This is a genomic window from Streptomyces yaizuensis (genome assembly GCF_034961445.1).
Classification (GTDB): Bacteria; Actinomycetota; Actinomycetes; order Streptomycetales; family Streptomycetaceae; genus Streptomyces; species Streptomyces yaizuensis.
Genome location: NZ_BSBI01000019.1, coordinates 1 through 56280 on the forward strand (window position 1 = coordinate 1; position 56280 = coordinate 56280).

General features: G+C 71.8%; 54 protein-coding genes (1 of these 54 only partly in view). 31 read left to right on the plus strand and 23 right to left on the minus strand.

Annotation, left to right across the window (positions count from 1 at the left end; translation table 11 throughout):
• Window positions 1-399 precede the first annotated feature (399 nt).
• Both SYYSPA8_RS33380 and SYYSPA8_RS33385 read right to left on the minus strand, forming a co-directional pair.
• Window positions 400-1761, minus strand: coding sequence for a phosphomannomutase/phosphoglucomutase (locus tag SYYSPA8_RS33380; RefSeq protein WP_323451177.1), 1362 nt, complete (start codon window positions 1759-1761; stop codon window positions 400-402).
• Window positions 1762-1814: 53 nt separating this feature from the next.
• Window positions 1815-2243: a metallopeptidase family protein gene (locus SYYSPA8_RS33385; RefSeq protein WP_323451318.1), complete on the minus strand. Its 429-nt coding sequence runs from the start codon at window positions 2241-2243 to the stop codon at window positions 1815-1817.
• Between the two features lie 231 nt (window positions 2244-2474).
• Here SYYSPA8_RS33385 and SYYSPA8_RS33390 point away from each other — a divergent pair, with 231 nt between their 5' ends.
• The gene (locus tag SYYSPA8_RS33390; protein ID WP_323451319.1) at window positions 2475-2897 is read left to right on the plus strand and encodes a DUF3499 domain-containing protein; all 423 of its coding nucleotides are present in this window, start codon (window positions 2475-2477) and stop codon (window positions 2895-2897) included.
• A 55-nt stretch (window positions 2898-2952) separates the two neighbouring features.
• On the opposite strand, the gene SYYSPA8_RS33395 is transcribed toward SYYSPA8_RS33390, so the two are convergent.
• From SYYSPA8_RS33395 to SYYSPA8_RS33405, 3 genes are all read right to left on the minus strand, one after another.
• Complete coding sequence (locus SYYSPA8_RS33395; protein ID WP_323451178.1) at window positions 2953-4488, minus strand: DUF5719 family protein; 1536 nt, start codon at window positions 4486-4488, stop codon at window positions 2953-2955.
• A 2-nt stretch (window positions 4489-4490) separates the two neighbouring features.
• Complete coding sequence (locus SYYSPA8_RS33400) at window positions 4491-7991, minus strand: glycosyltransferase family 2 protein (RefSeq protein WP_323451179.1); 3501 nt, start codon at window positions 7989-7991, stop codon at window positions 4491-4493.
• A 533-nt stretch (window positions 7992-8524) separates the two neighbouring features.
• The gene (locus tag SYYSPA8_RS33405; protein WP_003956777.1) at window positions 8525-8788 is read right to left on the minus strand and encodes a WhiB family transcriptional regulator; all 264 of its coding nucleotides are present in this window, start codon (window positions 8786-8788) and stop codon (window positions 8525-8527) included.
• Between the two features lie 702 nt (window positions 8789-9490).
• On the opposite strand from SYYSPA8_RS33405, the gene SYYSPA8_RS33410 reads away from it, so the two are divergent.
• The 3 genes from SYYSPA8_RS33410 (at window position 9491) to SYYSPA8_RS33420 (ending at window position 12579) form a co-directional block, all read left to right on the plus strand.
• Complete coding sequence (locus SYYSPA8_RS33410; protein ID WP_323451180.1) at window positions 9491-10051, plus strand: cysteine dioxygenase; 561 nt, start codon at window positions 9491-9493, stop codon at window positions 10049-10051.
• A 42-nt stretch (window positions 10052-10093) separates the two neighbouring features.
• A complete protein-coding gene (cofD, locus tag SYYSPA8_RS33415) occupies window positions 10094-11050 on the plus strand; it encodes a 2-phospho-L-lactate transferase (RefSeq protein ID WP_323451181.1) in 957 nt (318 codons plus the stop codon).
• Between the two features lie 161 nt (window positions 11051-11211).
• Window positions 11212-12579 carry a coenzyme F420-0:L-glutamate ligase gene (locus tag SYYSPA8_RS33420; protein ID WP_323451320.1) on the plus strand — a complete coding sequence of 456 codons (1368 nt, stop codon included), beginning with the start codon at window positions 11212-11214 and terminating at the stop codon, window positions 12577-12579.
• A gap of 32 nt (window positions 12580-12611) precedes the next feature.
• Here the strand turns inward: SYYSPA8_RS33420 and SYYSPA8_RS33425 are convergent, their stop codons facing one another.
• The 3 genes from SYYSPA8_RS33425 to SYYSPA8_RS33435 form a co-directional block, all read right to left on the minus strand.
• Window positions 12612-13574, minus strand: coding sequence for a DNA-3-methyladenine glycosylase family protein (locus tag SYYSPA8_RS33425; protein ID WP_323451182.1), 963 nt, complete (start codon window positions 13572-13574; stop codon window positions 12612-12614).
• A gap of 178 nt (window positions 13575-13752) precedes the next feature.
• Complete coding sequence (manB, locus tag SYYSPA8_RS33430; protein WP_323451183.1) at window positions 13753-14835, minus strand: mannose-1-phosphate guanylyltransferase; 1083 nt, start codon at window positions 14833-14835, stop codon at window positions 13753-13755.
• Between the two features lie 157 nt (window positions 14836-14992).
• On the minus strand, window positions 14993-16285 hold the full coding sequence (locus tag SYYSPA8_RS33435; protein ID WP_323451184.1) for a peptidoglycan recognition protein family protein: 1293 nt from the start codon (window positions 16283-16285) through the stop codon (window positions 14993-14995).
• 128 nt (window positions 16286-16413) lie between these two features.
• On the opposite strand from SYYSPA8_RS33435, the gene SYYSPA8_RS33440 reads away from it, so the two are divergent.
• From SYYSPA8_RS33440 to SYYSPA8_RS33460, 5 genes are all read left to right on the plus strand, one after another.
• Complete coding sequence (locus SYYSPA8_RS33440; protein WP_323451185.1) at window positions 16414-17163, plus strand: TIGR03089 family protein; 750 nt, start codon at window positions 16414-16416, stop codon at window positions 17161-17163.
• A 524-nt stretch (window positions 17164-17687) separates the two neighbouring features.
• Window positions 17688-19109, plus strand: a complete 1422-nt coding sequence (locus SYYSPA8_RS33445; protein WP_323451186.1) for an LCP family protein — start codon at window positions 17688-17690, stop codon at window positions 19107-19109.
• A 218-nt stretch (window positions 19110-19327) separates the two neighbouring features.
• On the plus strand, window positions 19328-21139 hold the full coding sequence (locus tag SYYSPA8_RS33450) for an LCP family protein (RefSeq protein ID WP_323451187.1): 1812 nt from the start codon (window positions 19328-19330) through the stop codon (window positions 21137-21139).
• Between the two features lie 47 nt (window positions 21140-21186).
• Window positions 21187-22932 carry an LCP family protein gene (locus SYYSPA8_RS33455; protein ID WP_323451188.1) on the plus strand — a complete coding sequence of 582 codons (1746 nt, stop codon included), beginning with the start codon at window positions 21187-21189 and terminating at the stop codon, window positions 22930-22932.
• Between the two features lie 224 nt (window positions 22933-23156).
• Window positions 23157-24458, plus strand: coding sequence for a hypothetical protein (locus tag SYYSPA8_RS33460; RefSeq protein WP_323451189.1), 1302 nt, complete (start codon window positions 23157-23159; stop codon window positions 24456-24458).
• Window positions 24459-24561: 103 nt separating this feature from the next.
• Here SYYSPA8_RS33460 and SYYSPA8_RS33465 read toward each other — a convergent pair whose 3' ends face one another.
• Window positions 24562-25578: a glycosyltransferase family 2 protein gene (locus tag SYYSPA8_RS33465; protein ID WP_323451190.1), complete on the minus strand. Its 1017-nt coding sequence runs from the start codon at window positions 25576-25578 to the stop codon at window positions 24562-24564.
• A 197-nt stretch (window positions 25579-25775) separates the two neighbouring features.
• Here SYYSPA8_RS33465 and SYYSPA8_RS33470 point away from each other — a divergent pair, with 197 nt between their 5' ends.
• The gene (locus SYYSPA8_RS33470) at window positions 25776-27254 is read left to right on the plus strand and encodes an LCP family protein (RefSeq protein WP_323451321.1); all 1479 of its coding nucleotides are present in this window, start codon (window positions 25776-25778) and stop codon (window positions 27252-27254) included.
• 15 nt (window positions 27255-27269) lie between these two features.
• Here the strand turns inward: SYYSPA8_RS33470 and SYYSPA8_RS33475 are convergent, their stop codons facing one another.
• Window positions 27270-27818, minus strand: coding sequence for an acyl-CoA thioesterase (locus SYYSPA8_RS33475; protein WP_323451191.1), 549 nt, complete (start codon window positions 27816-27818; stop codon window positions 27270-27272).
• 175 nt (window positions 27819-27993) lie between these two features.
• Between SYYSPA8_RS33475 and SYYSPA8_RS33480 the strand changes: the two genes are divergently transcribed.
• Window positions 27994-29400, plus strand: coding sequence for an LCP family protein (locus SYYSPA8_RS33480; protein WP_323451192.1), 1407 nt, complete (start codon window positions 27994-27996; stop codon window positions 29398-29400).
• 60 nt (window positions 29401-29460) lie between these two features.
• On the opposite strand, the gene SYYSPA8_RS33485 is transcribed toward SYYSPA8_RS33480, so the two are convergent.
• Window positions 29461-30339 (minus strand): alpha/beta fold hydrolase, encoded by an 879-nt coding sequence (locus SYYSPA8_RS33485; protein ID WP_323451193.1) that lies wholly within the window; start codon window positions 30337-30339, stop codon window positions 29461-29463.
• 99 nt (window positions 30340-30438) lie between these two features.
• Here SYYSPA8_RS33485 and SYYSPA8_RS33490 point away from each other — a divergent pair, with 99 nt between their 5' ends.
• On the plus strand, window positions 30439-30993 hold the full coding sequence (locus SYYSPA8_RS33490; RefSeq protein ID WP_323451194.1) for a TetR/AcrR family transcriptional regulator: 555 nt from the start codon (window positions 30439-30441) through the stop codon (window positions 30991-30993).
• A 92-nt stretch (window positions 30994-31085) separates the two neighbouring features.
• On the opposite strand, the gene SYYSPA8_RS33495 is transcribed toward SYYSPA8_RS33490, so the two are convergent.
• Together SYYSPA8_RS33495 and SYYSPA8_RS33500 are read right to left on the minus strand one after the other, a co-directional pair.
• A complete protein-coding gene (locus SYYSPA8_RS33495; protein ID WP_323451195.1) occupies window positions 31086-31217 on the minus strand; it encodes a hypothetical protein in 132 nt (43 codons plus the stop codon).
• A complete protein-coding gene (locus SYYSPA8_RS33500) occupies window positions 31214-31543 on the minus strand; it encodes a hypothetical protein (protein ID WP_323451196.1) in 330 nt (109 codons plus the stop codon). The genes SYYSPA8_RS33495 and SYYSPA8_RS33500 overlap by 4 nt, the downstream gene beginning before the upstream one ends.
• Before the next feature lie 148 nt (window positions 31544-31691).
• On the opposite strand from SYYSPA8_RS33500, the gene SYYSPA8_RS33505 reads away from it, so the two are divergent.
• Together SYYSPA8_RS33505 and SYYSPA8_RS33510 are read left to right on the plus strand one after the other, a co-directional pair.
• The gene (locus tag SYYSPA8_RS33505; RefSeq protein WP_323451197.1) at window positions 31692-32519 is read left to right on the plus strand and encodes a helix-turn-helix domain-containing protein; all 828 of its coding nucleotides are present in this window, start codon (window positions 31692-31694) and stop codon (window positions 32517-32519) included.
• Complete coding sequence (locus SYYSPA8_RS33510) at window positions 32516-32737, plus strand: DUF397 domain-containing protein (protein WP_323451198.1); 222 nt, start codon at window positions 32516-32518, stop codon at window positions 32735-32737. Before SYYSPA8_RS33505 ends, SYYSPA8_RS33510 begins: the two co-directional genes overlap by 4 nt.
• 71 nt (window positions 32738-32808) lie before the next feature.
• Here the strand turns inward: SYYSPA8_RS33510 and SYYSPA8_RS33515 are convergent, their stop codons facing one another.
• Together SYYSPA8_RS33515 and SYYSPA8_RS33520 are read right to left on the minus strand one after the other, a co-directional pair.
• Window positions 32809-33657, minus strand: coding sequence for a helix-turn-helix domain-containing protein (locus SYYSPA8_RS33515; protein WP_323451199.1), 849 nt, complete (start codon window positions 33655-33657; stop codon window positions 32809-32811).
• A gap of 15 nt (window positions 33658-33672) precedes the next feature.
• On the minus strand, window positions 33673-34419 hold the full coding sequence (locus tag SYYSPA8_RS33520) for a DUF6879 family protein (protein ID WP_323451200.1): 747 nt from the start codon (window positions 34417-34419) through the stop codon (window positions 33673-33675).
• Between the two features lie 195 nt (window positions 34420-34614).
• Between SYYSPA8_RS33520 and SYYSPA8_RS33525 the strand changes: the two genes are divergently transcribed.
• From SYYSPA8_RS33525 to SYYSPA8_RS33565, 9 genes are all read left to right on the plus strand, one after another.
• Window positions 34615-34848 (plus strand): DUF397 domain-containing protein, encoded by a 234-nt coding sequence (locus SYYSPA8_RS33525; RefSeq protein WP_323451201.1) that lies wholly within the window; start codon window positions 34615-34617, stop codon window positions 34846-34848.
• A 98-nt stretch (window positions 34849-34946) separates the two neighbouring features.
• The gene (locus tag SYYSPA8_RS33530) at window positions 34947-35414 is read left to right on the plus strand and encodes a hypothetical protein (protein ID WP_323451202.1); all 468 of its coding nucleotides are present in this window, start codon (window positions 34947-34949) and stop codon (window positions 35412-35414) included.
• A gap of 81 nt (window positions 35415-35495) precedes the next feature.
• Complete coding sequence (locus SYYSPA8_RS33535; RefSeq protein ID WP_323451203.1) at window positions 35496-36185, plus strand: class I SAM-dependent methyltransferase; 690 nt, start codon at window positions 35496-35498, stop codon at window positions 36183-36185.
• A gap of 53 nt (window positions 36186-36238) precedes the next feature.
• Window positions 36239-36763 (plus strand): DUF6879 family protein, encoded by a 525-nt coding sequence (locus SYYSPA8_RS33540; RefSeq protein WP_323451204.1) that lies wholly within the window; start codon window positions 36239-36241, stop codon window positions 36761-36763.
• A 149-nt stretch (window positions 36764-36912) separates the two neighbouring features.
• Entirely contained in the window at window positions 36913-37170 is a 258-nt protein-coding gene (locus SYYSPA8_RS33545) for a hypothetical protein (RefSeq protein ID WP_323451322.1), read from the plus strand.
• Window positions 37145-37675, plus strand: coding sequence for a DUF6879 family protein (locus tag SYYSPA8_RS33550; protein ID WP_323451205.1), 531 nt, complete (start codon window positions 37145-37147; stop codon window positions 37673-37675). Before SYYSPA8_RS33545 ends, SYYSPA8_RS33550 begins: the two co-directional genes overlap by 26 nt.
• A 26-nt stretch (window positions 37676-37701) precedes the next feature.
• Window positions 37702-38550, plus strand: coding sequence for a helix-turn-helix domain-containing protein (locus tag SYYSPA8_RS33555; RefSeq protein ID WP_323451206.1), 849 nt, complete (start codon window positions 37702-37704; stop codon window positions 38548-38550).
• A 96-nt stretch (window positions 38551-38646) separates the two neighbouring features.
• A complete protein-coding gene (locus SYYSPA8_RS33560) occupies window positions 38647-39129 on the plus strand; it encodes a hypothetical protein (protein WP_323451207.1) in 483 nt (160 codons plus the stop codon).
• A 68-nt stretch (window positions 39130-39197) separates the two neighbouring features.
• Window positions 39198-39863 carry a class I SAM-dependent DNA methyltransferase gene (locus SYYSPA8_RS33565; RefSeq protein ID WP_323451208.1) on the plus strand — a complete coding sequence of 222 codons (666 nt, stop codon included), beginning with the start codon at window positions 39198-39200 and terminating at the stop codon, window positions 39861-39863.
• Between the two features lie 99 nt (window positions 39864-39962).
• Here the strand turns inward: SYYSPA8_RS33565 and SYYSPA8_RS33570 are convergent, their stop codons facing one another.
• On the minus strand, window positions 39963-41138 hold the full coding sequence (locus SYYSPA8_RS33570; RefSeq protein WP_323451209.1) for an acyl-CoA dehydrogenase family protein: 1176 nt from the start codon (window positions 41136-41138) through the stop codon (window positions 39963-39965).
• A gap of 176 nt (window positions 41139-41314) precedes the next feature.
• Between SYYSPA8_RS33570 and SYYSPA8_RS33575 the strand changes: the two genes are divergently transcribed.
• Window positions 41315-42649, plus strand: a complete 1335-nt coding sequence (locus tag SYYSPA8_RS33575; protein ID WP_323451210.1) for a UDP-glucose dehydrogenase family protein — start codon at window positions 41315-41317, stop codon at window positions 42647-42649.
• Window positions 42650-42706: 57 nt separating this feature from the next.
• Here the strand turns inward: SYYSPA8_RS33575 and SYYSPA8_RS33580 are convergent, their stop codons facing one another.
• The 4 genes from SYYSPA8_RS33580 to SYYSPA8_RS33595 all read right to left on the minus strand — a co-directional run bounded on the left by SYYSPA8_RS33580 (window position 42707) and on the right by SYYSPA8_RS33595 (window position 45897).
• Window positions 42707-43597 (minus strand): alpha/beta fold hydrolase, encoded by an 891-nt coding sequence (locus SYYSPA8_RS33580; protein ID WP_323451211.1) that lies wholly within the window; start codon window positions 43595-43597, stop codon window positions 42707-42709.
• A gap of 98 nt (window positions 43598-43695) precedes the next feature.
• Window positions 43696-44031, minus strand: coding sequence for a hypothetical protein (locus SYYSPA8_RS33585; RefSeq protein ID WP_323451212.1), 336 nt, complete (start codon window positions 44029-44031; stop codon window positions 43696-43698).
• A gap of 7 nt (window positions 44032-44038) precedes the next feature.
• Complete coding sequence (locus tag SYYSPA8_RS33590; RefSeq protein ID WP_323451213.1) at window positions 44039-44629, minus strand: GNAT family N-acetyltransferase; 591 nt, start codon at window positions 44627-44629, stop codon at window positions 44039-44041.
• Window positions 44626-45897 (minus strand): XRE family transcriptional regulator, encoded by a 1272-nt coding sequence (locus tag SYYSPA8_RS33595; protein WP_323451214.1) that lies wholly within the window; start codon window positions 45895-45897, stop codon window positions 44626-44628. Before SYYSPA8_RS33595 ends, SYYSPA8_RS33590 begins: the two co-directional genes overlap by 4 nt.
• A 262-nt stretch (window positions 45898-46159) precedes the next feature.
• Here SYYSPA8_RS33595 and fxlM point away from each other — a divergent pair, with 262 nt between their 5' ends.
• The 7 genes from fxlM to SYYSPA8_RS33630 all read left to right on the plus strand — a co-directional run bounded on the left by fxlM (window position 46160) and on the right by SYYSPA8_RS33630 (window position 53720).
• Window positions 46160-47449 carry a methyltransferase, FxLD system gene (fxlM, locus tag SYYSPA8_RS33600; protein ID WP_323451215.1) on the plus strand — a complete coding sequence of 430 codons (1290 nt, stop codon included), beginning with the start codon at window positions 46160-46162 and terminating at the stop codon, window positions 47447-47449.
• A gap of 5 nt (window positions 47450-47454) precedes the next feature.
• Window positions 47455-47664, plus strand: coding sequence for an FxLD family lanthipeptide (locus SYYSPA8_RS33605; RefSeq protein ID WP_407706148.1), 210 nt, complete (start codon window positions 47455-47457; stop codon window positions 47662-47664).
• A gap of 78 nt (window positions 47665-47742) precedes the next feature.
• Window positions 47743-50790 (plus strand): lantibiotic dehydratase, encoded by a 3048-nt coding sequence (locus SYYSPA8_RS33610; protein WP_323451216.1) that lies wholly within the window; start codon window positions 47743-47745, stop codon window positions 50788-50790.
• Window positions 50787-52013 carry a lanthionine synthetase C family protein gene (locus tag SYYSPA8_RS33615; protein ID WP_323451217.1) on the plus strand — a complete coding sequence of 409 codons (1227 nt, stop codon included), beginning with the start codon at window positions 50787-50789 and terminating at the stop codon, window positions 52011-52013. The genes SYYSPA8_RS33610 and SYYSPA8_RS33615 overlap by 4 nt, the downstream gene beginning before the upstream one ends.
• Window positions 51995-52969: a thiopeptide-type bacteriocin biosynthesis protein gene (locus SYYSPA8_RS33620; protein ID WP_323451218.1), complete on the plus strand. Its 975-nt coding sequence runs from the start codon at window positions 51995-51997 to the stop codon at window positions 52967-52969. Before SYYSPA8_RS33615 ends, SYYSPA8_RS33620 begins: the two co-directional genes overlap by 19 nt.
• A gap of 75 nt (window positions 52970-53044) precedes the next feature.
• Window positions 53045-53239, plus strand: a complete 195-nt coding sequence (locus tag SYYSPA8_RS33625) for a hypothetical protein (RefSeq protein ID WP_323451219.1) — start codon at window positions 53045-53047, stop codon at window positions 53237-53239.
• A gap of 115 nt (window positions 53240-53354) precedes the next feature.
• Window positions 53355-53720: a VOC family protein gene (locus tag SYYSPA8_RS33630; protein ID WP_323451220.1), complete on the plus strand. Its 366-nt coding sequence runs from the start codon at window positions 53355-53357 to the stop codon at window positions 53718-53720.
• Between the two features lie 75 nt (window positions 53721-53795).
• Here SYYSPA8_RS33630 and SYYSPA8_RS33635 read toward each other — a convergent pair whose 3' ends face one another.
• The 3 genes from SYYSPA8_RS33635 to SYYSPA8_RS33645 all read right to left on the minus strand — a co-directional run.
• Window positions 53796-55001 carry a dipeptidase gene (locus tag SYYSPA8_RS33635; protein WP_323451221.1) on the minus strand — a complete coding sequence of 402 codons (1206 nt, stop codon included), beginning with the start codon at window positions 54999-55001 and terminating at the stop codon, window positions 53796-53798.
• Between the two features lie 62 nt (window positions 55002-55063).
• Complete coding sequence (gene purE, locus SYYSPA8_RS33640) at window positions 55064-55594, minus strand: 5-(carboxyamino)imidazole ribonucleotide mutase (protein ID WP_323451222.1); 531 nt, start codon at window positions 55592-55594, stop codon at window positions 55064-55066.
• A protein-coding gene (locus SYYSPA8_RS33645) for a 5-(carboxyamino)imidazole ribonucleotide synthase (RefSeq protein WP_323451223.1) crosses the window boundary here: on the minus strand, window positions 55591-56280 show its 3' portion. The gene runs 450 nt beyond the window's last position; the window shows 690 of its 1140 coding nt (coding positions 451-1140); the start codon falls outside the window, past its right edge; the stop codon is at window positions 55591-55593. The genes purE and SYYSPA8_RS33645 overlap by 4 nt, the downstream gene beginning before the upstream one ends.

Sequence of the window (56280 nt, forward strand, 5' to 3'; positions counted from 1 at the left end):
GCGCCACGCACCCGCACCGACACGGCCCGGGCAGGGCGCGGCCCCGCACGAGCGCCACGCACCCGCACCGACACGGCCCGGGCAGGGCGCGGCCCCGCACGAGCGCCACGCACCCGCACCGACACGGCCCGGGCAGGGCGCGGCCCCGCACGAGCGCCACGCACCCGCACCGACACGGCCCGGGCAGGGCGCGGCCCCGCACGAGCGCCACGCACCCGCACCGACACGGGTCGGACAGCGCGAGGCCGGACTCGTACAGGCGCGGGACCCCGTACCGACGCGGGCCCGGCGGCCCGGGCCCCGGGCGAGCGCATCGCGGCCGTATCGGCGCGGGTGGGCCGGGGGAGCCGAGCCCGTGTGGGTGCGGGTGGGCGGTTCCCCCGGGCCGGGCGCAGGGGGTCAGGCGCGGACGATCGACAGGACCTCGTCGCGGACGGTTGTCAGCGTGGTCTCGTCGCGGGCCTCGACGTTCAGGCGGAGCAGGGGTTCCGTGTTCGACGGGCGGAGGTTGAACCACCAGTCGGCGGACGTGACCGTGAGGCCGTCCAGGTCGTCCAGGGTGACCCCGTCGCGGTCCGTGTACGCCTCGCGGACCGCGGCGAGGCGGTCCGTCTGGTCGGCGACGGTGGAGTTGATCTCGCCGGAGCCCCGGTAGCGGTCGTACTGGGCGACCAGTTCGGAGAGCGTGCCGTCCTGGGAGCCGAGCGCGGCCAGGACGTGGAGGGCGGCGAGCATGCCCGTGTCCGCGTTCCAGAAGTCGCGGAAGTAGTAGTGCGCCGAGTGCTCGCCACCGAAGATGGCGCCGGTCTTGGCCATTTCCTCCTTGATGAAGGAGTGGCCCACGCGGGTGCGGACGGGCGTGCCGCCGTGTTCGCGGACGACCTCCGGGACCGACCAGGAGGTGATCAGGTTGTGGATGACCGTGCCGCCGGGGTGCCGGGCGAGTTCGCGCGCGGCCACCAGGGCGGTGATCGCGGACGGGGAGATGCCCTCGCCGCGCTCGTCCACGACGAAGCAGCGGTCCGCGTCGCCGTCGAAGGCGAGGCCCAGGTCGGCGCCCTCGGCGAGGACGCGGGCCTGGAGGTCGACGATGTTCGCCGGGTCCAGGGGGTTGGCCTCGTGGTTGGGGAAGGTGCCGTCCAGCTCGAAGTACATCGGGACGACGGTCAGGGGCAGCGGGGCGAAGACGGTGGGGACGGTGTGGCCGCCCATGCCGTTGCCGGCGTCCACGACGACCTTCAGCGGCCGCATGGCCGACAGGTCGACGAGGGAGCGCAGATGCTCCGCGTACTCGATCAGCGTGTCACGTTCCGTCACCGTGCCGGGCTTCCCGGTGGGTTCGGGGGCGCCGTCGTCGGACCAGCGCTCGACCAGGGCGCGGATGTCCGCGAGGCCGGTGTTCTGGCCGACGGGGGCGGCGCCCGCGCGGCACAGCTTGATGCCGTTGTACTGGGCGGGGTTGTGCGACGCCGTGAACATGGCGCCGGGCATCCCCAGGTGCCCGGAGGCGAAGTAGAGCTGGTCCGTGGAGCAGAGGCCGATCAGGGTGACGTCGGCGCCCCGGTTCGCCGCGCCGCGCGCGAAGGCGGCGGCGAGCCCCGGCGACGAGGGCCGCATGTCATGGCCGATGACGATCGCCTCGGCCTCCGTGACCTCGACGAAGGCCGCTCCGAACAGCTCCGCCAGTCCCTCGTCCCACTGATCCGGCACCACCCCGCGTACGTCGTACGCCTTCACGATCTGCGACAGATCAGCAGCCACGGGCCCAACCCTCCTGAACAATCTCTGCGGTCACCACAAACTACCGGCACGCCTCAATCCTGGCCGTATCGCGGGTCGACCGACTCCGGAGCGAGTCCGAGCAGCTCCGCGACCTGCTCCACCACGACCTCGTGGACGAGCAGGGCGCGTTCCTCACGGTTCTTCGCCCGGATCTCGACGGGGCGCCGGTAAACCACGATCCGGGCCCGCTCCCCCTTGGCCGCGGGGGCGGAACTGCCCAGCGGGACCGTGTCCTCCGGCACCCGGGGCACGTCCATCACCAGGAAGTCGACGTCGGCGAGCTGTGTCCAGCGGCGCTCCAGGCGTTCCACGGAGTCGTGCACCAGGTCGGTGAACGCGTCGGCCCTGCTCGCCGCCAGCGGTACCTGGGGCGGGGCGACCGGTCCGCGCATACCTCGGCCGTGGCGGTCGCGATGGCGCGGCCGCGGCTCGGGCGGGCGCTGCGGTACGGGACTGTCCATCACTGACGCAGCGTAGCCTCCCGGACCCGTCGTGCTCGCGTTCGCACGCGGTTCGCGCTGCGTCGACCGGCCACGATCGCCGGACGGACAGTGAATGACCTGATTTACACCATGTCATGACCGGATCCACCGGGGTCGGCCGCCGGGTCCGGGGGATTCACCGCAGGTCACGGCGGCCCCCAAAGACCCCTCGGAACAGGGCCGCAGACCACGACACGGTGGGGTGACGTGGTGCAGAGTCGTCGCAGCCCGCTCAAGAGTGCGGTACCGTCCAACGTCGTGAGCCCTGTACGTCGCTGTTCGCGCACCGCGTGCGGTCGGCCTGCCGTCGCGACGCTGACGTACGTCTATGCCGACTCGACCGCGGTCCTCGGTCCGCTCGCCACCTACGCCGAGCCCCACTGCTACGACCTGTGCGCCGAGCACAGCGAGCGCCTCACCGCGCCCCGGGGCTGGGAGGTCGTGCGTCTGACCGACGCGTCGGCCCCGGCCCGGCCCAGTGGTGACGATCTGGAGGCGCTGGCCAACGCCGTACGGGAAGCGGCCCGTCCGCAGGGTCGTGCCGCCGAGGCGCAGAGCGGGCGGCGCACGGCGGACCCCATGGAGGTCGCCCGCCGCGGCCATCTGCGGGTGCTCCGCTCTCCCGACAACTGACCGACATCCGACCAACGACCGACCGGCCACCCGCCGGCCACCCGCCGTCGGTACGTCAGTCGTTCAGCACCGACACATCCTGCTCCGCGTGCGGCACCGCGACCGTTCCCCGGTCGTCCTGGAAGGTCTGCACCGTGAACATCTCGATCCCGTCCTCCGGCAGCGCCAGCATCCGCGACGCATGCACCGGACCGCCGGATTCCGTCTCGATGGTCAGCGCGTACGAGCCCTTGCCCCCGGCCGGTACGGGGGCGGGGGCCGCGAGCGTCGTCCCCGCGCGCACGGTGTAGCTCTTCACCGCCGGTTCGCCGCCGCCGGTGCCGGCCGACGCGGTCACCCGCACCCGGGCCGTGTCCCGGGGCGCGGTGAACGACAGCGTCGTCCCCTTCGCCCGGTTGTCGGCGACGGTGGCCCGCTCGCCCACCGGGACGGTCGCCGGGATGAACGCGATCTCCTGCTCGTCGCCCTTGCCGCGGACGATCAGCAGCGCGGCCGCCACCGGGGTGGCCCGTGCCCCGTCCTCCGGGCTCACGATCAGCGATCCCGGCTCGCCCCGGGTCACGTCGCCCAGGTCGAGACCGGCCGTCATGCCCGCCTTGACGTGCAGTGACTCGGCTCCGGCCGGAACGATCCGGCCGCTGGGCCCGGCCAGCTCGACCTTCAGTTCGGCGTCGTGGTCGCCGGGCGCGTAGGCGATCAGACGGACGGAGGTGGCATCGGCCGGGATGCCCGGCAGCACCGCCGTCGCGGACGGGCCGGCCGCCGCGGTGATCCAGTCGCTGCCGGTCTCCGCGCCGCCCGCGCGCACGGCGGCGCCGATCCGTCCCGAGCGCGTGGCGACGTGCACGGTCACATCGGGGGCCACCTCGGCGGTGAGGGTGGAGAGCAGGATCGGCACACTGGCGCGCGCGGGCACCGGGATGCCCTCGGTCAGGGTGGTCTCCAACTCGCCGTCCTTGCCGTACATCTCGACGTCGACGACGGCCGGGGAGTCGTCGGGGTTGGTGAGGTGGACGTAGTCCTGGCGGTCCTTGGCCGTCGACGCACCCGGAATCCACAGGTCCGTCGCGGGCGGGGTGCAGCCGAGGCCGAGCAGCCCGCGGGTGGCGCCCGCCGCGACGACGGTGGTCTGCTGCGCGGTCCAGCCCGGGGCGAGCGCGCCGGTCGCGGTGCCGACGAGGGCGGGGGCGTCGGCCGCGCCCTCCTCGGCGGAGACCGGGCGGCCGGGGCGGTCGAGGGGGACGACGGGCTTGTTCGCGTCCCGGGCGTCGCCCTTGGGCTCCCCCGGGCTGCGGCGGCGCTCCGACTGGCCCGAGGCGGACGGGACCAGCTCCGCCCGCGCCCCTTCGCCGGGCGCGGCGGCGGGGCTGCCCCGGCCGGGCGGGGTGTAGGCGGTGTACCGGGTCTCCGCCAGCTCGGAGGAGCCGCCCGGCGCGGGGCAGAGCAGGCTGGACCGCTCGATCGGCAGCCGGGCCGGAGCCTTGGCCTCCGTGGCGGTTCCGGCCCCGTCCGGCGCCGTGAGCGAGGCGACGGCGGTGATCGCGGCCAGCGCGGTCGCGGTCGCGAGCAGGGAGATGGTCGTGCGCTTCACGCTCACTCGCCTCGGGGGGTGTGGGGGCCGGTGCCGGGTGTGCCGGGTGTGCCATACGGGTCGTACGGGTCAGGCGTGCCGTGCGTCCGGTACGGGTCGGGGGCGGCGCCGTAGGGGCCGCCGTCCGCGTACGGGGATCTCTGGCCCGGGAACGGTCCGCCGGGGCCGGGCTCTGCGTACGGCGCCGGCTGCGGCGGGAGCGGGGGCGGCGGCATCTCGGCCGCCGCCGCCCGCAGCCTGCGCGCCCGGCGGCCCTCGCCGTCCCCTCCGCCCGGGCCGCCCGGCGCGGGCAGTGCCACCGGGGCTTCGACCAGCGCCTCCTCGGGCAGGTCGTCGTCGTTGTGCGCCCGGCGGCCGGGCAGCGCCAGCACGATCAGCACCAGGACCAGGAGCCCCTGGGCCCAGATCCGGACCGTGTGGCCGGTGGGGTTCTCGTACGTCAGCGTCAGCCGCCCGCCCTTCGCGGGCAGTTCGAAGCCCTGCGCCCAGCCGTCGACGGTGGTACTGCGGAGTTCGGTGCCGTCGAGAGCGGCGTGCCAGCCCTCGTCGGCGCGGTCCGCGATCCGCAGGGTCCGGCCCGATCCGCCGGCGGGGACGGTGGTCGTGGCCCCGACGGCGCCCGTCTCCACGGGCAGCGGGTCCTTGCCCGACTGGACGATCATGGCCCGTGCCACCTGGCGGTCCACCCGCCACAGCGCGCTGCCGTCGAGCTGGCTCTGCCGGCGCAGCCCGGGGGTGGAGTCGAGGATGTCGGTGGTGCGGCGGGGCACCCCGTCCCGTACCAGGACATAGCGGATGGCGTATCCGCTGAGCTGGTTGGCCTGGTCGGCGCCGGATCCGGCGACGAGATTGGCGACCACCTTGTCGAGCCGGGCGTCGGAGCCGCCGGCGGTGGTGAGTTCGGCGTCGCCGAGCCGGGCGCCCGCGCCACGCAGCAGCGTGTACGGGACCTCGCCCGCCGTCGTGCCGCCCAGGACGAGGGTCCGCGGCTGGTCGCCGGTGCCGCTCTCCTCGGCGACGAACGCGGGCACCTGGGCGGGGTCGCGGCGCTCCAGCGGGCCGGCCGCGCCGCCGATCATCCAGGCGGTGGCGGAGGCCAGCGGGCCGAGGACGGCGGCGAGGGCGACGAGGACGGCGGCGGGCTGGCGCCAGCCGAAGTTCTGCGAGCCGACGCGGGTGCGGCCCAGTTCGGCGCCGAGGACGGCGGCGGCCAGCAGGCCCGCGCCGTAGACGAGGGTCGCGGGCCCTGCCCAGGTGGTGCGGTTGGTGACGACGGCGAGGAGCAGACCGGCGAGGGCGACGGCCCAGGCGGTCAGGATCGCGGGCCGGCGCTCCTCGCGCAGCAGCGCGGCGAGCGCCGCCAGCACGATCCCGATGAGCACCAGGCCGCCGACCGTCCGGGGCCCGCCGGGGCTGATCCCGAGGAGGTCGAGCGCGGACGCGCCCCCGCCGCCGATGTCGAGCCCGGCCTCGCGCAGCAGCGCCGACGGGTCGGTCAGCACGGTGAGCGACCAGGGCGCGAGCGCGAGGACCGGGGTGCCGACGGCGGCCAGGAAGCGCGGTGCGTACGCCTTGATCGCGCTGCGGCGCAGTACCAGGACCGCGAGGCCGAGGAGGACCGCGAGGGGCCACACGACCGGGGTGAACGCGGTCGCGACGGTGAGCAGCAGGGCGTACGTCCAGGTCGCGCGCCAGGTGGGGCGGCCGGAGCGGCCGAGGCCGTGGGCGGCGACGGCGGCGCGGGCGATCAGCGGCAGCAGGATCGCGAGGACGGCGGTGCCGATCCGTCCGGTGGCGAGCGCTCCGGTGGTGGCGGGCAGGAAGGCGTACGCGATGCTCGCCCAGGCCCGCGACAGCCGGGAGGTGACCAGCGGGCGGGAGGCGAAGTAGGCGGTGAGTCCGGCGAGCGGGACCGAGCAGACGAGCAGCACGGTGACGGCGAGGCCGGTGGAGCCGAGGAAGAGCGCGGACAGGGCGGCGAGGACGGCGAGGTGCGGGGGCGCGGACTGGGTGCCGCCGGTGCCGACGGGGTGCCAGGCGTCCGCGTACCGCGACCAGAGGCCGGACAGGTCGGCGGGGACGGGGAAGAGCGCGCCGCCCGCGAGGGCACCGGTGCCGAAGAGGCCGCGGCAGGCGACGACGGAGACGACGAGGAGGAGGGCGAAGAGGACGGGCGCGGGCTTGCGCGCGATCTTCTTCAGCCGGGCGAACTGCTCGATCTCCAGATAGTCGGCGTCGTCGCCGCCGGGTCCGGACTCGGTGGCTCCGATGGTGCCGCCGTGGCGGGAGCCGGCCGCGTCGGCGGCGGCTCCGGCGCCGAAGTGGCCGGCGGCGCGTTCGACGGTGACCCGGATCGTGGCCCCGGGCGGCGGGAACAGGGGGCGCAGCTCGCGTGTGTCGGCGGTGCGGGCGGCGGAGCGGCGGCGGCGTCCGGCGAGGATCCGCTCGGGGCGCAGCAGGACGGCGGCCATGCCCATGACCTCGTCGACGGCCTGCACGGGGGCCTTGCCGAGGAGGTAGGCGAGGGTGCGCAGCACGGTGCCGAGGACGATCCGCAGGAGGACGTACGGGAGGGCGGCGGCGCGCGCGTTGGTGAGGAGGGTGTAGACGGCGCCGGACTTGTCGACGCGGTGGGGGTTGACGACGGAGCGTCCGGCGCAGTCGACGGTGCGGCGTTCGCGGGCGGCGGCCTCGGCGTGGCGCAGGACGGCGTCGGGGGCGATGAGGACGCGGTGGCCGGCGGCGTGGGCCCGCCAGCAGAGGTCGACGTCGTCGCGCATGAGGGGCAGCCGGCGGTCGAAGCCGCCGAGTTGTTCGAAGACGTCGCGGCGGACGAGCATGCCGGCGGAGGAGACGGAGAGCACGCCGCGGATCTGGTCGTGCTGGCCCTGGTCCTGTTCGCGGCGGTCGAGTCCGGTCCAGCGGCGGCCGCTGTTGGCGATGGAGACGCCGGCTTCGAGGAGCTGGCGGCGGTCGTACCAGCCGCGCAGCTTGGGGCCGAGGACGGCCGCGTGTTCGTCGGAGTCGGCGACGCGCAGGAGTTCGGTGAGGGCGTCTGGTTCGGGGGCGCTGTCGTCGTGGAGGAGCCAGAGCCAGTGGACCGGTTCGCCGTGGGGCAGGTCGGGCAGGTCGTAGGCGTCGTCCCGCCAGGTGCGGGTGGCGGGGTCCCAGCCGCTGGGGCGCTTGAGGTAGGGCAGTTCGTCGGGGGTGGGGCGGGGCGCGGTGCGCACGGCCTCCTCGATGGCGGCGCCGAAGCCGGTGCGGCGGGCGAGGTGGAGGACGCGGTCGCGGCCGAGGGCCTCGGCGAGCAGCCGTGCGGAGTCGTCGGCGCTGCCGGTGTCGGCGGCGACCGCGTTCTGTACGGGGCGGTCCTGGCCGAGGAGTCCGGCGATGGTGTCGGGGAGCCAGCGTGCGCCGTCGTGCGAGACGAGGACGGCGGTGACGACGTGCCGCGGGAACTCCGGCGGGTGCGCGGGGGAGAACGCGGCGGTGGTGGCGGACATGGGGGTACGGGCCCTCCGGCCGAGGTCGCCCCGTGGTGGGGCGCTGGAGCGTCTGGGACGGGGCCCCACACTAACGCCCGTGCACGGTCGCGGGGCGCGAAGCGGGTGACGGGTGGGGAGGGAGGGGTGCGCCGGGGGCGCCCGGAGGGCGAAGATTCGTCCGGAAAACGCCGCAGGTGTCAACGGGGTTGTCAACGTGGGGGCGCGGCGGTTCCCGTGCGGGCACCGGGGCCCTTCCCGGACCCTTCCCGGGCTCGTTCCTGAGCTTGCTCCCGGGCTTGCTCCCGGGCTTGCTCCCGTTCCTGTTCCCGTTACCTCTGCACGGCCCCCGTCCCGGTCCCGTTCACGGCTGTTCCCGACGGTGGCTCAGGTGGTCCGCCGGCCGGGCGGGGCGGTGGTCCGGGGCCGGTGCTGGTGGGGCCGGCGCGTCCGGTGGCGGTTCGGAGTCGTGCGCGGGCGTCCTCGCCGGGGCGCACCGCGTATCGCGCCGTGGTCACCCCGTCATGACCCTCCGTCGGATTTCCGGCGGCTTTTCAGACGGCCGCCTTCTTGAGCCTGCGGCGTTCCCGCTCGGAGAGCCCGCCCCAGATTCCGAATCTTTCGTCGTTGGCGAGTGCGTACTCAAGGCATTCCGCACGGACTTCGCAGGCGAGGCAGACCTTTTTGGCCTCACGCGTGGATCCGCCCTTTTCCGGGAAGAAGGACTCTGGATCGGTCTGGGCGCACAACGCGCGCTCCTGCCAGCCGATTTCGTCGTCCGCGTCCTCGACCAGCAGTTGTTCGAACAGCTCGGTCATGTGCGCCCCTCGTCTGTCTTTGCGTCCCCGTGATGTTGCCGTGAGCGATTTCGGCCAAACGACACGAGTGAAATTACAAGTACGTGCTTCGCCGCAGTCAAGCGGGGATCTGCTATTGGACCAGGTATTCACTCTGCGGAACCAAGGTCATGCGGAAAGTGTTCAAATCACCAAAAATCTGACACATGCCAGGGGCTCGTTCCGCCACGCCCGCACCGCCACGCCCTCCGCACGAGTGAAGACGACGCCCTGATGGATCTTGTTGCGATCCGGCCACCGAAGCGACCCGGATCACAGTCGGGTCTCCGGGGGCAACCGCGAGCAAACCTTTCTGCGGATTCCGTAACCGTATGAGGTGAATCATTGCCGCCAAACCGGCCATTGAGTTGACATGAAAGAGGCCGACCCGTCACCTTGGACGGCATGCGAGCCATCTCAGCCTCTTACGCGACCCCCGTCCTCGGGTTCCGCTGCGCTGTCCAGGCCCGCTGTTGCTGTTCCAGCTGTTGATGCCGCTGTAGCCGCCCCTGTCGGCACAGCCGCTCCGGCTTTTCGCTCCGCTTTCCCCAGCCCCCGGATCGGTCCGGCCGGCGCCGCCGTGTACGCACGGTGACGCCGCGTACGACCTGTGCGGCCGCCTGTGCGCCCCCGCCGACGGACCGCGCCGATCCGCACGTTCTCCGCCGAGGAACCACCGCATCCATGAACAGCGACAGCGACCTCCAGATCGCCGGCGACATCCTCGCCGTCCAGCACCTCCTCCAGCCCGCCCCCGAACACCCCACCACCGTGGCCGACTTCGCCGGGCTCGCCCGCGCCATCGCCGCCGACCGGTCCGCCTGGGCACCGCTGGTGCGGTACGACGCCACCACCCGCTGGTACCACCGGCTGCGCACCGGACCGGGGTACGAGGTGTGGCTGCTCTCCTGGCTGCCGGGCCAGGGCAGCGGGGCGCACGACCACGGGCGGTCCTCCGGCGTGCTCACCGTCGTCCAGGGGGCCCTCACCGAGCGCACCCGGCGCGGCACCAACCTGCTGACGGCCGGGTCCGAGCGGGTCTTCGCCCCCGGTTATGTCCACGACATGGTCAACGACGCGCTGGAACCGGCCGTCTCCCTGCACGTGTACTTCCCCGGGCTGACCGACATGCCCATGCACGAGGGCCACGGCGCCCACGGCGACCGGGCCGACCACGGCGTTCCCGGCGCCCGCTGCGCGGCGGCGGCCGACGGCGGCGCCCCCTTCGGCCACGCCTCGGTCTGACCCCCGGCCCGGCGCCAGGCGCCGCCTGCGAGACTTGCCCCCATGCGCATTGTGGTTCTGGCCGGCGGCATCGGTGGTGCCCGTTTCCTGCGAGGTCTGAAGCAGGCCGCGCCCGACGCGGACATCACGGTGATCGGCAACACCGGTGACGACATCCATCTGTTCGGGCTCAAGGTCTGCCCCGACCTCGACACCGTGATGTACACGCTCGGCGGCGGCATCAACGAGGAGCAGGGCTGGGGGCGTACGGACGAGAGCTTCACCGTCAAGGAGGAGCTGGCGGCGTACGGCGTCGGCCCGGAGTGGTTCGGTCTCGGCGACCGCGACTTCGCCACGCACATCGTCCGCACCCAGATGATCGCGGCGGGGTATCCGCTCAGCGCGGTCACCGAGGCCCTGTGCTCCCGCTGGAAGCCGGGCGTGCGGCTGCTGCCGATGTCCGACGACCGGGTCGAGACCCATGTCGCCGTGGAGCTGGACGGCGAACGGAAGGTCATCCACTTCCAGGAGTACTGGGTGAAGCTGCGGGCCTCCGTGCCCGCCGACGCCGTCGTCCCCGTCGGCGCGGACCAGGCCAAGCCCGCGCCGGGCGTGCTGGAGGCCATCGCCGCCGCCGACGTCGTGCTCTTCCCGCCGTCCAACCCGATCGTCAGCGTGGGCACCGTCCTGGCGGTCCCCGGCATCCGGGAGGCCATCGCGGAGGCGGGCGTACCGGTGGTGGGCCTCTCCCCCATCGTCGGGAACGCGCCCGTGCGCGGCATGGCCGACAAGGTGCTGGCGGCGGTCGGCGTGGAGGCGACGGCGGCGGCCGTGGCCCTCCACTACGGCTCCGGCCTGCTGGACGGCTGGCTGGTGGACACCGTGGACGCGGCGGCCGTGGCCGAGGTCGAGACGGCGGGCATCCGCTGCCGGGCCGTGCCGCTGATGATGACGGACACCGCCGCCACGGCGGAGATGGCGCGGCAGGCGCTCGCGCTGGCCGAGGAGGTGCGGGCGTGACGACGGTCGACGACCCGGCGGGGCCGGCGGCCGGGACCCCGTCCGTGAGCAACGGAACGGTGAGCAACGGAGCCGTGGAAACCGAAGCCGTGGAAACCGGGGCTGTGAGCACCCCGCACGTGGGTACGGGGGACGCCGTGACCGACTCCGTGGCCGGCTCCGTGGCCGCCGACGCCCCCGAGGCCGCCCGCGCCGACGGCGGTGCCCCGGCCGCGTTCTCCGTCCGGGGCCTCGCGGGACTGCCCGAGGTGCGGCCCGGCGACGACCTCGCCGCGCTGATCGCCGCCGCCCGCCCCCGCCTCGCCGACGGCGACATCCTGGTCGTCACCTCCAAGATCGTGAGCAAGGCCGAGGGCCGGGTGCTCGCGGCGGACGACCGCGAGGCCGCCATCGACGCGGAGACCGTCCGCGTGGTGGCCCGGCGCGGCACCCTGCGGATCGTGGAGAACCGGCTCGGCCTGGTGATGGCCGCCGCCGGCGTCGACGCGTCGAACACCCCCGGCGGGACGGTGCTGCTGCTCCCCGCCGACCCCGACGCCTCCGCGCGGGCCCTGCGCGCCGGGCTGCGGGCGGCGCTCGGTGTGGATGTCGGCGTGGTCGTGTCCGACACCTCCGGCCGCCCCTGGCGGGCGGGCCTCACCGACATCGCGATCGGCGCGGCGGGCGTGCGGGTCCTGGACGATCTGCGCGGCGGGAGAGACACGTACGGCAATCCGCTCAACGTCACCGTCGTCGCCACCGCCGACGAGCTGGCCGGCGCCGGTGACCTGGTCAAGGGCAAGGCCACCGGGGTGCCGGTGGCCGTGGTGCGGGGCCTGGCCCACCTCGTCGGCGACGACGGACCCGACGACGGACCGGACGACGGCGTCCCGGCGGGCGCCCGGGCGCTGGTCCGGCCCGCCGCGCTCGACATGTTCCGCCTCGGCACCTCGGAAGCGGTACGGGAGGCGGTCACGCAGCGCCGTACCGTACGGGAGTTCACCGGCGACCCGGTCGACCCCGGCGCGGTCCGCCGCGCGGTGGCCGCCGCCGTGACGGCGCCCGCGCCCCACCACACCACGCCGTGGCGGTTCGTGCTCCTGGAGTCCGCGTCCTCGCGTACGGAGCTGCTGGACGCCATGCGGGACGCGTGGATCGCGGACCTGCGGCGGGACGGCAGGTCCGAGGAGTCGATCGCCCGGCGGGTGCGGCGCGGCGAGGTGCTGCGCCGGGCCCCCTACCTCGTCGTCCCCTGTCTGGTGACGGACGGCTCGCACCACTACGGGCACGCCCGGCGGGATGCCGCCGAGCGGGAGATGTTCGTGGTGGCGATGGGCGCCGGTGTGCAGAACCTCCTGGTCGCGCTGGCGGGCGAGGGCCTGGGCTCCGCGTGGGTGTCGTCCACGATGTTCTGCCGTGACGTGGTCCGCGACGTCCTCGGGCTGCCCGGCGACTGGGATCCGATGGGGGCGGTGGCCGTCGGCCACGCGGCGGCCCCGCCGCGCGAGCGGCCCGCCCGTACCCCGGAGGCCTTCATCGAGGTCCGCTGACCCGGCCCCCGCCGGCCATCGGGGGGGACGGGTCAGAGCCGGCCGATGTCGACGCGCCGCATCTTGGGGGCGCGGCGCGGCGGCACCCGCCCGCTGAGCATGATCAGCCGGGCGGCCCGGTGGCGCTGGCCCGCGTAGGGGGCGAGCAGGTCGAGCATGGCCGCGTCGTCGGCGTCGCGGTCGCCCGCGAGGGCGTACCCCACGATGCCGGGGAGGTGCAGATCGCCGACGGTCACGGCGTCCGGGGCGCCGTGGCTGCGCTGGACGGTCTCGGTGGCGGTCCACGGCCCGATGCCGGGGATCAGCTCCAGGCGGGCCATCGCGGGCCCGGGTTCCATGGCGGCCGCCTCCTCCAGCCGGCGGGCGGCCCGCACGGCGCGCAGGATCGTCGCGGCGCGCTTGTCGTCGACCCCGGCCCGGTGCCACTCCCAGGACGGGACGAGGGCCCAGGTGCGGGCGTCGGGCATCACCCGGAGCCCGGGGGTGGGCCCCGGGGCCGCCTCGCCGTACGTGCGGACCAGGCGCCGCCAGGCGCGGTACGCCTCGTCGGTGGTGACCTTCTGTTCCAGGATCGTCGGGATCAGCGTCTCCAGGACCAGACCGGTGCGGGTGAGGCGCAGCCCGGGGCGGCGGTGGCGGGCGAGGGCGACGATCCGGTGGCGGGGGACGAACGCGTCGGGGTCGTCCGCCGCCCCGAGCAGCGCGGGCAGCCCTTCCAGCAGCCAGGCGGCGCCCGGGCCCCACGCCTGTGCCTCGACGGCGCCCGGGCCGCCGGTGATCCGCAGGGTGCCGGGGCCCTCGGGGGTGCGGCTGGCCCGCCAGTGGGCGCCGTCGGCGGTGGCCCGGTAGGTGGGGTCGGCGGGGCCCCGCCGCAGCGGGGTGAGGACCAGGGAGAGGTCGATCGGGGCGGGTGGCGTCCACAGGCGGGTCAGGGCGGGCGTCGCGGGCCCCCCGCTGGGCGCGGGGCTCGGACGGGGTGCGAAACGGCCTGACACGGACTTCCTCACGCTTCCTCGTGACGGGGACGGCTGCCGAGCGGTCGGGGACGGCTGTCTACGAGGGTAGGCACGCCGGGCGCCCGGACGCGCCGCCTCCGCGCAGAACCGGTTCGCCGCCGCGGTCGGACGCGCCGCCTCCGCGGAACCGGATCGCCGCTACTGGCCGGACGCGCCGCTACTGGTCGGAGGAGAACCGCACCGACCCCGCCGGGAGCACCGCGTCGCACCAGACCCGGGCGCCGTCCCGCAGCTCGTTGTCCGCGCCGACCGTGGCGCCGTCGCCGATGACGCTGGCCGTCAGCGTGGTCCGGGCGCCGACCCGCGCGCCCGCGCCGACCAGCGAGGACGAGATCACCGCGCCCTCCTCGACCACCGCGCCCGCCAGGACCACGCTGCCGTCGACCCGTGCGCCCGGGGCGACGGTCGCGCCCTCGCAGACGACGGTGCCGCCGGTGAGCCGGGCGTCGGGGGCGACCCGGGCGGACGGCAGGACCAGGCGGTCGCCGCAGTCGCCGGGGACCGCCGGGGACGGCGCCCGCCCCAGGACGAGGTCGGCGGAGCCCTTGACAAACGCCTGCGGCGTGCCCAGGTCCAGCCAGTAGGTGGAGTCGACCATGCCCTGGAGGTGGGCGCCCGCCGCGAGCAGCCCGGGGAAGGTCTCGCGTTCCACGGAGACCGGCCGGCCCGCCGGGATGCTGTCGACCACCGAGCGGCGGAAGACGTACGCGCCCGCGTTGATCTGGTCGGTGACGATCTCCTCGGGTGTCTGCGGCTTCTCCAGGAAGGCGGTGACGCGGCCGGTGTCGTCCGTCGGCACCAGGCCGAAGGCGCGCGGGTCCGGCACCCGGGTCAGATGGAGCGAGACATCGGCCCCGCTGTCCTGGTGGGTGTCGACCAGGGCGCGGATGTCGAGGCCGGTGAGGATGTCCCCGTTGAAGATCAGTACGGGGTCGTCGGGCCCGGAGTGGAGCCGGTCGGCCACATTGCGGATGGCCCCGCCGGTGCCGAGCGGCTCCACCTCCGTGACGTACTCCAGGCTGAGGCCGAGGGCCGACCCGTCGCCGAAGTACGGCTCGAAGACCTCCGCCAGGTACGAGGTGGCCAGCACGATGTGCTCGACCCCCGCCGCCTTCGCCCGCGCCAGCTGGTGGGTGAGGAAGGGGACGCCGGCCGCCGGGACCATCGGCTTGGGCGTGTTGACGGTGAGCGGGCGCAGCCTGGTGCCCTTGCCGCCGACCAGGAGGATCGCTTCTGTCACCTTGTCGTCTCTGCTTCCTGTTTCCGGGCCGGAGGGGGTCACCCGCGAGGAGGTCACCCGCGAGGGGTCATTCGTTCAACATCGATCGGGGTTGGTCTGGGATCCGTCAGTTTATGCAGCGGGGGGTGGCGCCGGGGCCCGGTTCCGGCGCCCGGTGTCAACGCCCCTGGTATCCGGCGGCCGCCGAGCGGGCGGCGGAGAGCTTGTTGTAGAGCCGGGTGCCCGGACAGTCGGTGCGGAAGCCGTCCCGGTGGCCGGAGATCACGTTGAACCTGATCTTCCGTCCCTTGGCGTACTTTCCGCTGCCGCCGGAGGTCAGGGTGACCTTGCCCTTCGGGTTGCCCTGGAACAGCCCCAGCTTCCACGCCGTCAGTCTGGCGATCGCGGTCACGGCGGCCGGGGGCGGGGTGGAGCGGCTGTAGGACCCGAGCACGGCGATGCCCATGCTGTCGGTGTTGAAGCCCAGGGTGTGGGCGCCGCGTACCGCCTTGGTCACGCCTCCCGCCCGGCCTTCGTAGATGTTTCCGCACTTGTCGACGGCGAAGTTGTAGCCGATGTCGCGCCAGCCACTGCTCACGACGTGGTAGCGGTAGATACCGCGCAGGACGGAGGGCGACTGCTTGCAGGTGTAGTTGTTGCCGGTGGCGCTGTGGTGGACGAAGGCCGCCTTGACCTTCTTGGTGTAGACGAAGCCGGTCTCGCGCAGGGACTCGCTGGCGCCCCAGCCCTTGCGGGTGACGATGCGCGGCCGGGGGCCGATGAAGGGCTTGGCGGCGGGCGCGGCCGGGAGGGCGGCGGGCTGTCCGGGGGCGCGGGCGGGTTCGGCTTCCGGGCGGGCGGCGGTGCCCGGCCGGCCGGGGTCGACCAGTTCGAGCCGGAGGCCCTGGGGCAGCGGCGGCGTCGGGAACGGTTCGGCGGCCCGGGGCCGTACCCGTACCTCCACGCCCCGGGACGGGCCCGTCCAGAGCGGCACGGTGGCGCCCCGGGCCGCGCGGTGCTCGGCGGTGCCGGGGTCGGCGCCGTGGTCGTGCTGGTGGGTCTGGACCCGCTGCCAGCGGGTCCAGCGGCCGGTGCCGGTGCGCCGGGTGCGGACCTCGACGGTGCCGTCGAGTTCGGCGGCCGGGTCCGCCCAGACGACGCCGACCAGCGAGAAGGCGGCGACCTGGGGCCGCAGCAGCGAGTGTTCGAGGGTGGGCGCGGCGGCACGGCTGGCGGGGGCGGGCGGGGACAGGGCGATGGAGTGGGTGGAGCCGGGGATTCCGGCGGTGGGCCCGGGGGGTTCCCCGGGCGGCCCCGGGAGCCCGGAGGGCCCCGGTCCGGCGGCTGGGGCGGCGGGTCTCGCACCGCCGGCCGGTGCGGCCGTCGCCGGCGTGCCGGACGACAGCGAGAGCGGGAGCGCGAGCGCGGCCGAGACCGCGACGCCGATCGGGTTGACCAGGTATCCACGCATGCAGAAGATCCTGGGCGCTGCGGGCGGGACTCGCCCGCCGGGAAACCGACGGCGTGTCGGGCCGACCGGGGACGGAATTCACCGGTACGGCGGCCCCCGCGCGCGGCGTGGCGCGTACCCTATCGCTGATGAACGCCAGCGACCGTACCCCTGCCGACCTGCTGCGATCCGCGCTCGCCGCGGACCCCGCGCGGCCCTTGGTCACGTTTTACGACGACGCCACCGGTGAGCGCGTCGAACTGTCCGTCGCCACCTTCGCCAATTGGGTGGCCAAGACGGCCAATCTGCTCCAGGGCGAGCTGGCGGCGGAGCCGGGCGACCGGCTCGCGCTGCTGCTGCCCGCGCACTGGCAGAGCGCCGTGTGGCTGATCGCCGCCGCGTCGGCCGGTGTGACGGTGGAGATCGGCGGTGCTCCGGCCGACGCGGACCTGGTGGTCAGCGGGCCGGACACGCTGGAGGAGGCGCGGGCGTGTCGCGGCGAGCGGGTGGCGCTGGCGCTGCGGCCGCTGGGCGGGCGCTTCCCCGCGGCCCCGGCCGGATTCGCGGACTACGCGGTGGAGGTGCCGTCCCAGGGTGACCGTTTCGCGCCGTACGCACCGATCGACCCGGACGCTCCCGCGCTGGTGGTCGGGGGTACGGAGCTGAGCGGCGCCGCCCTGGTGGAGCGGGCCCGCGCGGACGCCGCCGCGGCCGGGCTCACGGCCGGGTCCCGGGTCCTGACCGGGCGCGGCTACGGCGACTGGGCGGGGCTGTCCACGGGGCTGTACGCGCCGCTGGCGGCGGGCGGCTCGGTGGTGCTCTGCCGCCATCTGGACCGGCTGCCCGAGGACGGGCTGCGCCGGCGGGTGGAGAGCGAGCAGGTCACGCACACCCTCTGAGGACTCCCGCGCCGGGCGGGCGGCCCGACCCGGCGCACGGGGCCGCACAGGCGGGCCGGGTACGGTGATCCGGCCGCCCGCGTACGGTACTTGGCGGCCCCGCGTCCGCCGTACCCGTACCCATACCCGTATCCGCATCCGCGCCCGTGCCTGTATCGCCGCGTACGTACCGCCTTGCACGTAACACCTCGTACGCAACGAATCGCCGCGCATCCACCGACCCGTCCGTTTCACACCTCGTCACCCCCTTCCCGCTCCCCCGACCCCCGTCACTGACGGCGCTGTCAGCGTCGACAGCGCCCACGGCGCATCCACCCGGGCCCGCCCGCGTGTCGCGTACCCCGCGTACCGGCTGCCGCGGCCCCGCCGACCACCTCGTGAGTCCCGGCCGCCCCCAGGGCCCCAACTCCGGTGTACGGCCGGTGGAACGCCCGCTTTGAGGCACAACCAAGTACCAGATTCAGCCGTCTACCCCTGCGACCGGTGGTCCAGCACGCCCACCGCAGCCGCAGAGGCCGTAAAGGATGGACACAGACGTGACCGACAGTGCCGGCACCCTGGCCGAGCCCGAGGCCCGGGCCGGGGACGAGGGCGCGGGCGACAGCGGCCCGCCCGCGGACGGCGGTGGCCCCGCGCGGCCCCGCCGCCGCTGGCGCTGGCTGCGCTGGGCCGCCCTCGCCACCGCACTCGTCCTGCTGGCCGCCGCGGGCACGGCCTGGTGGTTCTACCGCCAGCTCGACGCGGAGATCACCACTGACACGACCACCGCCGTGGAGCTGCGGACGTACGAGCGGGAGCGGCCCAGGCCGGTGGTCCACGACGCGCGGAACATCCTGGTGCTGGGCTCCGACACCCGGTCCGGGGAGAACGGCAAGTACGGCCGCGACGACGGCACCCGGCGCGCCGACACCACCATCCTGCTGCACATAGCCGCCGACCGGCGCAGCGCCACCGCGATGTCCCTGCCGCGCGACCTGATGGCGGAGATACCGAGCTGCCGCCGGGACGACGGCTCCCGGACGACGGCGCAGTTCGCGCAGTTCAACTCGGCGTTCGCGATCGGCGGCGCGGCCTGCACCATCCGTACGGTCGAGAAGATGACCGGGATACGGATCGACCATCACGTCATCGTGGACTTCCTGGGCTTCGAGAAGATGGTCGACGCGGTGGACGGGGTCGAGGTCTGTCTGCCCCGGCCGGTGGACGACCGGGAGGCCCGGCTCCGGCTGGACGAGGGCAAGCAGACGCTGAACGGCGAGGAGGCGCTCGGGTACGTACGGGCGCGGAAGTCCCTCGGGGACGGCAGCGACACCGAGCGGATGGAGCGGCAGCAGCAGTTCCTGGGGTCGCTGGTGAAAAAGGTGCAGAGCAACGGCGTACTGCTCAATCCGACCCGGCTGTATCCGGTGCTGAAGGCGGCGACGTCGTCGCTGACGACGGATCCGGGGCTGGACTCGCTCAAGGACCTCTACGACCTCACCCGCTCGCTCCAGGGCATTCCCACGGAGAAGGTGCAGTTCCTGACGGTGCCGCGGCAGCCGTGGGTCGCCGATATCAACCGGGACGAACTGGTGCAGCCGGATGCCGGGCGGCTCTTCCGGCAGCTGCGGGATGACAAGCCGGTCACGGTGGTCCCGCGCGGCGCCGGGGACGCGACCGGCCCCGGGACCGGCGGGGACGGACAGAACGCGCCGGGCACACCGGGCGCGCCCTCGGCCGCACCGGGCGCACCGTCCGCCGCACCGGGCGGTCCCGGGACGCCGGGCCCCGTGGACCGGGCGGACCCCGCCGGCGGGGAGGGCGAGCAGAACGCGGGGAGTGCCGGCAAGGCGGAATCGGGCCGCGGCGGCGAGCGGAATCCGGGGGCTTCCCCGGCGCCTTCCGCCTCGGCCGAATCCTCCCCCACGTTCACCGGAACCAACGCGGCGGTGGGCGTGTGCGAGTAAAACGCAGACCAAACCCCGGCACGCACCATGCGGAATGGGCGTATTGCCCGCTTGTAAGCGACGTGGAATTTGTCACTGTCGTCGCCCGGCTGTGAACTGGGCGGATAGTGTGACGCGATCCGGTTTACCGGTCCGCGCGAGAACATTGTTGGACCGAGAGAACCGCACGCCGAGGGGGGCGGCGATTCGCGTGGCAGCGACGGAGGATTCAGAAAACCGTGGATGCGCAGAGCCGTGGGCGGGCGGACGACGTCGATCCCGCCGACCAGTGGGTTTTCAACCCGCAGACCGGCAACTACGAGCTGCGACTGGATCACTCCGCACCGCAGCAGACACCGTCCGTTCCCTCGCAGGGCCCCGGTCCGGCCGACGCGCCGGTGGACCCGCCGACGCCCCGGCCTCCCGCGCCCCGCTCCGGCGGTCGGGCGGCCGGCCGGCAGCAGCAGCAGCAGGCCGCCGAGGTGCCCGCCCAGCGCGGCCACCGCTCGGGCGGCCGGGCGGCGAACCGCTCCGCAGGCCGTGACAGCGGGCGTGACAGCGGCCGGGACGGCGGGCGGGACGGCGGTGGCACCCCGCCGCCGCCCCCGAGCCGCCGCAAGCGCAAGCAGCCCCCGTCCGGCAAGAAGAAGGCCCTCAAGTGGACCGGCGGAGTGCTCGGCTTCGTCCTGATCGCGGGCTCGGGCGGCGCGTACTACCTCTACGACCGCCTGAACTCCAACCTCCACACGGTGGACGTCAAGGGCGGGGGCACCGGCGGCTTCAGCAAGGACCGGGCCATCAACATCCTGGTCCTCGGCACCGACAAGCGCACCGGCACGGGCAACACGGCCTACGGGGACCGCGACAGCGCCGGGCACGCCGACACCACGATCCTCTTCCATGTCTCCGAGGACCGGACGAACGCGACCGCGCTGTCGATCCCGCGCGATCTGATCACCGACATCCCGGACTGCGAGAACGCCGACGGCACGATGATCCCCGGCAGTTCGGACACCCGCTTCAACGAGAGCCTGGGCCAGGAGGGGCGCGACCCGGGGTGCGCCATGCGCACGGTCACCGAGATGACCGGCATCCCCATCGACCACTTCATGATGGCCGACTTCAACGCGGTCAAGACGATGTCGACGGCGGTCGGCGGGGTCGAGGTCTGCCTCGGCAAGGCCATCAACGACAAGGACTCCAAGCTCGACCTCCCCGCGGGCACGCACAACCTCAAGGGTGAGGACGCGCTCGCGTTCGTCCGTACCCGGCACTCGGTGGGCCACGGCGGCGATCTGAGCCGCATCGAGATCCAGCAGCAGTTCCTCAGCTCGATGATGCGCAAGACGCTGTCCGGGGACACGCTCACCAACCCGGCGAAGATGTTCAACCTGGCGGAGGCGGCGACCAAGGCACTCACGGTCGACTCCAGGATAGGAAGCATCAAGCGGCTCCAGGAACTGGCCATGGAGCTGAAGGGGGTCAACCCCAAGAACATCACCTTCACGACCGTGCCCGTCGTCGACAACAGCGACGGCGCGACCGTGCTCCTCAGCGAGGCCGAGGCGCCGCCGCTGTTCCGGATGATCCGCGAGGACGTCTCGCTGACCGAGGTGAAGAAGAAGGAGAAGGACGCCAAGAAGAAGCAGGCCGGCCTCCTCAAGGGGCCGCGTGCCGAGGCGTCCGACGTCCGGGTCAGCGTCTTCAACGGCAGCTCCACCAACGGGGCCGCCGGGGAGACCCTGACCTGGCTCCAGACCACGCAGAACATCACCAAGTCCAGCAACGAGGGCAACGCTCCCAAGAAGCTGGCCAAGACGCGGCTCGAATTCGCGCCGAACCAGGTGGAGCAGGCCCGCACGCTGGCGGATCTGATGGGGCTGCCGGCGGCGGCCCTGAAGCAGGGCACCGAGGACGCCCAGGGACTGGAAGCGATGACGCTCACCCTCGGCGACGACTTCACGGAGGCGGGGGTACCCATCGCCGCGCCGACGAAGGCGCCGAAGGGCGTGAAGAAGGCCACGGCCGACAAGACGGTGTGCGCCAAGTGATACGGCCGCGGCCTGCCGCCCGGCGGATCTGACAGGGGGATTCACGGGTGGGACAGCGCAGTGTGCACGGGGAGGGGATACCCGACGGCCTCCCCGGCTCCCCGGGACCCGGCCACCACGGGGAGAGGGGTCCGGCGGAGGGTCCGGCGGAGTCCGCTCCCCTGCCGGGGCCGCGCGCCGGCCGCCGGGCCGACCGCGGCCGGCCCCCGGGCCGGGGCCGGGGACGCCAGGACCCCCCGGGCGCGGGCGGCAGCCGGCGGGCGAAGGGCCGGGGAGCCCCCCGGGGCGGCGCCCGGCGCGGCCGCAAGGGCAGGAGCCGGGTCCTGCGCTGGATCGCCCTCGCCCTGTCGGTGGCCGTCCTGGCCACCGGCGCGGCCGGCTACCTCTACTACGAACACCTCAACAGCAAGATCAAGAAGGACCGGCTGAACCTCGGCCAGAAGATGCCGGGGCACCAGGCGAACGCCGCGGGCCAGACCCCGCTGAACATCCTGGTCATCGGTTCCGACGCGCGGGACAACAAGGAGAACCAGAAGCTGGGCGGGGCGAAGGAGACCTTCGACAAAGCACCGCTCGCGGATGTCCAGATGCTCGTGCACCTGTCGGCGGACCGCTCCAACATCTCCGTGGTCACCATGCCCCGCGACACGATGCTGACCATCCCCGAGTGCACGGACCCGAAGACCGGCCGGACCCACCCCGCGAACGCGTGGATCCAGACCAACGAGTCCCTGGGCCGGGGTGGCGCCGGCTGCACGGTCGCCACCTGGTTCGAGCTGACCGGCATCACCATCGACCACTTCATGATGCTCGACTTCACGGGCGTGGTCTCCATGGCGGACGCCATCGGCGGCGTCGAGGTCTGCGTCCAGGACAGCATCCACTCCCGCACCAGGACCGGCGAGGGCTCCGGCCTCAAGCTGCCCAAGGGCGACAACATCGTCAAGGGCGAGGACGCGCTCAAGTGGCTGCGCACCCGCTACGGCTTCGGCGACGGCACCGACCTCTACCGCGCCCGCGCCCAGCACATGTACATGGGCTCGATGGTCCGGCAGCTGCGCAAGGAAGCGAAGCTCACCGACCCCAACAAGCTGCGCAAGCTGGCCGAGGCCGCCATCGGGGCGCTCACCGTGGACGACAGGATCGACACGGTGACCGATCTGCTGAAGATCGGCGACGCGCTGAAGGGCGTACCGCCGGAGCGGATGACGATGCTCACGATGCCCAACGAGTACTCGACGCGGCCGGGCTTCACCGGCAAGGTCATCCCCAAGCCGGGGGAGGCGGAGCAGCTGTTCCGGATGATCCGTGAGGACATCCCGCTGGACGGCAAGGGCGTCAAGAAGAAAAAGAAGCCCGCCGAGACCGTCTCCCGGGACCCCGCCGCCGCGCCCGCCGAGATCGCGGTGTCGGTGCGCAACGGGACCGACGGCGACGGCATGCTCCGGCAGAAGGGCCGGGCCGCCGAGGTCAGCGGGCTGCTCCAGGCCAAGGGCTACACCCGCGCGGCCGCGGACGCCACGGCCGACCCCCGGAAGACGACCGCCGTCCTGTACTCCAACGCGGAACTGGAGGGCGACGCGCAGGCGGTGGCCAGGGCGCTCGGCATCCCGCTGAAGTCCGTGAAGAAGTCGGCCGAGGTCACCGGGGTCCAGCTCACCGTGGGCGCGGACTGGCGGCTGGGCACGGCCTTCCCGAAGCCCGTCGCCGACGACGCGCCGCCGAAGTCCTCGACGCTGGTACGGGCCGACAAGAAGGACTGCATGCCCATCCAGCCGGGCTTCACCTGGTGACCGTTGCCGCCTCCTGGCGACCCCCTGGCAGCCTCCTGACGGCCACGGGAACAGGCGGCCCGGGTCCTGATCACGTGATCCGGGGAACCCGCGGCGGCCGGGCGGACAATCCCCGGCCGTAGGGTGCGCCCGGCTCCGTGCGCTCCGGACACGGTCCGGCTCGCGGTCCGGCTCGCGGTCCGGCTCGCCCTGCCGACGGAACCGACCGAGCCGGAAGGCACGCAGTGAGCGATGTCCGTACCAGCAGCCGCACCCGTATCCCCCGAACCGCGCTCGTCGCGGTGGTCGCGCTCGCGACCGCCGCGACCACGACCTCTGCCTCCGGGTCCGCCGCCCCCTCGACCCCACCGGGGAAAGGACCCGGCCCCGCCTGGAGCGCCTCGCCGGTGCTCCCGGACGACTCGGTGATGACGGACTCCGTCCGCCCCGGCGGCCACACCGTATGGGCGGCGGGCATGACGGCCGTCCGCGACGCGAACGGCGGGCTCGTCGGCTTCGCCCCGGCGATGTGGGAGCGGAACGAACGGAAGGACACCGGACGGAAGGGCGCGGGAAGGAAGGGCGCGGGAAGGAACAACACCGGCTGGAACGGCACCGGCTGGTACGACACCGGCTGGAAGAGGCTGGCGACTGCGCCGGTACCGGCCGGGGACCATGTGCGGTTCAACGCCGTCGACGCCTCCTCGCCACGGGACGGGCTCGTCGTCGGCGACTACGCCGAGAGCCTCGGGGGCATCGTCACCCAGCACTGGAACGGCAGGAAGTGGCGGACCGCGCTGGTCCCCGTCCCGGAGGGCACCCGCAACGCCGGATTCCTCTCCGTCGACCACCTGGACTCCCACAACGCGTGGGCCACCGGCTGGACGGCGGCCCCGCCCTCCGCCGGCCTGCCCGACCGGCCGCTCCTCCAGCACTGGAACGGGACGAAGTGGCGGCAGGCGGACCTCCCGGACCTGGGCGAGGGCCCCGGGGGCGGCTTCGAGGTGAACGGCGTGTCGGCGGGCGGCCGCAGGGATGTGTGGGCCGTCGGCGGCATCTCCACCGCCAAGGAGACGAAGCCGCTGGCGCTGCGCTTCGACGGTTCCCGCTGGAAGAAGGCCGCCCTCCCCCCGGTCGGTGACGCACCGGCCTGGCTGGAGGCGGTCGTCACCGCGCCCGACGGCACGGCGTGGGCGGTGGGGCAGACCCGTCCGCCGGGCGGCGGCCGCTTCGGGTTCGTCCTGCGGTACGACGGGAAGCGGTGGAGCGAGGTGGCGCTGCCCGAGGGGACCCCCGTGCTGAGTTCGGTGGCTCTCAGCGAGGGTGAACCGGTGGTCTTCGCCGGAGCGGGGCGGAGCGGGTTCTCGGTCCTCCGGCGCACGGGGGGCCGCTGGACGTCGATGGACCTTCCCGCGACCCTCGGCGGCGCGCCGCTGCGGACGTGGAACGTCGCCGCTCGCGGGAACGCAGTCGATGTCCTGGCCACGCTCCCGCAGGTGGACGACCGGCTCCTGGCTCCCCAGGTGGTGCTGACGGCACGGCGCTGACGGCGTGACGCGGTACGGGGGCGGTACGGGAGGCGGGCGGGCCCCCGGCCCCGTACCGCGCGTCTCCGTCGAACCGCCCGGGAGCGGTGCTCCAGGGAAACCGTCAGGCGGCGGAACCGGTCACCGCCGGGCGGCGGCTCGCGATCACCTTGCGCGCCAGCGCGCGCGGGCTGGTCAGGAAGCCGAAGCCCCAGGACATATGCATGGTCGCCAGCGCCACCGGAATCCGGAGCCGGGCCTTCGGCGAGAGCCCCCGGCCCGCCGGGACCGAGCCCGCGACGATCGCCGCCAGATACCCGCCGGGGATCACCAGCCCCAGCGGCGTGAGGACCACGCCGACGACCGTGCCCAGCGCGATGGCGCAGAGCGCGACCGGCGGGGCGAGATAGCGCAGGTTGATCGAGCCCTGGTGGTAGCGGGCGACCACATGCCGCCAGCGGCCGTAGTCCTTGTACTGCTTCGCCAGCGCCCGCACCGAGGGCCGGGGCCGGTAGCTCACCCTCAGCTCAGGCGAGAACCAGATCAGCCCGCCCGCCTCACGGATCCGGAAGTTCAGCTCCCAGTCCTGGGCGCGGATGAACTCCTCGTTGTAGCCGCCCTGCCGCTCCAGCGCCTCCCGGCGGAAGACACCGAGATACACGGTCTCGGCCGGACCGGCCGCTCCCCCGGTGTGGAAGGCGGCGTTCCCGACGCCGATCTTCGACGTCATCGCGGCGGCGACGGCGCGCTCCCAGTCGTTCTCGCCCTCGGCGTGCATGATGCCGCCGACGTTCTGCGCGCCGGTCTCCTCCAGGAGCCGCACGGCGGTGGCGATGTAGTCGGGTGAGAGCATCCCGTGGCCGTCGACGCGTACCACGATCGGGTGACGCGAGGCGTTGAGCGCGGCGTTGAGCGCGGCCGGGGTACGGCCCGTGGGATTGGGCACGGTGTGGACCCGGGGATCCTCCCGGACCAGCTCGGCGGCGATCTCGTCGGTGCGGTCCGTGGACGGCCCGAGCGCGATCACCACCTCCATCTCTCCGTCGTACTCCTGCTCAAGGATGTGACGGACCGAGTTGCGCAGATGCCGCTCCTCATTGAGGACCGGCATGATCACGGAGACAGCGGGCGTGGCGTTCATCGTTCGCCACGTTACCGCGAACGGGGGACACGGACGCGCGGCGGCCGGTGCGATGGGGCGGGCAGCAGATCGTATGGGCCTACGGTGTGCGGGTTCCCCCGTTCGCCACCACCTTCTGTCGCCGTTCCCCCGTACCCGACCCGTGTCCCCGTACATCTGTGTCCCGTCGCCCTGCCCGCGAGGTGCCCCTCTTGCCCATGCCGCCCCCGCCCAGGTCCCCGCGCCGCCGTCCGACCGGGCCCGCCCCCCGGCCCCGGCCCCGGCCGAACCCGGGGCCGAGGACGCCGGTGGTCATCCGCCCCCGCTGGGGCCTGCGGGTGGCCACCGCGCTGTCCATGCTGGTCCTGGGCGCGGGAGCGATCGGGCACGCGGCGCTGACCAGCCTGGACACGGGGATCAGCCGGGTGGACCCGTTCCGCGACATGAAGAACCGCCCCGAGGCCGGGCACGGCATGAATCTGCTGATCGTCGGCACGGACGGCCGGGACCGGATCGGCAGGGAGGAGAAGGAGAAGTACCGCCTCGGCGGCGCCCCCTGCCACTGCACCGACACGATCATGCTGGTGCACCTCTCCGCCGACCACCGCCGGGCGAGCGTGGTGAGCCTGCCGCGCGACAGCTACGCCGAGGTCCCCGGCCACACCGACCAGAACACCGGACGGCACCACAAGGCCCATCCGGTGAAGCTGAACGCCGCGTACGCCGAGGGCGGGCCCGCGCTGACCGTCCGCACCGTCGAGCACATGACCAAGGTGAAGATCGACCACTATCTCGAAGTCGACTTCACCAGCTTCATGCGGACCGTGGACGCGGCCGGCGGGGTGGAGATCTGCACCGCCCGGCCGATGAAGGACCGGTACACCGGCCTCGACCTGCCGGCCGGCACCCATCGGCTGAGCGGCGGCGAGGCCCTCCAGTACGTACGCTCCCGGCATGTCGACGGGGCCGCCGACCTCGGCCGGATGCGGCGCCAGCAGCAGTTCGTCGCCGCCCTCATCGAGCAGGCCACCAGCAGCGGGGTGCTCCTGAACCCGGTGCGGTTCGGCGACGTGGCCGGGGCCGTGCTCGGTTCGGTCCGGGCCGACAAGGGCTTCGGATCCGACGAGATGCTGGCGCTCGGGCGGGCGATGCGCGGCTTCTCGGCGGCGTCGTCGGAGTTCACCTCCGTACCGATCGGCGCGCTGGAGACCGTCCCCGGCATCGGCGCGACGGTGAAGTGGGACACGGCGAAGGCCGAGCGGCTCTTCCGGACGATCCGCGAGGACAAGCCGCTGGCGCCGCTCGGGAAGGGGAAGAAGCGGGCGCGGCTGGTGGAGGTCTCACCGCAGCGGATCCGGGTGCAGGTCTACAACGGCACCGGCCGGGCCGGGCTCGGCCGCACGGCCGACGCGGCGCTGCGCGCGACCGGGTTCGCCACCACCCGCTCCCCGCTCAACGCGGCCGGCACCGGTGTCGAGGAGACCCATGTGACGTACGACCCCCGGTGGGACCGGTCGGCGCGGGCCCTGTCGACGGCGCTGCACGGCTGCCCGGTCCGGGCGGTGCCGGGGCAGGGGCCGATGCTGCGGGTGATCGCCGGGGCGGACTGGCCGGGGGTGGTGCCGGTGCGGGCGCGGGACGCGTACCAGGGGGAGTTCGGCGCGGTGACGGGCGACGAGGTGATCTGCCCCCGGTGACTTCTGTGAAGGCGGTCAGTCCTCGATGCCCTCGGCGGCGCGCTGCTCGCGCAGCTCCTTGATGGCACGGCGGCGGGCCAGCCGGTGCGTACGCCGGATCTGGGCCTCCTGGTAGCGCCGCTTGTCGCGCTCGCTCTCGGGGACCACGGGCGGTACGGTCCGGGGCCGGCCCTCCTCGTCGACGGCGGCGAAGACCAGATAGGCGGAGCCGACCTGCTGGGCGGGGGTGGACTCGTTCCAGCGCTCGGCGAGGACCCGGACGCCGATCTCCATCGAACTGCGCCCGGTCCAGTTGCATTGAGCACGCACATGGACGAGGTCGCCGACCCGGACCGGCTCCAGGAAGACCATCTCGTCCATGGAGGCGGTGACGGCGGGCCCGCCGGAGTGCCGGCCCGCGACCGCGCCCGCCGCGTCGTCCACCAGTTTCATGATCACGCCACCGTGCACCGTCCCGAGGAGGTTGGTGTCGCTGCCGGTCATGATGGTGCTGAGCGTGGTGCGGGAGGCGGACGTGGGCTTGCCCTCGATCGCCGGCTCCGGCCGCCGGTCCTGATCAGTCATGCCCTCCACTGTAGGTGGGTGGCGAATGCACCCATGCCGGTCCGGGGCGCCCGTGCCGGTCCGGGGCCCATGACCTGGCCCATGACCGGGGCATTGCATCAGCTTCGCTACAGGGCGGGCCCGATTTCCCACCCGCCCTGTCGGGGACATGCTGTGACCCGGCACACTGAGCGTCATGAACGAGTGGCCCAATGGATACGGACGCGGCGGCCAGGCCCCTGAGCCGGAGGGTCCCCGCGCGATGCCGCACGTGCGGCGGCCGGTGCCGGGACAGCGCCCGTACCCGCCGCAGGGGCAGCCTCCGTACCCGCCGCAGGGACCGCCCCCCTACGGGCAGCACCCGGGGGGCGAGACCTCCGAGTTCCCGGAGTACTTCGACGACGGGGACCAGGGCGGTTACGAGGGGTACGACGCCCGGGGCGGCCACCAGGGCCGGCCCGGCCAGGGCAGCGGTTACGAGCCTCCGTACGACAGCGGCTACAACACGGGCCAGGTCTACGGCGCCCCCGCCGACCGGGGCGGCCATCAGGGACAGCAGCCGCCTCGCGGCCCGGGCGGCGGCGGACGGTCCCCCTCGGGCCCCGCGCGCCCGCCGGGCCCGGCCCCGGACTGGCGCCGCCGGATCAAGATCGGTTCGATCGTCCTGGCCTCCACGATCTTCGTGGTCTCGGTCGCGACGTACTTCTGGGCGGACGGGAAGGTCCGCCGCGAGGTCGATCTCTCCAAGGTCATCGAGCGCCCGCGCGAGGACGACTGCACCACGTATCTGATCGTCGGCTCCGACAGCCGCAAGGGCATGTCCGCCGAGGAGAAGAAGCGGCTGCGCACCGGTTCGGCCGGGGGCAAGCGCACCGACTCGATGATGATCCTCGCGGACTGCGGCGGCGGGGCCACGATGATCTCCCTGCCGCGCGACTCGGACGTGGAGATCCCCTCGTTCAAGGGCTCGGAGTCCGGCAAGCTCTTTCCGGCCCAGGGCCGCCGGGTCAAGTTGAACGCCGCGTATGCGGAGGACGGCCCCGAGCTGCTGGTGCGCACGGTCGAGCACAACACCCATCTGCGGATCGACCACTACGCCGAGATCGGCTTCGCCGGCTTCGCGAGCGTCGTGGACGCGATCGGCGGGGTGGAGATGGACATCCCGAAGGCGTTCAAGGACAAGAAGTCCGGCGCGGACTTCCAGGCGGGCAAGCAGACGCTGGACGGCGAACAGGCGCTGGCGTTCGTCCGGACCCGGTACGCCTTCGCCGAGTCGGACCTGGCGCGGACGAAGAACCAGCAGAAGTTCCTGTCGGCCCTCGCGAACCAGACGGCGACGCCGGGGACGATCCTCAACCCGTTCAAGCTGTATCCGGTGATGGGCGCGGGGCTGGACACGCTGGTCGTGGACAAGGACATGTCGCTGTGGGACCTGAGCCAGATGTTCTTCGCGATGAAGGGCATCACCGGCGGTGACGGAAAGTCCATGAACATACCGATCTCGGGCAGCCGGGGCGGGAACCTGGTCTGGGACAAGGCGAAGGTGGCCGAGATCGTGAAGCAGATCCAGAACGACGAGAAGGTGACGGTCGAGAGCAACTGACCGGCCGCAGGTCTGCTGTACGGGCCCGTACCCGATCCAGGGGGTACGGGCCCGGTCGCGTCACGCCGCCCGGCGCAGGAAGTCCCGCACCAGGGCGGCGATCTCGGCCCCGTGGGTCTCCAGAGCGAAGTGCCCGGCGTCGAGCAGATGGATCTCCGCGTCCGGCAGGTCCCGGGCGAACGCCTCGGCGCCGGCGGGCCCGAAGATCTCGTCGTTCCGCCCCCAGACGGCGAGCAGCGGCGGCCGGTGGGCACGGAAGTACGCGTGGAACGCCGGGTAGGCGTCCAGGTTGAACTGGTAGTCCCAGAAAAGCTGGAGCTGGATCGCGTCATTGCCCGGCCGTTCAAGTCCGGCCTGGTCCAGCAGCCAGGTCTCGGGCGCGATCAGCTCCAGCCGGTCGGCGGGCACGCCGTGGGTGTACTGCCAGCGGGTGGCGGCCGGGGTCAGCAGCTCCCGTACCGCGCTCTCGTGGGCCGCGCGGTCCTTGGCGTGGGCGAAGAGCAGGTCCCAGAAGGGGGTGAAGCCCTCGGTGTAGGCGTTGCCGCTCTGGGTGACGATCCCGGTGACGCGCTCCGGGTGGCGGGCGGCGATCCGCAGCCCGATCGGCGCCCCGTAGTCCTGCACGTAGAGCGCGAACCGGTCGACGCCGATCCGGTCGAGCAGCTTGAGGGTGATCTCGGTGAGCTTCTCGAAGCCGTACGGGAAGGTGTCGGCGGGCGGGGCGGCGGAGGCGCCGAATCCGATGTGGTCGGGGGCGATCAGGTGGTACTCGTCGGCGAGGTCGGCGATCAGCCCCCGGTACATGTGGCTGCTGGTCGGGAAGCCGTGCAGCAGGACGAGCGTGGGCCGCTCCGGGTCACCGGCCTCGCGGTAGAAGACGTCGAGGCCGTCGATGTTCGCGGTGCGGAACCGGGTGGGGACGGTGGTGTCGGTGGACATGGGACCCCCTTGAGCCAGCGGAGAACGCTCGTTCTCCTCTTGCCCTGTACAGTACAAGAACGCTGGTTCTCCAGCAAGGCGAGAGTGGGAGTGAGCGTCATGGACACGGAAACGGCCGAGCTGCGCGTGCTGGAGGCGGCGCAGTCGCTGTTCAACGAGCGCGGGGTCCAGGCGGTGGGCATGGACGCGATCCGCACCGCGTCCGGCGTCTCCCTCAAGCGGCTCTACCAGGTCTTCCCGTCCAAGGACGCCCTCCTCGAAGCGGTCCTGCGCCGCCGCGACGCCGAGGTCCGCGCCGCGATCACGTCCTACGCCGCCGCACACGCGACGACCCCGTACGAGCGGGTCCTCGCGGTCTTCGACTACCTCGGCGAGTGGTTCGCCGAGCCGGACTTCCGGGGCTGCGCCTTCATCAACGCGTACGGCGAGATCGGCGGCGTCTCGGCGGCCGTCGCGGACATCGCCCGCACCCACAAGACGGCGGTACGGGACCACTTCGCCGCGCTCGTCGCCGAACTGGGCGCGCCGGCGGTCCTGGCCGACCAGCTGGCCATCCTGGCGAACGGCGCGATGGCGACGGCGGGCATCAACGGCACCCCGGAACCGGCCGCCCAGGCGAAGGCGGCGGCCCGCGTCCTGCTGGACGCCGCCTGACGCGTGAGGGGTGCCCCGGCCGGGGAGGCGTGGGCCCGGCCGGGGCGGGAGCCCGGTCCGCTGTGCGGGGGTCGATCGCGGACCGGGGGCTTTCAGAGCGCCTGCGCGAGGGAGTCGTACAGGCGGGGCCGCACCACGCTGGTGAGCAGCAGCGCGACGGAGCCGAGGTAGACGAGCACGTAGAGCGTGGCGGTGCAGCGCCGGAGCCGGCGTCTTGCGCTCACTCCTGCTCTCCGCCCCGGTCCTCGGCCTGGTTCCGGCGGAACGCGCGCGGCTTGCGCCTCTCGTTCGCGGCACGCAGGGCGGCGATCAGCTCGGCGGCGAGGACTTCGGCCTCGTAGGGGGCGAGGTAGAGGCCGGTCGCCCGGCCCATGCTGCCGTCGGAGACGGTGAGCGGGACGTAGACCTGGGCGGCCTCGCCGTCATGGAAGTCGACCAGATCGACCCGGCCACCGAGCGTTCGGTTCACGGTCCAGGCGGCCTCGGACTCGTGCCGCAGCGGCTGCGGCTGCGGATCGGTCTCGTGCGTACGGTAGTTCGGGGGAATCACGAAACTTCACCTCCTTCGGGTTACGTGATTGCTGTCGACGCCCAGATGACCACAACTCGGCCTATGCTCGCAGCACTTGAATCGGCTTGTTCAGATTCAGGGCGCTGCATCTTCCCTGCTCAAAGGGATGTCCCCGGAGGTCAAGCACATGAGCGGCGAGGCATTTCCCGAGGGTTTGAATCCCCTCGAACGCTTCGGTCGAGAGGTTCGCGAGGTACGCAAGGGCCGCAAGATCACTCAGCGGCAGCTCGGTAAGGCGGTCCAGTACTCGGACGGATACGTGAGCAAGGTGGAAGCCGGCACACTGATGCCGAGCGAGAAATTCGCCCGGGGCTGCGACCTGGCCTTCGGAACGCACGGGCTCTTCCTGCGCCTGCTCCGCCGTGTCGAGGAGGGGGATCACCCCTCGTGGTTCCTTCCGTACCTTGAGCTGGAGCGGAAGGCGGCTAGCATCCTGGACTTCTCCACGACGAGCATCATGGGGATGTTGCAGACCGAGGACTACGCGCGCGCCGTCTTCCGCGCAGGGCACCCCAGGGAAGCAGCCGACCTGATCACCGGCAGAGTGGCAGCGAGGGTCAGACGGCGTCAGATCCTGGAGCAGGAGGACCCGCCGACACTCTGGGTGGTGCTGCACGAGTCCTGCCTGCGGACGCTGGTGGGTGGGCGGTCTGTCATGGCCGATCAGCTCGAACACTTGCTGCACATGTCGGAAACACCCGGCGTCGACATCCAGGTGATCCCTTTCGCAGCCGGTGCCGCCGGTTCGCACACGCTGGCATTCACTCTCCTCGCCTTCGCCGATGAGTCAACAGCGCTGTATGTCGACGACGTTCCGCACGGTGGACGGCTCTACCGATCCGAGTCGAGTGTGAGGATCGCGCTCGAAAACTATGACCGGTTGCGGGCACACGCTCTCCCCCCCGATGATTCAAGGGCCCTGATCACGTCGGTGCACAAGGAGTTCAGACCATGACTGCGGAACAGGCCCACCGCGACACCTTGTGGATCAAGTCCTCGTACAGCGGGTCGTCCGGCGGACAGTGCGTCGAGTGGGCACCCGCATACGCAGTGCACGGCACCGTCCCCGTACGTGACAGCAAGACCGCCGACGGCCCGGCGATGACCTTCCGGACCGGCGCCTGGTCCGCCTTCGTCTCCGCCGTCAAGGACAACCGACTGCCCGGAGCCTGACCCGGGCCCACGCGGCCCCCGCCCGGCCGGATCCCCTCCGGCCGGGCACCCCTCGCACAACGCCAGCGCCCCTACGCGGTGAGCGTGCGACGTGCCACGGTGATCAGGCGCTGGGCGTCGACGCCGAAGACGGCGGACTCGTACAGCGTGTCCCACACGCGGCGGTACAGGGCGACCGTATCGGCGTCGTCCAGCCAGAGTTCGGCGTGCCAATCCTCGGTGATCACCAGGCGGTCATCGAAGATCCAGAACGCGTTGGCAGGGGGAACCCGCAGAGCGGCGTTCAGGGGCACGATCCCGAGTCGGACGGTGTCCATGCCCACCGCGCCTGTCAAGCGATCCAGCTGCGCCGCCAGAACGTCCGGGGAACACACCTGTGCTCGCAGTACTCCCTCCCACAACAGGAGGTGCAGACGGTTGCCCGAGCGGTACAGCCACTCCTGCCGTTTCATCCGGGCCCGTACCGCGTCCTCGGTGTCTCGGGGTGAGTTCTGGAGGGTGGAGTAGTGCTCGAAGACGGCGCGGGCGTAGTCCGGGGTCTGTAGGAGGCCGTTCACGAGGAACGAATCCCACACGTGCAGTTCCCGGGCCCCGTCGGTGACCGTGCTCCACGTCTCCTGCACGGGACGGTGGCCCTTCGCCAGCTGTCGGCGCCAGGACCTGATGTGGGATTCAAAGCCCTGCAATCGGCCGTGGAGTTCCTCGTACGCCTCTGGATGTCCCGTGGCGTCGACCCACGCCCGGAGGTCTTCCGCAGTGGGGGTCTGGCGACCGTTCTCCAGTTTGCTGATCTTCGACTGGGGCCAGCCGAGCTGGCGCGCCAAAGAAATACCGGTGAGACGGCCGTTCGGGCTCTCGGAGCGCAGCTCTCGCAGCCTCCGCCCCAGATCCTCACGCGCCCTCTGGTAGTCCGTGCTCACCGGTACCCGATCTGTCTACTCGTTCAGCTCTGCTGCGAACTCTTGGAACGGCACGGCCTGATGCCACGCCGCGTCACGGACCATGGCGTACCGGACGACCTCGGAAGGTTCGGTGATCAGCTCCACGTCCACGAGGTCGTCGTCGCCGTCAAACCGCAGCAGCGCCACGAGCCGACTGTCGAACAGCCAGAAGTCCTCCGAGGGGAGCTGAAGAGCTTCGGCGTGCGTACGCGACAGGTTCCGAATGTCCTCCCCGAGGGCTTGGTTCTTCTCCGCGTGCGCCGTGAGGTAACGCTGTCCGTCAGTGGGCGGTGTGTCAACGATCCGGACCCGGCCGACACTCGCTCCGCCTGCGGTCTTCGCCTTGATGCTTCGCGCCCATGACGTGTCCAGGTCCCACAGCGGGCGCTCGCCACGGAGGAACTGGTCATACGTATCGCTGTTCTCGTCGGACGCGTACCTGCGCCGGGTCTCCAGCCGCCATGCCGTGTGCTCGAAGTTCTCGAAGAGCTTGCCGAACGCGTCGAGATCGACAACGCGTACTTGCCGGGTCCTGTCCTTCGGGGTCCAGTCCACCAACAAGTCTCGCGGTACGACGACGGCGACTTCGCCCTCACTCAGGTGACGAAGCCGGCCCACGTCCTCCGGATCCGTCAGAGGCTGACCGTGCACGATCACCTCGCCTGAGTCCAGGTCTTCGTGGACCGCCGGACACCCTCCTTCCCCTGACCCCGTGCCGTTGAAGCGGAGTCTGCGCGCCATGCTCGATCACCTCTCCCGAGTCGAACAACGAGAGACAGGGTGTCGGGAGCCACTGGTGAATGTCGAGGCATCTCCAAGCGAATCGTGAGAATAATCGAGAATATTCACTTTCTGTCTGGCTCCTGGTTTCTAAAGTCCCGTTCATGGCGGGAACGGCCGCACCTGTGGCCGTCAAGAGATCAGGAAGGCGTGCCGATGCAGAACGGAACCGACCTGTACACGCTCGACATCGAGGGCGTGGTGTTCACGAAGGCGTGCGGGGGAAACACCCACCCGGACGGCGAATCCTGCGCGATGCTCGCCAGGATCGGCCCGAACGCCTGGGCCATCGGTGACAGCAAGCGGCCCGACGGCGAGCCGCTGAGGTTCACCACCGCCGAACTGGAGGCAGCCGGTATCGACCCGGCGCGTTTCGGCCTGTCCGCCTGACACCCATTCCCTGTGTTCTTCCGGCTCCGGCCCGATTTCCTGAAGGCGGGGGCCGGTAGGACGCTCATCCATTCCTTCTGCGGCGAACGGGATGACAATTGCACCACCATGGGTATGTGTGGACCGGCCCGAAGCAGCGGTTCGATGATGAGGCACTGCGGCGGCCTCCGTACCCCAGTCCACCTCCCGCCGACGGCAGGACGGATCTGGTCCAGCGCTACAAGGAGGTGAAGGCGGAGTTCCCCGTCGTGGACCTGCCGCCACTCGAAACGGCGTACTGGCTCATCAAGCCGAGGGAGCTGGTGCGCGACACCTGGGACGAGCCGAAGGAAGCAGCGCAATGGCTCGGGGAACAGCTCATCGGGTACGCGCCTCGGTTCGCCTCCGTGTCGGATCGTGACAGCACCCGGCTGGCGATGCTGGTCGGCTCCGCCGCTGAACGGCTGGGGTGGGGCGGGGACGTGGCCCACGGCTTCTACCTCGAACGGCCCTCGTTCCTGTCCCTGGCACTGGTGGGATGCTCCCCGAATCGAGCCCTGCCGGAGGTGGACTGTCCACTCCGGTAGTCCACTCGGCAAGGAGCCTTGGCCCATCTGCCGCCCGGCCCCGAGCCGGGCGGCTGTCCGCACCAGCAAAAGGATCGAGACGTGTCGGAGACGGAAAGTGCCGCATGGGATGTGTACTCCGCGACGAAGGAGCAGCGACGGCGGACGAACAGTCGCGGCGAGACGACGTGGTTCAACTGGACCCAGTACGCCGACCACGGGCCCGGCGCTGAAGTGCTCTCCCTCAAGCCCGGGGAATCAGCACTGGACCTCGGGTGCGGCTCCGGCGGAAACCTGGCTCATCTCGCCGCGCTGGGCATGAAGCCGGTGGGGGTGGACCTGTCGTCCCAGCAGCTCCGGAAGGCCCGCGACCGGTGGGGCGATGCACCCGGCATGGAACTGCACCAGGGCGGTGCCCTCGACTTCATGACGGTGGCGGGCACCACCTTCGACGCCGTCTACAGCGTGTTCGGCGCGGCCTGGTTCTGCGATCCGGGTCTGTTGCTCCCCGCCGTGCACGCGAGTCTTCGGCCCGGTGGTGTGTTCGCCCTGTCCCAGCGTCCTCCGGTCCAGGGCTGCTACGGCTGTCAGGCGTCCTACATCCCGCGCGGCCCGGACGAGGACCCGGCGATCGTCAAGCGCTGGGACTACGAGCCCGGCGTCTGGGCGGCCCTTCTCGGGGAGTACGGCTTCACCGCCGTGACGACGGCGGTCCTGCCGGCCCCGGTTCGGGACAAGCGCACGATCGGCACGCTTCTGATCAGGGCCGTACGCGACAATGCAGGGGCCTGAACGGGCCCGGTGAGGATCCCCGAGCATCTTCCGACATCTGAAGGAGGTCGTCCGTGGTCTTGGACGGCGAGGACTGGCGCAGGTTCTTCGATGCCTTCGAGCGGGAAGCGTGGCGGTTCGAGGCGCAGCCCACCTACACGATGCCCAGGGAACAGGAGAACGTCGCCCGTTTCCTGCGGGGCGAGGACAAGCCCGCAGGGCACAATGCCCGCTGGCATGAGCGGGTACGCGGGTATGTCGCATCCGGCAGGCGCGTCGGCCGGGTCCGGGTCGTGCGCCGGCCGCTCACCGACTATCAGCGGTACCAGTTCGCGTGGGGCATCCCCGGCAACATCGCGGCCGGGGAGGACATCCGCGTACTGGACGTGACCGAGGAGGACCACGGGCTGCCGCTCTCCGGGCGGGACTGGTGGCTGTTCGACGGTGTCCGTGTCGCCCATCTGAACTTCCGGCCGGACGGCACCCAGATCAACCGCGAGGCCCATGAGGGCGATCCTGCCCCCTACCTGGAGTGGCAGCGGAGCGCGCTGGCGCATGCCGTACCCTTCCCGGACTATGTGCGGAGCCTGGGCGTCTGACCCCGGGCAGCAGGGTGCTGCCGGGCCCGTGCAGCCCCCGCCCGGCCGGCCATCTCTCGTTGAGAATGCTGCCCGGCCTCTTGACGCTGCTTGCTGTCAGTACGACGCTCGTGCAAGTCGGCGCAAGCACCTCGACACCGGAGGCAGCCATGGCACTACGGTTCATCGGGATTGATCCGGACACGGGGCAGCAGGGATCCCCCACCGTCTGGGTGGACGAGGAGAAGCAGGAACTGCTGCTTCAGGGCTGGAAGCCGGACGCGAAGCTGGACGCCGAGTGCGCGGCGTTCGAGTTCCCCGGGCATGCTCCGGGAATCCCGCCGCACGAGGCCGTGATCCGGATTCCGGCACGCATGGTGCCGGTACTGGGGAAGGCGTGCGATGTCGCAGAAGGAACCGAGCTTTGACGAACTGCTGGCGGCGGCCCGGCACTCAGCGGTCCACCTGGAAATGCGCGACTCCTACGGCGTGGGTGACGAGGCCGAGGACTTCGAGAACTGGAAGCGCACCGGGCAGCGGGACGTGACCCCCACCTCCGCCTACTGGGCACCGTGGGTCGATCTGATTCGTGCCACCGTGGCGCGGGGGGTGGTCGTCCGCCGTGCGCGTGTGGTGTCCGAGCCGGTCACGGACTACATCCGCTACGAGCACGCGGGCACCGTGGTCAACATTCACGCCGGGGAGCAGGTCCGCTGGCTTCCGCGCCGCCGGGCCTCGGACATCGCGCTTCCTGGGAACGACTGCTGGATCTTCGACGGAGAGATCGTGCTCTTCAATCACTTCACCGGGGAGGGCGACTGGTCCGAGCCCGGCTGGGAGGTCCGGTCCGAGCCGGCGGTGGCCCGCCTGGCGTCCGCTGCCTTCGAGACGGTTTGGGACCGAGGCGTCCCGCACGACAAGTACTCGGTCTGACCTGAGGAATCACGAAGAGCCCACTCATGTCCGCGTCACCCTCGTCCAGCGCCCAGGCAGCCCGTGAAGCCATCGCCACCCGTCTCGGGCTCCTCCGCAGGGAAGCCGAGCTGACCGGGCATGAGCTGGCTCTTCGCTGCGGCTGGAGCCCGTCCAAGTCCTCACGCATCGAGCGGGCCAAAACTCCCGCGTCCGACGCCGATATCCGTGCGTGGTGCACAGCCTGCGGCGCCGAGGACCAGACGGACGATCTGATCGCGGCGAACCGCCAGGCCGAGCACATGTACGTCCACTGGCAGAAGCTCCACCGGCACGGGATGCGCCGGGCTCAGGAGGAAGTCGTCCCCCTGTACGAGCGAACCCGTCACTTCCGCGTGTACTGCTCGAACGTCATACCCGGAATGCTTCAGACCGAGGCGTACGCGACCGCCCTGCTCTCCAGCATCGCGGCGTTCCAGGGAACGCCGGACGACTCGGTGACGGCGGCCGCGTCCCGGATCGAGCGTTCTCACGTTCTCCATGAGGGTGACCACCGGTTCGCTCTGCTCCTGGAGGAAACCGTGCTCCGTTACCGCGTCGGGGACGACGCGACCATGGCGGGACAGCTCGGGTATCTCCTGGCGGTCATGGCCTTGCCGAATGTGAGCCTCGGGGTGATTCCCTTCACGGCTCGGCGTCATATCTGGCCCTTGGAGGCGTTCTACCTGTTCGACAGCAGCCAGGCGAGCGTCGAACTGCTCACTGCCGCTGTGAACGTGACAGCCCCGAGCGAAATCGCCACGTATGCGCAAGCGTTCTCCGAGCTGTCCGGGATCGCGGTCCACGGTGCCGCCGCCCGAGCCCTGATCTCGGACGCGATCACCTTCCTCGGCTAGCTCGTGTGCAAGCTCATGCAAGAGCGTGGCGGTACGGCCACACCACTTCCTACAGTCCTTCCATGACCGCTCGACCGCAGCAGGAGGAGACACCTGATGAGCGCAGCCGTCGAGACGCGGATCCGCGATCCGCGCATCATCCTCAACGCGTTACAGGAACGCGTCCCGCACTTGGTCAGTGACGTCGGTGTCAAGGATCTGTGGGAGCGGGAAGTGCGGCTCCTGCTGCGGGACAGCGTGGCCGTCCCCAGCCTCGCCGAGCGCGTGCTCGGGCAGGGCATCGCGTATCTGATCACCGCCATGGAGAGCCCCGGCGTGGACATGGGTGTCGGCAGGACCGTGGACATCGGAGTCCATCAGCTGATCCTCGACACGCCGCTGTACTTCGCGTTCTGCGAGGAATACAACGGCGGCCGCTACAAGCACCACGCGCCGCTGATCGAGCGCCGCAAGGACGGAACCGTGATGCGCACTGCCGAACTGCTGCGCCGAAACGGGTTCACCGTCGATGAGGAGCTGTGGGCGGCGGACGAGTCCGACTGCTCACCGTGCGACGACAAGGTCCCCGACAGCCACTGACACAGCACCGGGCGCCCCGCCCCGGCGGCGGGGCGCTCTCGTACCCGTACCGACGCGAAGGAAGCACGTTGCCCGCACGCCACAACATCGAGGACGAGCGCGAACTCTGGGACGCCTTCGCGGAGAGCACCAAGGAGAAGGCCGTGGACGGCGACCCCGTGTTCTGCTGGACGCAGTACGCGGGGCACGGGCCCGGACCGGAGTTGCTCGGAGGGCCGGAACCGGCTCTGGAGATCGGCTGCGGGACCGGGCGGGCGCTGGCGTTTCTGCTCCGGTCCGGGGTCAAGGTCACCGGTGTGGATCTGTCAACGGTGGCGGTGCGGCGGCTGGCCGAACGCTGGGGACCTCTGGGCGGGGAGTTCGTCTGCGCGGAGGTGCTGGAGCATCTGGCGGAGAACACCGCGACGTACGACGCGATCTATTCGGTCTTCGGTGCGGCGTGGTTCACCGACCCGGAGAAGCTGCTGCCGCTGGTCGCCCGGCGGCTCAACCCCGGTGGGGTGTTCGCCTTCTCCCACCCACCGGCGATTCCGGGGGCGTATGGGCCGCAGGGCATGTACAAAGGGGGCTTCGCGGGGAAGGCGTGCTACGTCTACCGCTATTCCTACACGCCACGCAGGTGGGCCGGGCTGCTGGCGCGGAACGGGTTCCGGGATGTCGAGGCCGAGGTTCTGGCGGCACCCGAGGCAGGGCACATCGGAACGCTGGTGGTGCGGGCGGTGGTGGCCGGCTGAAGGCACGAGGGCCCACTCGGCAACGAGCCCCCGCCCAGACGAACGGCCCCCGGCGTCATTCCGAGGGCCGTGGTGTCTATGCGACCTGCGGAAACCCCGCTACGGCAGGTTCCGCGCCATCACGATGCGCTGGATCTGGTTCGTGCCCTCGTAGATCTGCGTGATCTTCGCGTCGCGCATCATGCGCTCCAGCGGGTAGTCGCGGGTGTACCCGTAGCCGCCCAGGAGCTGCACCGCGTCCGTCGTGATCTCCATGGCCGCGTCGGAGGCGAAGCACTTCGCGGCGGCGCCGAAGAAGGTCAGGTCGCCCTCGACGCGCTCGGACTTCGCGGCCGCCGCGTACGTGAGCTGGCGGGCGGCCTCCAGCTTCATCGCCATGTCGGCCAGCATGAACTGGACGCCCTGGAAGTCCCCGATCGGCTTGCCGAACTGCTTGCGCTCCTGGACGTACCCCTTGGCGTAGTCCAGGGCGCCCTGCGCGATGCCGAGGGCCTGGGCCGCGATCGTGACGCGGGTGTGGTCCAGGGTCTTCATCGCGGTGGCGAAGCCGGTGCCCTCCTCGCCGATCATGCGGTCGGCGGGGATGCGGACGTTGTCGAGGTAGACCTCGCGGGTCGGAGAGCCCTTGATGCCGAGCTTCTTCTCGGGGGCGCCGAAGGAGACGCCCTCGTCGGACTTCTCGACCACGAAGGCCGAGATCCCCTTCGAGCGCTTCTCCGGGTCGGTGACGGCCATCACCGTGTAGTACTCGGAGACGCCGGCGTTGGTGATCCACCGCTTCACGCCGTTGAGGATCCAGTGGTCGCCGTCGCGCACCGCCCGGGTCTTCATGCCGGCCGCGTCCGAGCCCGCGTCCGGCTCGGAGAGGCAGTACGAGAACATCGCGTCGCCCTTGGCGAGCGGTCCCAGGTACTTCTTCTTCAGGTCGGCGGAGCCGGAGAGGATCACGGGGAGCGAGCCCAGCTTGTTCACGGCGGGGATCAGCGAGGAGGACGCGCAGACCCGGGCGACCTCCTCGATCACGATCACCGTGGCGAGGGCGTCGGCGCCGGCGCCGCCGAACTCCTCCGGGACGTGGACCGCGTGCAGGTCGCTCGCGACCAGGGCGTCCAGCGCCTCCTGGGGGAAGCGGGCCTCCTCGTCCACGGCGGCGGCGAACGGGGCGATCTTCGCCTCGGACAGGGACCGGATCACGTCCCGGAGCGCGTCGTGCTCCTCGGACGTGCGGTACAGGTCAAAATCCGGGTTACCGGTCGATCCAGCCACGTCACTCACTCCCCAGAAGCGCTAACTACCGTTAAGTAACCAAGTTTAGGGCTCGGGGCCCCGGCGGGCATAGGTGACCTTGGCGACAGCCCGGCGCGGTGTCGCGCGCCCGCGCGACTATGCTCGGGGCCGCGCCCCCCGCACCCCCTACCCCAGGCGCGCAGCGCCACTGTCTGGAGCACGTCATGGCCCTCAGGATCACAGTGATCGGCACCGGCTACCTCGGCGCCACGCACGCGGCGGCCATGGCGGAGCTGGGCTTCGAGGTACTGGGACTCGATGTGGTGCCCGAGAAGATCGCACTGCTCTCCACGGGCCGGGTGCCGATGTACGAACCCGGTCTCGAAGAGCTGCTGACCCGGCACGTCGCCGGTCTCGAAGGCTCCACCGGCCGGCTCCGCTTCACCACGTCGTGGGAGGAGATCGCCGAGTTCGGCGACGTCCACTTCGTCTGTGTGAACACGCCGCAGAAGCACGGCGAGTACGCCTGCGACATGTCCTACGTGGACGCCGCCTTCTCCTCGCTCGCCCCGCTGCTGACCCGGCCCGCGCTCGTCGTCGGCAAGTCGACCGTGCCGGTCGGCAGCGCGGCCCGGCTGGCGCGGCTGGTGGCGGAGCTGGCGCCCGGCGAGGTGGAGCTGGCCTGGAACCCGGAGTTCCTGCGGGAGGGCTTCGCCGTCGAGGACACCCTGCACCCGGACCGGATCGTGGTCGGCGTGGCCAGCGAGCGGGCGGAGAAGCTGCTGCGGGAGGTGTACGCGACCCCGGTCGGCGAGGGCACCCCGTTCGTCGTCACCGACTACCCGACCGCCGAGCTGGTGAAGACCTCCGCCAACTCCTTCCTCGCCACCAAGATCTCCTTCATCAACGCGATGGCCGAGGTCTGCGAGGCCGCCGGCGGCGATGTGCAGAAGCTGGCCGAGGCCATCGGGTACGACGAGCGCATCGGCGCCAAGTTCCTGCGCGCCGGGATCGGCTTCGGCGGCGGCTGTCTGCCGAAGGACATCCGCGCCTTCATGGCCCGCGCCGGGGAGCTGGGCGTCGACCAGGCCCTGACCTTCCTGCGGGAGGTCGACTCGATCAACATGCGGCGCCGGGGCCACATGGTCGAGCTGGCCCGCGAGGCCCTCGGCGGCGCCTTCCTCGGCAAGCGGGTCGCCGTCCTCGGCGCGGCCTTCAAGCCCGACTCGGACGACGTCCGCGACTCCCCCGCGCTCAACGTCGCCGGCCAGATCCACCTCCAGGGCGGCCAGGTGACGGTGTACGACCCGAAGGCCATGGCCAACGCCCGGCGGCTCTTCCCCACCCTCGGCTACGCGGACTCGGCGCGGGACGCCGTACGCGGCGCCGATGTGGTGCTGCACCTGACCGAGTGGCGCGAGTTCCGCGACCTCGACCCGGCGGAGCTGGGCCGGGAGACCGCCGCCCGGATCATGCTGGACGGGCGGAACGCCCTGGACCCGGTCAAGTGGCGCGAGGCCGGCTGGACCTACCGCGCGATGGGCCGGCCCGCCGCCTGAGCGGTCCTCACCCCGGATTCCGGGCGGCGCGCTCCGCCCGGAACCCGCGCGGATCCGTCACACCCCGGCCGTGTGCTCCGCTGTGTGCGCCAGGATCGCGGCGGCCAGCGGGGCATGCACCTCGCGCGGGAGCGCGTGCCCCATGCCGGGGATCTCGACCAGACGGGCGCCCCTGACCGCCTGCGCGAGGTGCTGGGGGTGCGGCGGCGGGGAGACCGGTTCCGCCGGGGCCACGGTGACCAGGGTGGGCACCTCCGTACGGGCCAGCGCCTCCGTACGGTCCATGCCGGAGGAGTCCGCGCGGCCGTGCGCGTCACCGGACCGGTGGTGCCCGGTGTGCTCGACGACCCGCCGCTCCAGTTCGCGCGCGTACGCGGCGTCGAAGGGCAGCTGGTCCCCGCCGAGCATCCGCCAGTGCTCGACCCGGTGATCCAGCTCGTCCTCCAGATTCCGTTCCACCACGGGCCGGGACCACAGCTCCAGCAGCTCCGGGGCGATCCCGGGCAGCTCCTGGGGCGGGACGCGGGTGCCGTCCGGGGCGGTGTACGGGACGGTGCTGAGCGCGTTCGTCCCGATCACGGTGGCACTCAGCAGCCGGTCGGGGTGGTCCGCGATCAGCAGCTGGGTCAGCATCCCGCCCAGGGACATGCCCACCACATGGGCACGCTCGACTCCGAACCCGTCCAGGACGGCGACGGCGTCCTCGGCGAGCGCGGTGACCGGGTAGGGCCGTTCCTCGAAGGCCCAGGTGGAGCGCCCGGTGTCCCGGTGGTCGTAGCGGATCACCCGGTGCCGCTCCACGAGCAGGTCCACCAACTCGTCCGGCCAGCCGATCCCGGACGCCTGCGCTCCCATGACCAGCAGCAGGACGGGGGCGTCGGCGGGGCCGCGCTCCTCGGCCCACAGCCGCACACCGGGGGCCGCGTCGATCCATCGTTCCCGTTCCATGGGGTCCTCCTGAGATCCGCCAGTTCCGTTCACTTAACGAGCCGAGACGTATCGTATCGTCAAGACTCGTGGATGCGCTCTCGATTTCCCCGCCCCCCTCAGCTCCCGTCGGCGGGATCCCTCCAGTGGGCAGGCAGCTCGGGTGGCTCCCAGCCCTGGTCGTCACCGGTGCGCTCCAGCACGGGGGGCTCACAGGGCTCCGGCACGGGACGCCCGTCGATGACCGCCTCCAGAGTGAACTGGACATACCGCAGATACCCGCGCATGTCCTTGACCTGACGGACGCGGTTGCCCTGGCCGGCACACCGCCATCCGATGTCGAAGCCCAGGCGTACCAGAGTCCGGTAGCGGTCGCGGACCTCTTGGTCGCCGATGGAGAGGAGATCCGTCTGCATGCCGTGCCGGAGGGCGTCGCCTTCGGCTTTCGCCGGCACCCAGGCTTCACGCCCCCTGGCCACCCGGAGCCGTGCAGAAGTCGTCGGGCGAGGGTTCCCTGTCCCGTACCCCCCGCACCATGGCGGTGAGGACCGGCCCGTCCGGTGAAGGCTGCTGGGTACTGACCTCCCAGTAGCCCCACGCGTCGTACACCGCCCTGACCTTGCCGTCCCCCGCCAGCGGGTTGACGAGCAGCGAGACCTGCGCCTCGGCACGGCCGGCGAGGAGTTCGTCGTGGATCCGCCGGGCGGTGCCTGTGCCGCGCCACGGCACGCGCAGCATGATCTCTTTCAGAGCCACCGTGGGCAGTTCGGCGCAGCCGGGCGGCAGAGCCGTGGTCATCCGCTGCCACCAGCGGTCACCTGGCAGAAGGGTGTTGACGTAGGCGTAGCCCACGGGCTCGGTACCGTCGAAGCCGATGACGGCCTCCCATCCGGGTTCCGAAGCATGCCGGGCCAGGCGTTCGCCGTACCGCTCCACCGAGTAGTGCGGCAGGTGCAGCTGGTCCGCGCGGACTTCGGCGTATACCTCGATGAGGGTGTCCCAGACCTCGTCGATGGCGGTGGCGTGGCGCAGCACGATGCTGTCGGGGGTCACAGGATGTTCCTTCGGCTGTCGTGGGTGTACTGGTTCCAGGTTCGGGCGGCGCTGCTGGAGGGAGCGGTGATCCGGAGTGTGCTGCCGAAGCCGTCCAGCAGCCGGGCGACGCGCGGGTGCCGGTCCGCCGGCTCGTTGGGGATGGACATGGCGGTGGTCACGGCGGGTTCCAGGTCGCCCTGGCCGAGCTGGGCGTGGGCGAGGCGGGCGGTGGTGATGGCCCGGGTGCGCAGCATGTCGGGGCGGAGGAGGGCGAGGCTGCGGTGGGCATGGGCCTCGGCGTCCTCGTAGTTCCCCAGCGCGAGGCAGGCGGCCAGAGCGAGATTGTCCAGTTCGGCCTGGTCATAGAAGGCGTTCAGCCACAGGGGGCGCTGTTCACCCGGCCGGGACTGGTCCAGCGCGGTCTGTGCGTGCCGGAGGGCTTGGCGGACCGCTCGGCCGTCGCCGGTGAGGCCGAGGATGGCGGCGTGGCGGGCGTGGCCGAGTGAGGCGAACAGGGGGTCGCGACGGGTGATCGACAGGCTGCGGGCGACATCGTTGGCGGCCAGGGCGTCCGAGGGCCGTGCCAGGTGCCGGTAGAGGCTGCCGGCATGGGACCAGATACGGAACTGGATGGTCGGGTCGCCGGACATGGCTGCCAGGCTGGCGGCCCGGTGGAAGTGGCGCTGCGCGGCGTCGAAGCGGCGGCCGTCGGTGGCGGCCCACATGGCGCTGGACGTGAAGGAGGCGGCGCACCCGTACAGGGCCGCCCGCACGCGTTGGCCCGCGGTGCCCCGTGCCTGGAGCGCGAGGGCTTCACCGGCGAGCGCGGATGCCTGGGTCTCGATGGTCAGCTTTCCGCCGTACCGGTGATCGCCGGCGATCAGCACGGCGAATTTGCTCCGCAGCCGTTCCACGTCGCTCGCCCCCACCCGGCGTACCGCGAAGTGGGCGGGGGTGCCGGCGGACAGGGCCATGCCGGTCGAAGCACTGATGAGAAGGCGGCGAAGCACAGGGTCCTCCGGTGAGGCCGGACAAGCGGCGGCGGGCTCTTGTCTCGATGTGAAGCCCAGTTCGGCGACCGGGCAGTCGAACACCGCTTCCAACGCCGCGCGCTGGCGGCGGTGCGGCCACCGGGAATGGCCCGTCAGCCAGGTACGGACCGTGCGGTCACTGACGGTGCCCTCGTAGCCGGCCGATCTCAGATCCGCGTTGACCGCCTCGGCCAACCCGGTCTGGGTGAAGCCCGCCTCGGCCATCCTCTTCCTGAGGATCTCGTTGCCCTCCACGCCCTCACGGTAGCCAGCCCCACAGGCCGCGCAGAACCGAACACCCCGGAAATTACCGGTCCACCGCGCCCCACACGGAAGCCGCATTTCCGCTCGCTGGAAGACGCCTCCTCGTTGACTGTTCGGGCAGACCGCATGCGGACGGCCGAATCGCTCCCACCACCCGGCGGAGTGGCGAAGAGCTGACTACACTGCGGCATTTCTCCCCTGCCTCCCAAGCCCTCCGCCCTCAGAGCAGCGTCGGGAAGGATTCCCTCCGTTCATGCCCGAGAAGACTGAAGAGACCCGTGCCGCAGAACTGCGTGACCAGGTCGTCAATGAGCTGATCGCCGACGGTGCGATCACCTCGGATGCCGTAGCGGACGTCCTGCGTACCGTCCCGAGGCACCTGTTCACTCCCGAAGCCTCCCTGGAGGACGCCTACAGCGCCTACAACGCGGTGATCACCAAACGGGACGGATCCGGCTCAGCCGTGAGTTCGGTATCCGCTCCCCAGATCCAGGCGTTCATGCTGGAGCAGGCCGGGATCCGGCCCGGGATGCGGGTCCTGGAGATCGGTTCGGGCGGTCTGAACGCCGCCTATCTCGCCACGCTGGCCGGCGGGGCGGGCGAGGTCACCACGGTGGACATCGACCCCGAGGTCACCGACCGCGCGAGCCGCCTGCTCAAGGAGAACGGATACCCGCAGGTCCGGGTCGTCACGGCCGATGCCCACCAGGGGGTTCCGGACCACGCTCCCTACGACCGGATCATCGTCACGGTCGGAGCCTGGGACATTCCGCCCGCCTGGACCAACCAGCTCACCGAGCACGGCCGGATCGTCGTACCCCTGCGGATGCGCGGTCTGATGCGCTCGGTCGCCCTCCAGAGGGTCGGCGATCATCTGTTCAGCACATCGGCACGTATCTGTGGCTTCGTCCCCATGCAGGGCGCCGGAGCCCGTGAGTCGCGCGTACTGCTGCCCACCGGCACCGATGAGATCGCCCTGCGGTTCGACGACGGACTCCCGACCGATCCAAGCCTTCTCGACAACGCCGTACGGACGCCACGGGTCGAGATCTGGACGGGAGTGAGAGTCAAACGCGGAGTACCCGTGGACTCCCTCCAGTTGTACCTGGCCACCGTGCTGCCGGGTTTCTGCACCATGGCCCTGGAACCGGCCCTCGACACCGGTCTGGTGGCCCCCTACAACAAGCGGTTCTCCCTGGCCGCTGTATCCGGGGACGGACGTGACTTCGCGTACGTCACTCCACGCCCTGCCATCGGCGACGACACACATTTCGAGTACGGGGTTCACGCCCTGGGGCCTGGAGCGACCGGGTTCGCCGAAGAGGTCGCCGAACACCTCCGTGACTGGGACCGGGACCACCGGGACGGGCCCGGCCCGCGCATCACCGTCCACCCGGCGGGCACTCCCGATGACCGGATGTCCGCTCCGGCCGACGCTCGGATCATCGAGAAGGAGCACAGCCGGATCGCCCTCTCCTGGTCCACCGTCCCGGCGGCGGACCAGGACATCCCGCACCACACCACCGAAGAAGAGGGAGAGTGATCGACATGCCGGATCCCGGCTTCTCGCACGGTGCCACGGCGCTGGCCGAACCTCCGATGGCGGAGGAATTCGACGACTTCACGCTGGACGTACGTGTCGTCGTGACGACCCGCCCCCACGGCGCTGTCGGCGACTGTCCGACCGACGACGGATGCGGCAACACCTGTCAGAACGGCGCCAGCGCCTGTGACTCGTTCATCGACGACCCGGCCTGACCGGCACTGACAGCAGTGTGGGTGCCGGGCGGGCCTTCCCGCCGGGCACCTCGTCGGATGTCGGCGAAGGGAGATGTCGTGACCGCAGGGATGCCGATCGGCCACCGGCCAAGGATCAGTGCACTGCTGCGCGTCTCCACCGATCCGGGCGGGCTGGACCTGCCCCGCGACCTCGGCCTGAGCGATACGGATGGTTCAGCGCGGGGACGCGAGTGGCTGGCGGCCGTCTGGCAGCGCCCTGAGGTCCGCGTCGCGGTGAGCACGGCCAGCCCCGCCCTGAGCGACCGGATCGGCGAGATCCTGAGCGGGCGGCGGTGCGACGCACGGCGGACACAGCGGGCAGTCCTGTCCCTCGCGTCCTATCTGCTGCGGTGGCAGGGACGGCCCACACCGTTCGGCCTGTTCGCCGGAGTCGCACCGGCGCGGATCGGTGGCGTACCGCAGGCCGCTTCGGGCAGGAAGCACCGCACGACCGTACGCGCGGACTCGGCCTGGCTGGCAGGGATCATCACCCGCCTCCACCACTGTCCTCAACTGCTGGAACAGCTGCCCGTGATGGCCGCGAACACCGGGTGCGTACGAGGAAACCGATGGGTCGCTCCCGGCCTGCCGACGGACGACCGCGCCCAGTCCCTCGCTCCGGTCGAGGTATCCGTACGGCACACCGGCCCCGTTGCCGCCGCGCTCGTGTGTGCTGCCTCCCCTGTTCGGTACGGCGAGCTGCGTGCCCTGCTCACCGAGCGGTTCCCGGCTGCTCCCAGGGACCGGATCGACACCATGCTCCGCGGGCTGGTCACCGAGAACATCCTCATCACCAGCCTGTGGGCACCCATGACCTGCATCGACTCTCTCGGGCACCTGTGCGCCGAGCTGGCAGCCGTCGGTGCCCGGCGTATGCCTGGCATCGAGGCCCTGGTGGGCGGACTGTTCTCGATACGGGACGAGATCACGGCGGGCGGTGCGGAAGAGAATGGACTGGCGGAGCGGATGCGGTCGCTCTGCGACACCACCCCGGTACCACTGATCGTCGATACCGTGGTGGACTGCGAGGTCCGGATCCCCGAGGCCGTGGTGGGGGAGGTACGGAGCGCGGTCGAGGTGCTGTGCAGGCTCTCGCCGTATCCGTTCGGGTACCCGGCGTGGCGCGACTACCACGGGCGGTTCCGGGCACGGTACGGAACCGGAGCGGTGGTTCCCGTCCTGGATCTGGTGGCCGACAGCGGGCTCGGCTACCCGGCCGGGTTTCTCGGTTCCCCGTACACGAACCCGGGGCGCCGGCTGACCGAGCGCGACGAGAAGCTGTTACGCCTGGTGCAGCAGGCCACACTGGACGGCAGTGGAGAGATCGTCCTGACCGAGCCGATCATCGCGGACCTGGCGGCCGACGCCACCGACCTGGTGCCGGTGCCCCGGGTGGAGGTGGCCGTCGAGATCCACGCCGCCACCGTGGCCGCGCTCGGCCGTGGCGAGTTCCGACTGCTGATGACCGGGACGCCGAGGCCGGGCAGCAGCATGGCAGGACGGTTCGCGCACCTTCTGCCCGAACCGGACCGGGACCGGCTCAGCGCCACCTGCCAGTCAGCGTCCCCCGGCGGCCTGGCCGCCCAGCTCTCCTTCGTACCGCGTCGCCGCCGCAACGAGAACATCGCCCGCACCATGCGGCTCCTCCCGCACGTGATCCCGCTCTCCGAGCACCGGCCGAAGGACGGGGCCGTGATCGAGCCGGCGGACCTCGCGGTCACGGCGGATTCCCAGAGCTTCCACCTCGTCCAGCTCTCCACCGGCCGACTCGTCGAGCCGCGCGTCCTGCACGCCCTGGAAGCCGGTGTGCACACGCCCCCACTGGCACGCTTCCTCGCCGAGATCGGCACAGCCCGCTGTGCCGTCTACAAGTCGTTCGACTTCGGAGCTGCGGCCCAGCTGCCGTTTCTGCCCCGCATCCGCTACCGGCGCACGGTCCTCGCTCAGGCCCGCTGGCTGCTCGACGCGGAGGATCTGCCTGGCCGCGCCTCGTCGGCGTCCGCATGGGAGACCGCGTTCTCCGCATGGCGGGCAGGGCTGCGTGTGCCCGAGCGCATCACCATGGTGGAGCGCGACCAACGGTTGCCCCTGGACCTCACCCATCCCGTTCACCGACTGCTTCTGCGTACGCGCCTGGACAGGTCCCGACGCATCGAACTGCGCGAAGCACCTGGTCCGCAGGATCTCGACTGGCTCGGCCGCGCCCATGAACTCCTCCTTTCCCTGGCGCTGCCCGAGCCGGACCGCCGCAGGACGCCGAACCCGATCCGCGCCGTCGAACCCGACGCATCCCACCTTCCGGGCCACTCGGCCGTCCTTCAGGCACGGATCCACGCCCACCCGGACCGCTTCGACGAGATCCTTGCCGAGCATCTGGCCGCCCTCGTCGACTCCTTCGGGACCCATCAGCAGTGGTGGTTCAGCCGTCATCGCGTCACACCCCGCCCGGACGCGGATCAGCATCTGGCACTGTGTCTGACCCTTCCGGATCCGGACACGTACGGGAGCGCGGCCGAGCGGGTCCACGACTGGTCGGAGGGACTGCGTCGACGACGCCTGCTGGCGCAGCTCACGCTCGCCACCTACCAACCTCAAGCAGGCCGGTACGGGCACGGCACGGCGATGCAGGCCGCCCACTCGGTGTTCGCCGCCGACTCGGCGGCAGCCGTCGCCCAGATCCACACCGCCCTCGGCGGTACGGATGGTCAGGCACTCGCAGCGGCCAGCCTGGTCGATCTCGCGGTCCGGTTCGCACCCACCGCCGAGGAAGGGCTTCACTGGCTGGTCCGGGATCTGCGGCGGCAGAAGGGGCCACTGGACCGGTCGCTGCGTGACCGGGCCCTCGACCTCGCCGACCCCTGCGGCAACGCCTTCCCGTCCCTGCCCGGTGCGAAAGCCGTCGCCGCAGCGTGGCAACGGAGGGCAACCGCACTGGCCGCCTATCGGGACGAGTTGTCGGCCCAGCGCGCCCCGCTCGCCGCGCTCGGCTCGCTTCTGCACCTGCACCATGTACGTGCCCTTGGTATCGGCCCCGATCGGGAACGGGTCACCGACCGTCTGGTCCGCGCTTGCGCGCTCCGCCGCACCGCCGGGGGAGCCGGGTGAATCCGCGCCTCGCCGCCACCGATCTGATCGAGCACCTGACCGAGCGTCTGGCCGCGCCCGAGCCTCCACCGCCGGACAAGCCCTGGGCAGCGCAGTCCCTGTCCCACGGCGCGGCCGGAACAGCTCTGCTGCACATCGAACGCGCCCACTCCGGGACCGGAACCTGGCGACAGGCCCATCGGTGGATTGCCAACGCCACCGCCGGAGAAGTGAGCGCCACGGAAACCAGTGGCCTGTACTGGGGCGTACCAGCCGTCGCCTTCATGCTGCACGCCGCCGCCGGCTCCTCCGAACGTTACGGCCACGCCCTCGCCGCGATCGACCGGAGTGTCACCGCCCTCGCACACCGCCGTACCGCTGCCGCGCTGGATCGGATCCGGCGCGGCGGTCTTCCGGCCTTCCGCGAGTACGACCTCTTCTCCGGCCTGACCGGAATCGGTGCCTACTTGCTCCGCCGAAACCCTGGCGGCACCGCTGTGGAAGGTGTGCTGACCTACCTGGTCTCTCTCACCCGCCCTCTGCTCCACGAAGGGCAGGCCGTGCCCGGCTGGTGGGTCGGCCACGATCAGTACACCCGTACCTCCGCCCGGTTTCCCCACGGCCACAGCAATCAAGGTGTCGCGCACGGCATCACCGGACCACTCCTGCTCCTCGCCCAGGCGACCCGGCGTGGCATCACGGTCGACGACCAGCCCGAAGCAATCGCCTCGATCCAGGCCTGGTGCGACCGGTGGCGGCAGACCGGTGGCACCGGGGCATGGTGGCCCGAGTGCGTCTCCCTCGCCGACCTGCGAGCCGGTCGGCCCAGCCAGCCCGGTCCCGCCCGGCCGAGCTGGTGTTACGGCACACCGGGCATAGCCCGCGCGCTCCAGCTCGCCGCTGTCGCCACGCACGACATCGATCTCCAGAGCAGAGCCGAGCAACATCTCATCGACTGTCTGTCCGACCCCACCCAACTCACGCGACTCAACGACGCCGGACTGTGTCACGGCTGGGCCGGCATCCACCAGACCGTCTGGCGAGCCGCCCAGGACGCGACGACTCCGGCACTGCGAGAGGCCCTTCCACCTCTCACCGCCGCCCTTGTCCGAGCCGCCGGCACCAGGACGACGCCCGACCCCGGCTTCCTCAACGGAGAAGCCGGTACAGCCCTCGCCCTGACCACTGGCGCCCGTGATACGGCTCCGCTCTGCGGATGGGACGCATGTCTGCTGATCGACTGAACGCCCACCACCAAGCCCGGAAGACGGTGACCGTCGCCGTCCTCGACGTCCTCGCGGGAACACCGCTCGCCCAGGCCGCCGACGGGGCGGGGCTGGAGCCGGCGGATCTGGCCCTGGCGGTCGACGTCTTCTGCCAGGCGGGCAGCCGTGCCCTGGAACAGCAGACCGTCGCTCCCGGCTGGTGGCAGATCTACGCCGAGTTCCCCGACTGGACCACTGCCGAGACCACGGCGGCCACCCATCTCGCCCCGCTCCTGGGCCGAGCCGCCACCGAGTGGTGGTTCATCCGGAAACACCCCTGCTGGAGAATCCGCCTGCGCACCACCGGTCACCCTGACGGCACGAAGACCACCGTGAGCACGGCATTGAACAGACTCGCCGCCGCAGGCCACATCCGGCGCTGGTGGACCGGCAGCTACGAAGCGGAGTCCGCAGCCTTTGGCGGCACCGAGGGCATGACCGCCGCGCACAGCTTGTTCCACGCCGACAGCCAGGCCATCCTCACCCAGCTCCACGGCCGCCGGAACAGCCTCGGCCGTCGCGAAATCTCCGTCCTGCTGTGCACCTCGCTGATGCGCGGCGCCGGTCTGGAGTGGTACGAGCAGGGAGATATCTGGCACCAGGTCTCCACCGAACGCCCTCTTCCACCGGATGCCACCCTCGACCGGCTCCGGCCGATGGCCGCAGACCTGAACGCCCTGCTGCTGGCCGACCTCCGCCTTGACGGTCCGCTCTTCGGTGAGGGCGGTCCCGCGAAGTGGGCTGCTGAATGGGCAGCCGGCTTCCGTGACGCAGGCCGGGCCCTCGGGGTTGCCGCCCGCGCGGGAAGACTGGAACGAGGTCTGCGCCAGGTCATCGCCTACCACGTGATCTTTCACTGGAACCGGCTGGGACTGCCCGCCCGGGCACAGAGCATCCTCGCCTCGGCCGCTCGCACCGCCGTACTGGGCGAATGAGCTGACGCAGAAGCCCAAGCGGGTCGGAACTAGAGTGGTGACCGCATCCCGCCCCGAACCCCAGGAAGCACCGCCATGACCGCCCGGAAGGACCCCCTGGACAACCCCGCGATCCTCGCGCTCTTCCTCGCCTTCTTCGTCTGGAACGCGCTGAGCACCGGCGGGCCGGCGTATCTGCGGATCGGGGCCGGGGCGCTCGCGCTGCTGACGGGGGCGCTCCTCGTACGGCATCGGGTACGGCGCCTCGCACGGCGGCGCGCGGCCGGCTGACCGGCGGGGGAGGCCCCGGCCGCGCCTCCCGGAGTCCCATGGGGCAGCATGCGGGGAGTTCATCACCGGGTGAAGCCGTCGACCGGTGACCACTGCGACGCATAGGGGTTATTCAATGGCCATCGCCGAACTGACAGCCGTCACGCTGGACTGTCCCGACGCCCGGCGGCTGGCCGCCTTCTATCAGGGGCTGCTCGGGGGCGAGGTCCGCACCGAATCGGACAACTGGATCGAGCTGGTGATCGACGGGGCCCCGTCGCTGGGGTTCCAGCAGGTCGCCGCGTACACCCCGCCGACCTGGCCCGTCGGGGACGTACCGACGCAGGTCCACCTGGATCTCCAGGTGGGCGATCTGGACGCGGCCGAGGCCGGGGCGCTCGCGCTGGGGGCGAGCGTGCTGGACGCCGGGGACACGACGAGGAGTTGGCGGGTGTACGCGGACCCCGCCGGGCATCCGTTCTGCCTCGTCGCCCACCACTGAGCAGGCATCCGTGCTGCCTCGTAACCACCACTGAGGCGGTGCGGGCCCCGCCCTGAAAGGCGGGGCCCGGCGGGCTCAGCCGTCCAGGTCTGTCAGGGTCGCGTTCGACGGGCCCCTGCGGGCGCTCTCGTCCCGGGCCACCGACTCCGCGTCGCGCAGCACCCGTACCGCGTTCTGCCAGGTCAGCTTGGCCAGATCGGTGTCCGACCAGCCGCGGCGGAGGAGTTCCGCGATCAGGTTGGGGTAGCCGGAGACATCGTCCAGGCCGTCCGGGACGAACGCGGTCCCGTCGAAGTCGCCGCCGATGCCGATGTGGTCGACGCCCGCGACCTCGCGCATGTGGTCCAGGTGGTCGGCGACCGTGGACGCCGTCGCGATCGGGCGCGGGTTCGCCTCCTCGAAGGCCGCGTGGAGCTTCATCGCCTCCGGCGTGGTGTCCAGCGGGTGGTGGCCGTTGGCCCGCAGATGCGCGTCCGCCGAACGGGTCCACTCGATCGCCGCCGGCAGGATGAACTTCGGTACGAACGTGGCCATCGCGATGCCGCCGTTGTCCGCGAGCCGGGCGAGGACGTCGTCGGGGACGTTCCGTACGTGGTCGCAGACCGCGCGCGCCGAGGAGTGCGAGAAGATCACCGGCGCGGTGGAGGCGTCCAGCGCGTCCCGCATGGTCGTGGCCGCGACATGGGAGAGGTCGACCAGCATCCCCAGCCGGTTCATCTCCGCGACGACCGCGCGGCCGAAGGCGGAGAGCCCGCCGACGCCGGGTTCGTCCGTCGCCGAGTCCGCCCACGGCACGTTGTCGTTGTGCGTGAGGGTCAGATAGCGGACGCCCAGCGCGTACAGGGCGCGCAGGGTGGCCAGGGAGCTGTTGATGGAGTGGCCGCCCTCGGCGCCCATCAGGGAGGCGATCCGGCCCTCGGCGCGGGCGCGCTCCATGTCGTCGGCGGTCAGCGCCGGGGCCAGCACCGCCGGGAAGCGGTCGAGCAGCTGGCGTACGCCGTCGATCTGTTCCAGCGTCGCGCTCACCGCGTCGTCCCCGGACATGTCGCTGCGGACGTACACCGACCAGAACTGGGCGCCGACACCCCCGGCACGGAGCCGGGGGATGTCGGTGTGGAGCGTGCCCGTCTGGTCGGCGCCCAGGTCGAGCCGGTCCAGGTCGTAGCGGACCCGCTCGCGCAGCGCCCACGGCAGGTCGTTGTGGCCGTCGACCACGGGATGGGCCGCCAGCAGTTCGTGCGCCCGCTGCTCGAAGAGGGGTTCCTTGGATTTGGATTCCATACGGACGTCACTTCCCGGGAGAGCCCCGTGCCTCCCGGCCCGGGACGGCTGGACGGACGGGGTTACTTGGCGAAGCCGAACGAGCCGTTGCCCTCGACCTTCGCCCGCAGCCGCTTGCCCTTCTCGGTGGCCTGCTCGTTCAGCTGGTGCTGGAAGTCCTTCATCCGCGCCAGCACGTCCGCGTCCTGGGTGGCGAGGATCCGCGCGGCCAGCAGGCCCGCGTTGCGCGCCCCGGCGACGGAGACCGTCGCGACCGGGACCCCGGCCGGCATCTGCACGATGGACAGCAGCGAGTCCATGCCGTCCAGGTACTTCAGCGGCACGGGCACGCCGATGACCGGCAGCGGGGTGACGGAGGCGAGCATGCCGGGCAGATGGGCCGCCCCGCCCGCGCCGGCGATCAGGACCTTCAGGCCGCGGGCGTCGGCCGCCTCGCCGTACGCGACCATCTCGTGCGGCATGCGGTGCGCGGAGAGGACGTTCACCTCGTACGGGATCTCGAACTCGGCCAGCGCCTGGGCGGCGGCCTCCATGACGGTCCAGTCGGAGTCGGAGCCCATCGCGATGCCCACGAGCGGGGTGGTGCTGCTCATTCGGTGATCGTCCCTCTGAGGTAGTCGGCCGCGTGGCGGGCGCGCTCGCGGACTTCCGCGAGGTCGTCGCCGTAGGTGTTGACGTGCCCCACCTTGCGGCCCGGCTTGACGTCCTTGCCATACATATGGATCTTCAGCTGCGGATCCCGTGCCATGCAATGGAGATACGCCGCGTACATGTCCGGGTAGTCGCCGCCCAGCACATTGCACATCACGGTCCAGGGCGCGCGCGGGTGGGGGTCGCCCAGCGGAAGGTCGAGCACCGCCCGGACGTGGTTGGCGAACTGGGAGGTCATGGACCCGTCCTGGGTCCAGTGGCCCGAGTTGTGCGGGCGCATCGCCAGTTCGTTGACGAGGATGCGGCCGTCGGCGGTCTCGAACAGCTCGACCGCGAGATGGCCGACGACGCCGAGTTCGGCGGCGATCGTCAGCGCCAGCCGCTGGGCCTCGCCCGCCCGCTCCTCCGGCAGGCCGGGGGCGGGCGCTATCACCGTGTCGCAGACGCCGTCCACCTGCTGGGACTCGACCACCGGGTACGCGACGGCCTGGCCGTGCGGGGAGCGGACGACATTCGCCGCCAGCTCGCGGGTGAAGTCGACCTTCTCCTCCGCGAGGACGGGCACCCCGGCGCGGAACGGCTCCGCGGCCTGTTCCTCCGTACGCACCACCCACACGCCCTTGCCGTC

Coding starts and splice junctions, on each gene's coding strand:
- SYYSPA8_RS33385 (WP_323451318.1), bottom strand. CDS start 2,243: ATGGACAGTCCCGTACCGCAGCGCCCGCCCGAGCCGCGGCCGCGCCAT.
- SYYSPA8_RS33400 (WP_323451179.1), bottom strand. CDS start 7,991: ATGTCCGCCACCACCGCCGCGTTCTCCCCCGCGCACCCGCCGGAGTTC.
- SYYSPA8_RS33405 (WP_003956777.1), bottom strand. CDS start 8,788: ATGACCGAGCTGTTCGAACAACTGCTGGTCGAGGACGCGGACGACGAA.
- SYYSPA8_RS33410 (WP_323451180.1), top strand. CDS start 9,491: ATGAACAGCGACAGCGACCTCCAGATCGCCGGCGACATCCTCGCCGTC.
- cofD (WP_323451181.1), top strand. CDS start 10,094: ATGCGCATTGTGGTTCTGGCCGGCGGCATCGGTGGTGCCCGTTTCCTG.
- SYYSPA8_RS33435 (WP_323451184.1), bottom strand. CDS start 16,285: ATGCGTGGATACCTGGTCAACCCGATCGGCGTCGCGGTCTCGGCCGCG.
- SYYSPA8_RS33440 (WP_323451185.1), top strand. CDS start 16,414: ATGAACGCCAGCGACCGTACCCCTGCCGACCTGCTGCGATCCGCGCTC.
- SYYSPA8_RS33445 (WP_323451186.1), top strand. CDS start 17,688: ATGGACACAGACGTGACCGACAGTGCCGGCACCCTGGCCGAGCCCGAG.
- SYYSPA8_RS33465 (WP_323451190.1), bottom strand. CDS start 25,578: ATGAACGCCACGCCCGCTGTCTCCGTGATCATGCCGGTCCTCAATGAG.
- SYYSPA8_RS33470 (WP_323451321.1), top strand. CDS start 25,776: ATGCCGCCCCCGCCCAGGTCCCCGCGCCGCCGTCCGACCGGGCCCGCC.
- SYYSPA8_RS33475 (WP_323451191.1), bottom strand. CDS start 27,818: ATGACTGATCAGGACCGGCGGCCGGAGCCGGCGATCGAGGGCAAGCCC.
- SYYSPA8_RS33480 (WP_323451192.1), top strand. CDS start 27,994: ATGAACGAGTGGCCCAATGGATACGGACGCGGCGGCCAGGCCCCTGAG.
- SYYSPA8_RS33485 (WP_323451193.1), bottom strand. CDS start 30,339: ATGTCCACCGACACCACCGTCCCCACCCGGTTCCGCACCGCGAACATC.
- SYYSPA8_RS33490 (WP_323451194.1), top strand. CDS start 30,439: ATGGACACGGAAACGGCCGAGCTGCGCGTGCTGGAGGCGGCGCAGTCG.
- SYYSPA8_RS33505 (WP_323451197.1), top strand. CDS start 31,692: ATGAGCGGCGAGGCATTTCCCGAGGGTTTGAATCCCCTCGAACGCTTC.
- SYYSPA8_RS33510 (WP_323451198.1), top strand. CDS start 32,516: ATGACTGCGGAACAGGCCCACCGCGACACCTTGTGGATCAAGTCCTCG.
- SYYSPA8_RS33520 (WP_323451200.1), bottom strand. CDS start 34,419: ATGGCGCGCAGACTCCGCTTCAACGGCACGGGGTCAGGGGAAGGAGGG.
- SYYSPA8_RS33525 (WP_323451201.1), top strand. CDS start 34,615: ATGCAGAACGGAACCGACCTGTACACGCTCGACATCGAGGGCGTGGTG.
- SYYSPA8_RS33545 (WP_323451322.1), top strand. CDS start 36,913: ATGGCACTACGGTTCATCGGGATTGATCCGGACACGGGGCAGCAGGGA.
- SYYSPA8_RS33550 (WP_323451205.1), top strand. CDS start 37,145: ATGTCGCAGAAGGAACCGAGCTTTGACGAACTGCTGGCGGCGGCCCGG.
- SYYSPA8_RS33555 (WP_323451206.1), top strand. CDS start 37,702: ATGTCCGCGTCACCCTCGTCCAGCGCCCAGGCAGCCCGTGAAGCCATC.
- SYYSPA8_RS33560 (WP_323451207.1), top strand. CDS start 38,647: ATGAGCGCAGCCGTCGAGACGCGGATCCGCGATCCGCGCATCATCCTC.
- SYYSPA8_RS33575 (WP_323451210.1), top strand. CDS start 41,315: ATGGCCCTCAGGATCACAGTGATCGGCACCGGCTACCTCGGCGCCACG.
- SYYSPA8_RS33580 (WP_323451211.1), bottom strand. CDS start 43,597: ATGGAACGGGAACGATGGATCGACGCGGCCCCCGGTGTGCGGCTGTGG.
- fxlM (WP_323451215.1), top strand. CDS start 46,160: ATGCCCGAGAAGACTGAAGAGACCCGTGCCGCAGAACTGCGTGACCAG.
- SYYSPA8_RS33605 (WP_407706148.1), top strand. CDS start 47,455: ATGCCGGATCCCGGCTTCTCGCACGGTGCCACGGCGCTGGCCGAACCT.
- SYYSPA8_RS33620 (WP_323451218.1), top strand. CDS start 51,995: ATGTCTGCTGATCGACTGAACGCCCACCACCAAGCCCGGAAGACGGTG.
- SYYSPA8_RS33625 (WP_323451219.1), top strand. CDS start 53,045: ATGACCGCCCGGAAGGACCCCCTGGACAACCCCGCGATCCTCGCGCTC.
- SYYSPA8_RS33630 (WP_323451220.1), top strand. CDS start 53,355: ATGGCCATCGCCGAACTGACAGCCGTCACGCTGGACTGTCCCGACGCC.
- SYYSPA8_RS33635 (WP_323451221.1), bottom strand. CDS start 55,001: ATGGAATCCAAATCCAAGGAACCCCTCTTCGAGCAGCGGGCGCACGAA.
- purE (WP_323451222.1), bottom strand. CDS start 55,594: ATGAGCAGCACCACCCCGCTCGTGGGCATCGCGATGGGCTCCGACTCC.